Source organism: Geobacillus sp. PK12 (assembly GCF_004123125.1).
Lineage (GTDB): Bacteria > Bacillota > Bacilli > Bacillales > Anoxybacillaceae > Geobacillus > Geobacillus zalihae.
Genome location: NZ_SDKL01000003.1, coordinates 32641 through 90311, shown reverse-complemented (window position 1 = coordinate 90311; position 57671 = coordinate 32641). Strand labels below are relative to the sequence as shown.

General features: G+C 51.9%; 53 protein-coding genes, 1 pseudogene and 2 CRISPR repeat arrays (1 of these 56 running past the window's edge). Of the genes and pseudogenes, 44 read left to right on the top strand and 10 right to left on the bottom strand.

Annotated features, from left to right (window positions below):
- Positions 1-377 carry the 5' portion of a YceI family protein gene (locus tag ETR37_RS02895; protein WP_015375055.1) on the bottom strand. It extends 151 nt beyond the left edge of the window, so 377 of the gene's 528 nt are visible here — the first part of the coding sequence; it begins with the start codon at positions 375-377; its stop codon lies off the left edge, out of view.
- 159 nt (positions 378-536) lie between these two features.
- Between ETR37_RS02895 and ETR37_RS02890 the strand changes: the two genes are divergently transcribed.
- The 4 genes from ETR37_RS02890 (at position 537) to ETR37_RS02875 (ending at position 4883) form a co-directional block, all read left to right on the top strand.
- Complete coding sequence (locus ETR37_RS02890; RefSeq protein WP_129446896.1) at positions 537-1394, top strand: MurR/RpiR family transcriptional regulator; 858 nt, start codon at positions 537-539, stop codon at positions 1392-1394.
- Between the two features lie 138 nt (positions 1395-1532).
- Positions 1533-2420, top strand: a complete 888-nt coding sequence (gene murQ / locus ETR37_RS02885; protein WP_129446890.1) for an N-acetylmuramic acid 6-phosphate etherase — start codon at positions 1533-1535, stop codon at positions 2418-2420.
- A gap of 21 nt (positions 2421-2441) precedes the next feature.
- On the top strand, positions 2442-3806 hold the full coding sequence (locus ETR37_RS02880) for a PTS transporter subunit EIIC (RefSeq protein ID WP_129446889.1): 1365 nt from the start codon (positions 2442-2444) through the stop codon (positions 3804-3806).
- 12 nt (positions 3807-3818) lie between these two features.
- Positions 3819-4883, top strand: a complete 1065-nt coding sequence (locus tag ETR37_RS02875) for a MupG family TIM beta-alpha barrel fold protein (protein ID WP_129446888.1) — start codon at positions 3819-3821, stop codon at positions 4881-4883.
- 76 nt (positions 4884-4959) lie between these two features.
- On the opposite strand, the gene ETR37_RS02870 is transcribed toward ETR37_RS02875, so the two are convergent.
- From ETR37_RS02870 to ETR37_RS02845, 6 genes are all read right to left on the bottom strand, one after another.
- Positions 4960-5859 (bottom strand): response regulator, encoded by a 900-nt coding sequence (locus ETR37_RS02870; protein ID WP_129446887.1) that lies wholly within the window; start codon positions 5857-5859, stop codon positions 4960-4962.
- A gap of 29 nt (positions 5860-5888) precedes the next feature.
- Positions 5889-7145, bottom strand: a complete 1257-nt coding sequence (locus ETR37_RS02865) for a sensor histidine kinase (RefSeq protein WP_240673872.1) — start codon at positions 7143-7145, stop codon at positions 5889-5891.
- A 290-nt stretch (positions 7146-7435) separates the two neighbouring features.
- Positions 7436-8086 carry an amino acid ABC transporter permease gene (locus ETR37_RS02860; protein ID WP_033025580.1) on the bottom strand — a complete coding sequence of 217 codons (651 nt, stop codon included), beginning with the start codon at positions 8084-8086 and terminating at the stop codon, positions 7436-7438.
- A gap of 16 nt (positions 8087-8102) precedes the next feature.
- Positions 8103-8756 (bottom strand): amino acid ABC transporter permease, encoded by a 654-nt coding sequence (locus ETR37_RS02855; RefSeq protein WP_015375050.1) that lies wholly within the window; start codon positions 8754-8756, stop codon positions 8103-8105.
- 87 nt (positions 8757-8843) lie between these two features.
- Positions 8844-9689 carry a glutamate ABC transporter substrate-binding protein gene (locus tag ETR37_RS02850; RefSeq protein WP_015375049.1) on the bottom strand — a complete coding sequence of 282 codons (846 nt, stop codon included), beginning with the start codon at positions 9687-9689 and terminating at the stop codon, positions 8844-8846.
- 28 nt (positions 9690-9717) lie between these two features.
- The gene (locus ETR37_RS02845; RefSeq protein WP_015375048.1) at positions 9718-10446 is read right to left on the bottom strand and encodes an amino acid ABC transporter ATP-binding protein; all 729 of its coding nucleotides are present in this window, start codon (positions 10444-10446) and stop codon (positions 9718-9720) included.
- Positions 10447-10691: 245 nt separating this feature from the next.
- On the opposite strand from ETR37_RS02845, the gene ETR37_RS02840 reads away from it, so the two are divergent.
- The 38 genes from ETR37_RS02840 to ETR37_RS02655 all read left to right on the top strand — a co-directional run bounded on the left by ETR37_RS02840 (position 10692) and on the right by ETR37_RS02655 (position 52911).
- Positions 10692-11639, top strand: a complete 948-nt coding sequence (locus ETR37_RS02840; RefSeq protein WP_041470499.1) for an aldo/keto reductase family protein — start codon at positions 10692-10694, stop codon at positions 11637-11639.
- Between the two features lie 459 nt (positions 11640-12098).
- The gene (locus ETR37_RS02830; RefSeq protein ID WP_483299674.1) at positions 12099-13814 is read left to right on the top strand and encodes a sigma-54 interaction domain-containing protein; all 1716 of its coding nucleotides are present in this window, start codon (positions 12099-12101) and stop codon (positions 13812-13814) included.
- Between the two features lie 198 nt (positions 13815-14012).
- Positions 14013-15200, top strand: a complete 1188-nt coding sequence (locus ETR37_RS02825) for an iron-containing alcohol dehydrogenase (protein ID WP_129446885.1) — start codon at positions 14013-14015, stop codon at positions 15198-15200.
- Positions 15201-15218: 18 nt separating this feature from the next.
- A complete protein-coding gene (locus ETR37_RS19985; protein ID WP_255411644.1) occupies positions 15219-15341 on the top strand; it encodes a hypothetical protein in 123 nt (40 codons plus the stop codon).
- 60 nt (positions 15342-15401) lie between these two features.
- Entirely contained in the window at positions 15402-16862 is a 1461-nt protein-coding gene (locus ETR37_RS02820) for a CoA-acylating methylmalonate-semialdehyde dehydrogenase (RefSeq protein ID WP_069304306.1), read from the top strand.
- A gap of 509 nt (positions 16863-17371) precedes the next feature.
- Positions 17372-17647, top strand: a complete 276-nt coding sequence (locus ETR37_RS02815) for a UPF0175 family protein (RefSeq protein ID WP_223813678.1) — start codon at positions 17372-17374, stop codon at positions 17645-17647.
- On the top strand, positions 17640-18143 hold the full coding sequence (locus tag ETR37_RS02810; RefSeq protein ID WP_129446884.1) for a PIN domain-containing protein: 504 nt from the start codon (positions 17640-17642) through the stop codon (positions 18141-18143). The genes ETR37_RS02815 and ETR37_RS02810 overlap by 8 nt, the downstream gene beginning before the upstream one ends.
- A gap of 141 nt (positions 18144-18284) precedes the next feature.
- The gene (locus tag ETR37_RS02805; protein WP_129446883.1) at positions 18285-19736 is read left to right on the top strand and encodes a PTS mannitol transporter subunit IIBC; all 1452 of its coding nucleotides are present in this window, start codon (positions 18285-18287) and stop codon (positions 19734-19736) included.
- A 6-nt stretch (positions 19737-19742) separates the two neighbouring features.
- Positions 19743-19994: a hypothetical protein gene (locus ETR37_RS02800; protein ID WP_129446882.1), complete on the top strand. Its 252-nt coding sequence runs from the start codon at positions 19743-19745 to the stop codon at positions 19992-19994.
- Between the two features lie 16 nt (positions 19995-20010).
- Entirely contained in the window at positions 20011-22101 is a 2091-nt protein-coding gene (locus ETR37_RS02795) for a BglG family transcription antiterminator (RefSeq protein WP_129446881.1), read from the top strand.
- A 5-nt stretch (positions 22102-22106) separates the two neighbouring features.
- Positions 22107-22550: a PTS mannitol transporter subunit IIA gene (locus ETR37_RS02790; protein WP_015375039.1), complete on the top strand. Its 444-nt coding sequence runs from the start codon at positions 22107-22109 to the stop codon at positions 22548-22550.
- Positions 22550-23710 carry a mannitol-1-phosphate 5-dehydrogenase gene (locus tag ETR37_RS02785; protein ID WP_129446880.1) on the top strand — a complete coding sequence of 387 codons (1161 nt, stop codon included), beginning with the start codon at positions 22550-22552 and terminating at the stop codon, positions 23708-23710. Before ETR37_RS02790 ends, ETR37_RS02785 begins: the two co-directional genes overlap by 1 nt.
- A 181-nt stretch (positions 23711-23891) precedes the next feature.
- Positions 23892-24925: a CRISPR direct-repeat array (repeat unit 30 nt; unit sequence GTTTTTATCGTACCTATGAGGGATTGAAAC).
- Between the two features lie 100 nt (positions 24926-25025).
- On the top strand, positions 25026-25874 hold the full coding sequence (locus ETR37_RS02780; RefSeq protein WP_050367358.1) for an Rpn family recombination-promoting nuclease/putative transposase: 849 nt from the start codon (positions 25026-25028) through the stop codon (positions 25872-25874).
- 372 nt (positions 25875-26246) lie between these two features.
- Positions 26247-27287 (top strand): Bug family tripartite tricarboxylate transporter substrate binding protein, encoded by a 1041-nt coding sequence (locus ETR37_RS02775; RefSeq protein WP_081132908.1) that lies wholly within the window; start codon positions 26247-26249, stop codon positions 27285-27287.
- Between the two features lie 52 nt (positions 27288-27339).
- Entirely contained in the window at positions 27340-27795 is a 456-nt protein-coding gene (locus tag ETR37_RS02770; protein WP_015375035.1) for a tripartite tricarboxylate transporter TctB family protein, read from the top strand.
- 13 nt (positions 27796-27808) lie between these two features.
- The gene (locus tag ETR37_RS02765; RefSeq protein WP_081212579.1) at positions 27809-29335 is read left to right on the top strand and encodes a tripartite tricarboxylate transporter permease; all 1527 of its coding nucleotides are present in this window, start codon (positions 27809-27811) and stop codon (positions 29333-29335) included.
- A gap of 75 nt (positions 29336-29410) precedes the next feature.
- Positions 29411-31021 carry an ATP-binding protein gene (locus ETR37_RS02760; RefSeq protein WP_129446879.1) on the top strand — a complete coding sequence of 537 codons (1611 nt, stop codon included), beginning with the start codon at positions 29411-29413 and terminating at the stop codon, positions 31019-31021.
- A 13-nt stretch (positions 31022-31034) separates the two neighbouring features.
- A complete protein-coding gene (locus ETR37_RS02755) occupies positions 31035-31727 on the top strand; it encodes a response regulator (RefSeq protein ID WP_044743595.1) in 693 nt (230 codons plus the stop codon).
- A gap of 193 nt (positions 31728-31920) precedes the next feature.
- On the top strand, positions 31921-32856 hold the full coding sequence (locus ETR37_RS02750; protein ID WP_129446878.1) for an AEC family transporter: 936 nt from the start codon (positions 31921-31923) through the stop codon (positions 32854-32856).
- A 182-nt stretch (positions 32857-33038) separates the two neighbouring features.
- A CRISPR array of direct repeats spans positions 33039-33333; the repeat unit is 30 nt; unit sequence GTTTTTATCGTACCTATGAGGGATTGAAAC.
- Between the two features lie 174 nt (positions 33334-33507).
- Positions 33508-34410, top strand: coding sequence for an Rpn family recombination-promoting nuclease/putative transposase (locus ETR37_RS02745; RefSeq protein WP_063167339.1), 903 nt, complete (start codon positions 33508-33510; stop codon positions 34408-34410).
- Positions 34411-34744: 334 nt separating this feature from the next.
- Positions 34745-35923, top strand: a complete 1179-nt coding sequence (locus ETR37_RS02740) for an RNA-guided endonuclease InsQ/TnpB family protein (RefSeq protein ID WP_047818363.1) — start codon at positions 34745-34747, stop codon at positions 35921-35923.
- Between the two features lie 666 nt (positions 35924-36589).
- A complete protein-coding gene (locus tag ETR37_RS02735; protein ID WP_129446877.1) occupies positions 36590-37606 on the top strand; it encodes a LacI family DNA-binding transcriptional regulator in 1017 nt (338 codons plus the stop codon).
- A gap of 17 nt (positions 37607-37623) precedes the next feature.
- Positions 37624-39168 (top strand): gluconokinase, encoded by a 1545-nt coding sequence (gntK, locus tag ETR37_RS02730; RefSeq protein ID WP_060788313.1) that lies wholly within the window; start codon positions 37624-37626, stop codon positions 39166-39168.
- Between the two features lie 134 nt (positions 39169-39302).
- Positions 39303-40652: a GntP family permease gene (locus tag ETR37_RS02725; protein ID WP_129446876.1), complete on the top strand. Its 1350-nt coding sequence runs from the start codon at positions 39303-39305 to the stop codon at positions 40650-40652.
- A gap of 118 nt (positions 40653-40770) precedes the next feature.
- On the top strand, positions 40771-42168 hold the full coding sequence (locus tag ETR37_RS02720) for a methyl-accepting chemotaxis protein (RefSeq protein ID WP_129446875.1): 1398 nt from the start codon (positions 40771-40773) through the stop codon (positions 42166-42168).
- 318 nt (positions 42169-42486) lie between these two features.
- The gene (gene urtA, locus ETR37_RS02715) at positions 42487-43743 is read left to right on the top strand and encodes an urea ABC transporter substrate-binding protein (RefSeq protein WP_081133148.1); all 1257 of its coding nucleotides are present in this window, start codon (positions 42487-42489) and stop codon (positions 43741-43743) included.
- Between the two features lie 56 nt (positions 43744-43799).
- Positions 43800-44699: an urea ABC transporter permease subunit UrtB gene (gene urtB, locus ETR37_RS02710; protein ID WP_129446874.1), complete on the top strand. Its 900-nt coding sequence runs from the start codon at positions 43800-43802 to the stop codon at positions 44697-44699.
- A gap of 11 nt (positions 44700-44710) precedes the next feature.
- On the top strand, positions 44711-45769 hold the full coding sequence (gene urtC, locus ETR37_RS02705; RefSeq protein WP_129446895.1) for an urea ABC transporter permease subunit UrtC: 1059 nt from the start codon (positions 44711-44713) through the stop codon (positions 45767-45769).
- On the top strand, positions 45744-46508 hold the full coding sequence (gene urtD, locus ETR37_RS02700) for an urea ABC transporter ATP-binding protein UrtD (protein ID WP_015375021.1): 765 nt from the start codon (positions 45744-45746) through the stop codon (positions 46506-46508). Before urtC ends, urtD begins: the two co-directional genes overlap by 26 nt.
- Entirely contained in the window at positions 46487-47188 is a 702-nt protein-coding gene (urtE, locus tag ETR37_RS02695) for an urea ABC transporter ATP-binding subunit UrtE (RefSeq protein WP_050367341.1), read from the top strand. Before urtD ends, urtE begins: the two co-directional genes overlap by 22 nt.
- Before the next feature lie 84 nt (positions 47189-47272).
- Positions 47273-47578, top strand: a complete 306-nt coding sequence (gene ureA, locus ETR37_RS02690) for an urease subunit gamma (RefSeq protein ID WP_020755308.1) — start codon at positions 47273-47275, stop codon at positions 47576-47578.
- A gap of 44 nt (positions 47579-47622) precedes the next feature.
- On the top strand, positions 47623-47958 hold the full coding sequence (locus tag ETR37_RS02685) for an urease subunit beta (RefSeq protein WP_015375019.1): 336 nt from the start codon (positions 47623-47625) through the stop codon (positions 47956-47958).
- On the top strand, positions 47955-49664 hold the full coding sequence (ureC, locus tag ETR37_RS02680) for an urease subunit alpha (RefSeq protein ID WP_129446873.1): 1710 nt from the start codon (positions 47955-47957) through the stop codon (positions 49662-49664). Before ETR37_RS02685 ends, ureC begins: the two co-directional genes overlap by 4 nt.
- Positions 49665-49674: 10 nt before the next feature.
- Entirely contained in the window at positions 49675-50121 is a 447-nt protein-coding gene (ureE, locus tag ETR37_RS02675; RefSeq protein ID WP_020960052.1) for an urease accessory protein UreE, read from the top strand.
- On the top strand, positions 50114-50791 hold the full coding sequence (locus ETR37_RS02670; protein ID WP_129446872.1) for an urease accessory protein UreF: 678 nt from the start codon (positions 50114-50116) through the stop codon (positions 50789-50791). The genes ureE and ETR37_RS02670 overlap by 8 nt, the downstream gene beginning before the upstream one ends.
- A gap of 49 nt (positions 50792-50840) precedes the next feature.
- Positions 50841-51455 carry an urease accessory protein UreG gene (gene ureG, locus ETR37_RS02665; RefSeq protein ID WP_011231413.1) on the top strand — a complete coding sequence of 205 codons (615 nt, stop codon included), beginning with the start codon at positions 50841-50843 and terminating at the stop codon, positions 51453-51455.
- Complete coding sequence (locus ETR37_RS02660; RefSeq protein WP_094238789.1) at positions 51452-52267, top strand: urease accessory protein UreD; 816 nt, start codon at positions 51452-51454, stop codon at positions 52265-52267. Before ureG ends, ETR37_RS02660 begins: the two co-directional genes overlap by 4 nt.
- A gap of 20 nt (positions 52268-52287) precedes the next feature.
- Positions 52288-52911: an urease accessory protein UreH gene (locus ETR37_RS02655; protein WP_129446871.1), complete on the top strand. Its 624-nt coding sequence runs from the start codon at positions 52288-52290 to the stop codon at positions 52909-52911.
- Between the two features lie 110 nt (positions 52912-53021).
- On the opposite strand, the gene ETR37_RS02650 is transcribed toward ETR37_RS02655, so the two are convergent.
- A complete protein-coding gene (locus ETR37_RS02650; RefSeq protein WP_011231410.1) occupies positions 53022-53501 on the bottom strand; it encodes a GNAT family N-acetyltransferase in 480 nt (159 codons plus the stop codon).
- A 329-nt stretch (positions 53502-53830) separates the two neighbouring features.
- Positions 53831-55000, bottom strand: a complete 1170-nt coding sequence (locus ETR37_RS02640) for an MFS transporter (RefSeq protein WP_129446894.1) — start codon at positions 54998-55000, stop codon at positions 53831-53833.
- 270 nt (positions 55001-55270) lie between these two features.
- Between ETR37_RS02640 and ETR37_RS02635 the strand changes: the two genes are divergently transcribed.
- Both ETR37_RS02635 and ETR37_RS02630 read left to right on the top strand, forming a co-directional pair.
- Positions 55271-56650 carry a D-serine ammonia-lyase gene (locus ETR37_RS02635; RefSeq protein WP_129446870.1) on the top strand — a complete coding sequence of 460 codons (1380 nt, stop codon included), beginning with the start codon at positions 55271-55273 and terminating at the stop codon, positions 56648-56650.
- Positions 56651-56701: 51 nt separating this feature from the next.
- Positions 56702-57259 carry a sugar O-acetyltransferase gene (locus tag ETR37_RS02630; protein WP_129446869.1) on the top strand — a complete coding sequence of 186 codons (558 nt, stop codon included), beginning with the start codon at positions 56702-56704 and terminating at the stop codon, positions 57257-57259.
- A 60-nt stretch (positions 57260-57319) separates the two neighbouring features.
- Here ETR37_RS02630 and ETR37_RS19715 read toward each other — a convergent pair.
- Positions 57320-57628: pseudogene (locus ETR37_RS19715) on the bottom strand (cyclase family protein); the annotation flags it as partial.
- Positions 57629-57671 lie beyond the last annotated feature (43 nt).

The following is a 57671-nucleotide window of genomic DNA, read 5'->3' as shown; positions in this document are numbered from 1 at the left end:
AGCGGGTTTTTCACTTGGCCGTTGTATTCGACTTTGAACGTTTCCGTTCTCGTCACGCCGCGGATCGTCAGCTTCCCGGTCACTTCATATTCCGTGTCGGACAGCTTGCGCACGGATTCACTGACAAACGTAATGGTTGGATAGTTCTCGACATCGAAAAAGTCGGCCGAGCGGAGATGGTTGTCGCGGTCGGCGTTTTTCGTGTCGATCGAGGCGGCATCGATCGTCGCTTTGACTTTCAGCGACTCGAGTTCGTTGATGTCGCCTTCGACCTCAACGTCAAAGTTGGTGAATTCCCCTTTCGCTTTGGAGATCATCATATGTCTTACTTGGAAGGCGACAGAGCTGTGCGCTTTGTCGAGTTGAAAGGTCGTCATCGTTCTCCTCCTCTTGTTCACGTAATGATCACATCATTATCATAGCAAACATATATCTCGAATTCAAATATTTTTTATTAAAGTTTTTATTGGCGTGGAGAACAGACGCCCATCCATGATAAGATGAAGATGAAACGGTGGACGGAAAGGGAGAAAAAGATGAATGAACTTGGCATTTTAGCGAAAATTGAACAGCAAATGGAACGGTTTTCACCGGCGGAAAAAAAGGTAGCCGCCTACATTCTCGATCATGCCGAGCTCGTGCCAAATATGACGACGAAGGATTTGGCTCAGGCGGCTGACACAAGTGAAGCGAGCGTCGTTCGTTTTTGCAAGACAGTCGGCATCGGCAGTTTTCCTGGATTGAAACTGGCGCTTGTCCGCGAGTTAACAATGGCCGATATGAGCATTAACGATTTTTCAATTCTTGACAAACCAGTTTCCCCGTATGAATTGTTTACGAAAGTAACGTATGTCAATAAGGCCGCGATTGAAGCGGCAACCACGACGCTTGATAAGCGGGAGCTGGAGAAGGCGGCCGCGGCGATTGCCAACGCCGACAAGCTGTTGTTTTATGGAGTCGGCGGCTCCGCGGCCGCAGCGATGGATGCCAGTTATAAGTTTACGAAACTTGGCTATATGGCGGTGATGTCGCCTGATTTCCATATAATGCTTCCATTAGTTGCCCATCTGAGCGAAGGGGATGTGTTTGTAGCGGTATCGACGTCGGGAAGGACAAAGGACGTATTGGAGATCGCCCGATTCGCGAAAAAGCAGAAGGCCACTGTCATCGCCATCACGAAGCTGGATCCAACGTCCCCGCTGTATAAAGAAGCGGATATTAAATTGGCGCTGCCGGATGTTGAGCAAGACCACCGCATCGGCAGCATGGCATCAAGAATGGTGCAGCTCAATGTGATCGATGCGCTGTATTTAATTACGTTCCACCGTGTGGGAAGCCGGGTGATCGAACGGTTTCACGAAACAAGAGAAGAAGTAGTGCGGTTGCGAAGATAAAGCGGGCTTGAAACGAGCCCGCTTTGCTTTTTGGTGGGAATGTTTCAAATAAAAAAAGAATAGATTGATATTTTATTTCATAAATTTATAATATAAATATGAAATATAATTTCTAATTTCAGTAAAGAGGTGACAAGATTGTTCGAACGTCTAACTACGGAACAAGGCAATGAAAAAACGAAACATTTGGATGAAATGACGACGAGAGAAATTTTACAAGCGATGAATGAAGAAGATCAGACAGTGGCGGCCGCGGTGGCCAAACAACTGGATTCCATTGAGAAGCTCGTACATATTGTCATTGCCGCGTTTCAGAGAGGAGGAAAACTTATTTATGTTGGAGCAGGAACGAGCGGCCGGCTTGGTTTGCTTGATGCCGTTGAATGTCCACCGACGTTCGGTGTTGATCCAAAGATGGTGCAGGCGGTGATCGCCGGGGGACGGGAAGCGGTGGCCAATGCAGTTGAAGGAGCAGAAGACGATGAAGAAGCGGCCGTCCGCGATCTCGAGGCAGTGGGCTTGACGGCAAACGATGTAGTCGTCGGCATTGCGGCAAGCGGACGGACACCGTATGTGGTGAGTGCGCTTCGCTACGCTAAGAAAAGAGGAGCAGCAACAGGAAGCATCGCCTGCAATCATGGAGCGGAAATTAGCCAATACGCCGATGCGGCGGTGGAGATTGAAACTGGCCCGGAAGTGCTGGCGGGTTCGACTCGCCTCAAGGCTGGAACAGCGCAAAAAATGGTGCTCAACATGATTTCGACCGCTTCGATGGTTGGCATTGGCAAAGTATACGGCAACTGGATGGTCGATGTGCAGGCGACAAACGAAAAGCTAAAAGAACGAGCGAAACGGATTTTGATGGAAGCGACGGGAGTGAACGCCGACGAAGCATCCCATTATTATGAACAAGCAAATGGGGAGGTGAAGACAGCGATTGTGATGATTTTACGTGGGTGTCGTTATGAAGAGGCGAAAGAGCGGCTGCAAAAAGCCGGCGGTTTGGTGCGCAATGCGCTTAAATAACGGATAAGGGGGAGAGGAACGATGAGCCGAGAACAACAAATGGCGGTAACGATGCTTTCGCATTTAGGGGGAGAAGAGAACATTGCCCGCATCGCTCACTGCATGACGCGGGTGCGCGTGTCGTTGCGTGATCCGGATCAAGCGGATATGGCTGCTCTCAAACGAATCGAGGGGGTCATGGGGGTCATTGAAGACGAAACGCTGCAAATCGTCGTCGGCCCTGGCGTTGTCAACAAAGTAGCTGCAGCGTTATGCGAGCTGACCGGTCTGGAGCTTGGGGAAGTGATCGAGGATGGGTTCGAGGACATTGTGGAGCGGACAAAAGCGAAGATCAAAGCTCGCCAACAAACGCCGCTAAAGCGGTTACTACGCAAAATCGGCAGCATCTTCATCCCGCTCATCCCTGGTTTGGTCGCTTCAGGGATCATTAACGGGATTGCCAACTTTGCCAAAAACGCCGGCGTTGATCCACAGACGACGTGGCTGCAGCTATTGCTTTTGATTGGCGGCGGCATTTTTGCCTCGCTCGGCGTGTTAGTCGGTTACAATACAGCGAAGGAATTCGGCGGCACACCGGTATTAGGGGCCATTGCCGGCATCCTCGTCTTCAACCCGGCGCTCGCGGATGTTAAGCTATTTGGGGAAGCGCTTACACCAGGGAGGGGAGGGCTGTTTGCCGTCTTGCTGGCAGCATGGTTGATGGCGGTCATCGAAAAACGGGTTCGCCAATTTGTCCCAAACGCGGTCGATATCATTGTGACACCGTTGATTACGGTGCTTATCGTCTGCCTATTTACCTTGATCGCCGTACAGCCGATTGCAGGGTGGTTGTCGATGGCGATTACAACTGGCTTGAAAGCAGTGCTCGATGTGGGTGGGGTGATTGCCGGCGCGGTGTTGGCCGGAACATTTTTGCCGCTTGTCATGGTTGGACTGCATCACGGTCTGACACCAATTCATATGGAACTGATTCAAAAACTTGGTTCCACCCCGCTGTTGCCTATTTTGGCGATGGCTGGAGCGGGGCAAGTCGGAGCGGCGATCGCTGTCTATGTGAAGACGAAAAATCAAAGACTCCGCAACATCATTAAAGGAGCGCTGCCGGTCGGGTTTTTAGGCATCGGGGAACCGCTGTTGTACGGGGTGACATTGCCGCTTGGGCGGCCGTTTGTCACCGCGTGCCTCGGTGCGGCGGTCGGCGGCGCGTTTCAGGCGGTAATGAAGACTGCGGCGCTCGGCATCGGCGTGTCTGGGCTGTCATTGATTCCGCTCATTGCTGATGCGAAATATGTGACGTATTTCGTCGGATTGGTCATTTCCTATGCGTTTGGATTCCTGTTTACCTATTGGTTCGGGTTTAAAGAGGAAATGGCAGAAAATATATAGAGAGGGATGGCGATGCTTTCCTTTTCCTTTTATCTTTTTCAACCGTTTGAACAAATCGAGGAAGCGTTTCGGAAAGCGGCGAGTTTTGGAGCGAGGGAACTGTTTACTTCGCTGAACCTTTTGAACGGAAAAGAACTAGGCGAGCAAGAGAAGCTGAAATGGATCGGCCGGCTCGCCCGCCACTACGGGGTGGGGGTGGTAGCAGACGCCACCCCCGCCGTGCTTTCGTACTTGCCAACCGGCGTTGGCGTTGCCAGGGCGCTCAACGAGTGGGGGAGGGTCGGGCTGCGGCTTGACGACGGCTTCTCGTGGGACGAAACGGTGCAGCTTTCGAAGCAGATGAAAGTCGTATTGAACGCCAGTACGATCACAGAAAACGAGATTCAGGAGTTGACATCGCGACAAATCGACTGGGCGGGTGTGGAAGCATGGCATAACTTTTACCCGCGCCCGGAAACTGGTCTTTCGGGCGACACGCTCATGAAACAAAACCGAATGTTGCGCCAATGCGGCATAGCATCAATTGGGGCCTTTGTCCCTGGCAACGCCCAAAAGCGCGATCCGCTTTACAAAGGGCTGCCGACGTTAGAGGATCATCGGGAAGCTGACCCGGTTTCTGCCTATATCGAGCTGCGCGAAACGTATAAGGTGGAAAAAGTGTTCGTTGGGGACTTATCGGTGTCGGACGACGTGCTCCAGCGAATGGCGTGGGTGCGGAAGGGAATCATTCCTATTCGTTACCGGCCGATCGTATCAGCCCGCTGGCTGTCTCTTGTCGAAACGGTGCACACGAATCGGCGTGACGCTGCCCGTGATGTGATTCGCTCAGTTGAATCGCGCCGCTCCATCATATGGCCTAAGGAGGCGTTGCACCCCACCGAACCGGTGCCGCGCCCGACAGGAAGCGTGACGATCGACAATGAATGCTACGGACGCTACGCTGGTGAACTGCAAATCACCTTAACGGATCTTCCCGCTGATGACAACGTCAACGTCATCGGCAGGGTGATCAAGGAAGATGTGCCGCTGCTTCAGCACATCCACGGAGGTCGGCCATTTTGTCTCATTCGTTGTTAACAAGGAGAGAAACGGCTGGCCGTTTGTATGGCGAAGGAAAATGATGGTGCCGTTCTCAAGGCGGCGCCATCATGTTTTAGACGCGCTTCAGCTCGAGAAAAAAAGCCGTTAAAAACTTCCGCACATTCATCCGGCATTCCGTCTCCATTTGGCCGCGCTCGAGTTCATTCATCCGCCGGCGGATGTCACCGAAATCAAACAGCCTCGGTGCGAAATGCTCAAACGTCGGGTTCGTGTAGTCAGTCAGGCCGAGGGAAGCGAGATGGGTGAACGCCTGCAGGACGAGGCGGCGGATGCGCTGTTCCATCGCCCGCGCTTCCTTGGCAGTTTCGCCAGGGGGGAGGCCGTATTCCCACTCGACGAGTTCGGCGTACAGCTCTTTCAGCGGCGGCAGTTCGCGGACGGGAAGGCCTTTTGCTTCTTGCTCGGCCAGCCAGCGCACCACAAGAAGCACGTCCGCGCTGCCCGCTTCGCCAGCGACCCCGAGAAGAAGGAGAAGCTGCTCAGCCTGCTGTTCCATGGCGGACGGCTTGGAAACGGCGGTGTCAGCCGTTTGCGGCTCAAGCCCTTTGAGCACTTGACGGATTGACTCGAGCGAGCGGACGGCGGAGAGATGATCGGCGACGCGCTTGAGCACAGACAGCACTTCATAACGGTTGATCGGTTTTTGAATGTACGTGTCAATGCCATGCAAATAGGCTTGGCCGATCATTTCTTTGTTTTCCACTTGCGAGATCATGATGAATGTCCCCGGGAATCCTTCTTGGCGCAGCGCTTTGATCGTCTGAATTCCGTCGCGCCCCGGCATTAACAAGTCAATGAGCACGACGTCTACGTGAAGCAAGTCGGCCGCGCGGACGTTTAGCCCGTCTTCTGCACACCCGACCACCTCACCGAGCCCGGATTCATGAATTAATTTTTCAAGCATCTTTCTGACAACAGGGTCATCTTCGATTAGAAAAAAACGGAGCCCCATCTTCCCGTTCTCTCCCTTCCTTGACTTGCCTATATGACGGCATTTCCTTGCCGATCGGCGTTGCGATCGGAGAACATTTCGGCGGCGGACGGTGTGTCTTGCAGGAGGCGGGCTGTCGGCACGGCAAGACGAAATACCGTCTGCCCCGGCTCGCTTTTGACAAGCTGGAGATGCCCCCCAAGTGTTTGGGCGATATCGCGCGCATGGGTGAGACCGATGCCAGTCGACGGGTTGCCGCGCCGGTCGTATTTCGTTGTAAATCCGGGCTGGAAAATCCAGGCGATGTCATCAGCCGCAATGCCGGGGCCGGTGTCTTCCACTTCGATGATCAGCTCGCTTCCGCGGAGACGCGCATGCAAGGTGACGTCGCCTGCCTTCTCAATGGCTTCGACGGCATTGGATACTAAGTTGTTGAGCACGGAAAGAAGCGGATACAGCTGATCGGTCATAAGATCGATATGGCCGTTGTACGAAAAGGTGATCGTTTTTCCGGATAAGTTGGCGTATTTTTCATTGGCGCGAATGACCATGGCGCACAGTTCGGCGATCGGCACGCGTCCGCGCACCGATTGGCGGCCGATGAGCTTAGACAGGCCGGCGAAAATACGTTGCATATCTTTTTTCGTCTCGTGAATATGTTCGGCAAGCTCCAGGGCGACGCGCGGTTCAACGTGTTTTCGTTCGATCAGCCGCGAGTAAAGGTCATAGCTTTGGCGCGTCATGTCTTCCATGAGAGCCATTGATTTTTGCAAGTAAAACATTTCTTCGTATAATCCGCTGCTCACCATCATGAGCCGCTCGAGTTCTTGCTTTCTCGCTTCAGCGAGTGAACGGACATGCTTTGTCACCCACATATTGTAAACGCCAATCACGCAAAAACTGCGCAAAATGGCGAACAACCATAAGACGATGATCGTTTGGCCGCTGAAGGAAAACGGCTCGCCCATCCCATATCGGATCGCTAGTTCACAGGTGTTCGCCAAAAAGTCGAGCGCTGCTCCAACCGTTCCAGCCTGAATCGGTGCGGCCATTCGTTGGCGAAACCGAACAGCAGCCGCCATCATGGAAAAGCTGATATAATACCCCGCTGCCGGGAGATGGGTCAGCAGACTCTCAGAAATCGACATTTCTCCGGTCAACGAGTCCAGAAAGACACGAAACCCAACGACCGCTGCTCCGGTGCTTGCGCCGATGACAAGCGGCGAAAGGGAGCGAAAGGCGACAAGCCCGAGAAAAAAGACGGCGCTGCCGAGTGAGACGCGAAACGGGCTGTCAAATGGGTTCATTTTCATTTCACCGAGAAACGCAGCAGCCGAAAGCAAAAGCAAAAGAAGCCAAAGCGGTTCTTTTTTTGCTGGTGTCAGTGGACGTCACCGCCTTTGTGAAAGTCGTGAACGAATCTCCAATTCTATTATATAACAGGAAAGCGAAAACAACGGATGATTTTCGTGAAAAAATCTTCATTTCCCTTTTGGCGCCTCAACGAGTGATGGAAATGAACGCTCAAGGAGCGAGCGGTGCCGCGAATGGCAAGAAAAAACCGTATGCCCCAGCTGAAGAAGGGGATACGGTTTCCTTATCGCTGGCGGTATTCCAACCGGCGCGAAACGAGCGACAGCGAATAGTTGACGATAAAGTACATGAACGCCACCAGGATGAAAATCGGGATGACGAAATTGACGTTGCGGCCGTTAATGATTTGCGCATGGTTCATCAATTCCGGCAACGAAATGACAATGGCGAGCGACGTATCTTTCAATAAAGAAATGAATTGGCTGACGATCGGCGGAACCATGCGCCGCAATGCTTGCGGCAAAATGATGTACCATAGCGTCTGCCCATACGTAAGCCCCGATGAGCGCGCCGCTTCGATTTGCCCTTTGTCGATTGACTGCAGGCCGCTGCGGACGATTTCCGACAGCATGGCCGATTCAAAAATGACCAAGGCCGAAATGGCGGCATATAGTTTATCCAGCTTTAATCCAACTTCCGGAAGGGCAAAATACGTAAAGAAAATGATTAATAACAGCGGCAAATTCCGGATCGTTTCGACCAGCACGGCGAGCAGCTGGGAAAGCACCGGGATTTTCGTATAGCGAATGACCCCGATGATAATGCCAAAGACAAAACTCAACACAATCGAAATGAACGCCACTTCCAACGTGACGAGAAACCCTTGAAGCAAAAACTTCAAATGGGCGGGCGCGTAAGCACCGGCAAAATCCATCATTTGGCCTCCTTTCCTACCGCGCCTTGAGCAACCGGCGCTCTAAGTAGCCGACGCCAAGGCTGAGCGGGATCGTTAAGACGAGGTAAAACAAGGCGACGAAAATATAAACGTCAAAGGTGACGAACGTTTTCGAGGAAATCAAGTCGCCGTAATACATTAAATCCAATCCGGCGATGACGCCAAGCACCGAAGAGTTTTTCACCAAGTTGATGAACTGGTTGCCAAGCGGCGGAATGACGATTTTCACCGCCTGCGGCAAGATGACGTAACGCATCGCCTGTAAGTAGGTCAACCCGGAGGAACGGGCCGCTTCCATTTGTCCTTTCGGAACGGCTTGAATGCCCGAGCGGATCGCTTCGGCGATAAAAGCAGCGGTATACACCATCAGTCCGAGCGTTCCGGCGGTAAACGAGTCAAACCGGATGCCGACGGCGGGCAAGCCCATAAAAAAAACAAAGACGATCAACACAAGCGGGATGTTGCGGATAAATTCCACGTACGCCGTTCCGACCCAATTGAGCGGGCGAATCGGCGCGATGCGGAAAATGGCGATGATGGTCCCTAAAGCCAAGCTGCCGATGAGGGCCAGCACGCTGGCCTTGATCGTATGGCCAAACCCTTGCATATACAAATCCCAATGTTCAACCAAAATGGAGAATCGTAGCAAGACGAAGCGCCTCCTTTCTTTGCGGAATCATAGCCCATCCTTTGGGCAAACAGGTGGGCGGATATGTTCCGCCCACCGTTTCGCCTGTTATTGTTGCGGCTTTTTGCCGATCCATTTTTCGTAGATCTTATCGTATTCGCCGTTTTCTTTAATTTCTTTCAAGTATTCGTTGATGACTTGCAGCAGTTCTTTGTCTCCTTTGCGGACGGCGATGCCGTACGGTTCTTCGGTGAACGTTTCATCCAGGACGCGATAGTTCGGATCTTGTTTCGCCATCCCCCAAAGCAGCGCGTTGTCCGTTGTCAGCGCATCGCCTTGGCCCGCTTTCAATGCGGTAAACGCTTCCGCGTAGTTTTCAAATTCAAGCACGTTGACTTGCGGGGCCGCTTTGCGGATGTTTTCCGCCGATGTCGAGCCTTTCGCCGTCAAGACCGTCATGCCTTTTTTCAAGTCTTTTACGCTGTTGATCGGGCTGTCTTTTTTCACAAGCAGCGATTGGCCTGCCATAAAGTACACATCCGAGAAATCGACTTCTTTTTTCCGTTCCTCGGTGATCGTCATGGTGGCGATAATAGCGTCAATTTCCCCATTGTTCAACATCGGGATGCGCGTTTTGGACGTCACTTCTTTCAATTCAATTTTGTTTTCATCACCGAGAATTTTTTTCGCCAGCCCTTTGGCAATATCAATGTCAAATCCTTCGACTTTGCCCGTTTCCGGGTTTTTCAATCCGAATAAGTTCAGATCGTATTTGACGCCAACAACAAGCTTGCCGCGTTGTTTAATTTTTTCAAGCGTATTGGCCGCTTCCGTTTTTTCTGACGATGTTCCGCCTTCCCCTTTGTCCGTCGTGCTGCAGCCCGTCAACGCGACAGCGCTCAATAAGGCCGTCAAGGCGACGGCGATCCACCATTTCCATGTTTTCTTTTTCATGAACAAAACCCCCTTTGATTGACCGGAATTAATGGTTTAGAATGCGGCTTAAAAACACGCGCGCCCGCTCCTCTTTCGGCGCCGCGAAAAACTCCTCAGGCGGCGCTTCTTCTAAAATGCGGCCTTGGTCCATAAAGACGATGCGGTCGGCCACCTCGCGGGCAAACCCCATTTCGTGGGTGACGACAACCATCGTCATCCCTTCTTTCGCCAGCTGCTTCATGACATCGAGCACCTCGCCGATCGTTTCCGGGTCAAGCGCCGATGTCGGCTCGTCAAACAGCATGATTTTCGGTTTCATCGCCAGCCCGCGGGCGATGGCGACGCGCTGCTGCTGGCCGCCGGACAGCGCGGACGGATAGGCGTTCGCTTTGTCTGGGATTCCGACTTTTTCTAAGTAATACATGGCGATCTCGTTCGCTTCTTTTTCGGACATGCCGAGCACTTTGCGCGGCGCCAACGTGATGTTTTGCAAAACAGTCATGTGCGGGTATAGGTTGAAATGTTGAAACACCATGCCGATATTGCGCCGCAGCTCGTTGATGTTGACGCCTTTGTCGTTCACTTTGACGCCATCCACGATCAATTCGCCGCTTGAGATCGTCTCGAGCCGGTTGATGCAGCGCACGAGCGTGCTCTTGCCCGATCCGGATGGCCCGATGATGACGACGACTTCCCCTTGGTTGATCGTCAAGTTAATGTCTTTCAACACATGAAAATCGCCGTAGTATTTGTTGACTTGGTGGAAATAAATCAATAGCCCCCCTCCTTTGTGACAAATTTGTGAATGTTTTTCGAATTCATTGTAAATACACACCTACGAAAATCTACGGAAATCTACAAAAATTTTGTGAACCAAAGAAAAATCGAGGATGGACGCAAAGAGACGGAAGCTGTTTTTTGAATAGTAAGGCAAATGTCTTTGCAAATCCGCAGTTGAGGATTATAATGGGACATGAAGAATTTGGCATTGATTGCCGTCAAAAGGAGAGGGGAGCGAAGGTGAAGTATCGAAAACTCGGCCGCACGGGGCTGAAAGTTAGTGAGATTAGTTTAGGCAGCTGGCTTACATATGGAAATTCAGTGGAAAAAGAAGCCGCGATCCGCGTCATTGACAAGGCGTACGAACTTGGCATCAACTCGTTTGACACGGCGAACGTCTACGCGCGCGGGGAAGCGGAAAAAATCGTCGGCGAGGCGCTGCGCAAATATCCGCGCGAATCGTATGTCATCGCGACGAAAGTGTTTTGGCCGATGGGCGATGGTCCGAACGACCGCGGCCTGTCGCGCAAGCATGTGTTTGAGCAGCTCCATGCGAGCTTAAAGCGGCTGCAGCTTGATTATGTCGACATCTACTATTGCCACCGCTATGACAAAGAAACGCCGGTCGATGAGACGTTGCGCACGATCGACGACCTCGTCCGCCAAGGAAAAGTGCTGTATGTCGGCGTGAGCGAATGGACGGCCCAACAAATTCAAGAGGCGCTCGGCGTGGCCGACCGCTACCTGCTCGATCGGATCGTCGTCAACCAGCCGCAGTACAACATGTTCCATCGCTATATTGAAAAGGAAGTCATCCCGGTGTGCGAACAAAACGGCATCAGTCAAATCGTCTTCTCGCCGCTCGCCCAAGGGGTGCTGACCGGCAAATACAAGCGTGGCCAACAACCGCCAGCGGACAGCCGCGCTGCCGATCCGAAGGCGAACGCCTTTATCCAGCGGCTGCTGAACGATGATGTGTTGTCAAAAGTGGAACAACTCGAAAAAATCGCGGCTGAGCTTGGCATTACGTTGTCCCAGCTCGCCCTCGCCTGGGTGCTGCGCCAGCCGAACGTCGCCAGCGCCTTAATTGGCGCCAGCCGTCCGGAACAAGTCGAAGAAAACGTCAAGGCGGTCGATGTCGCGTTAAGCGAAGAAGTGATTGAGAAGATTGAGGGGGTTTTGGCGTAATCGAAAAATGGGGACAGGCTGACGCCTGTCTCCGTTTTCTTTTTTGATCCGTCCCGCATCGAAGGAGACTCCGTTTTCACGGGAGAGCGGAAAAGAATTGAGAGCGGCGATTGGATGATCGATTGACTTCTTTCCTTCTTCCTTCAAGCTGATCATAGACACGTTTGTGCTGGTGAACTACCCACCACCTGCGCTTGGCTTAGAGGTGGGGGCTTCAAGCGACTTGTGTGTGTTCGCCGAACGGTAAGCCGCACACAAGAACCCTTTACGCTTCCCTTCGTTCCGAAGGTGCCCGTTCTAGCCATATTCTATTATATTCGTTGGCTAACGCCAACCGACATTCATCTCCCCCTTTCACTTCGCTTAAAAGTGGGAGACTTCTTTCGGAAGAAAGATGTTAAAAGAGGATTTTTCTTACGGGTGGCGAACGATACAAACAAGTGAACAAGCAAGGGAGGGATGGCGATGACCGCTGTTCGCCGTATAGGGCTGACTCTTAGCGGCAGCCAAACGATGCACGAGGCCATCCAGTTGTTGGCGGAACATGGGATAGCTGCGGTTGATGTGGTTGACGAGCACGGCCGAACGATCGGGCGGTGCACACAGCGGATGCTGCTATGGGCAGCAGCGCGTGAGATGGACCGCACGACGCCGATCAGGAATGTATTGGCGGCGTTTTCATCGGAAGCAGGACGTGAAGACAGCGGCGCAGAGACAATGAACATGGAAGTCGACTCCACCTCGGCTGCCGAGTTGGAACGATTGCGGCATGAACTGGAGGAAGCGCACCGTCTGGCTGAGACGATGAAAACGGTGCTGGATGCGGCGTACGAAGGGGTGGTTGTCGTCGATGAGGACGGCGTGGTTCGTGAAATCAACCGGGCGTATTGCCAGTTTCTCGGCATTCGCCGGGAAGAAGCGATCGGAAAACATGTGACGGAAGTGATCGAAAACACCCGTCTGCACATTTGTGCTCAATCGGGCATTCCAGAAAGAGGATATATTCAAAAAATTTACGGCCAGCCGATGGTGGTGCACCGCATCCCGATTTGGCGGGACGGCAAGGTGATCGGGGCGATCGGGATGCTTATTTTCCAAGGGGTATCGGAAGTATATGAAATTTTCCGGCGCCTGCAGGAGCTGTCGCGTGAAGCGAGCCGAAAAGAATCGAAAGAAGATGAAGAATCAAAACGCAAGGCTGCTGCGCCTGCGGCCGTCGGAGTCGAGCGCATCATCGGCCGCCACCCGTCGATCGCCGCTGTGAAGCAGATGATTCGTCGGGCGGCGCGCGTGCCGTCGACGGTGCTCATTACCGGTGAAAGCGGAACGGGGAAAGAGGTGGTGGCGCGGGCGATCCATGAAGCTGGGCCGCATGCGGACGGACCGTTTGTCAGCGTGAATTGCGCCGCCATCCCTGAGTCGTTGTTGGAAGCGGAACTGTTCGGCTATGAAGATGGGGCGTTCACCGGTGCGAAAAAAGGGGGCAAGCCCGGCAAGTTTCAACTCGCCCATGGAGGGACGCTGTTTTTGGATGAAATCGGCGATATGCCGCTTGCCATGCAGGCGAAAATTTTGCGCGTCTTGGAAGAAAAGAAAGTGGAAAAAGTCGGCGGACTATACGAAACCAAGGTGGACGTGCGCATTATTGCCGCGACGAACAAACCGCTTGAAGACATGGTGCGGGAAGGAACGTTCCGGGAAGATTTGTTTTACCGCCTGAACATCATTCGCATTCATCTTCCGCCGCTGCGCGAGCGGAAAACGGATATTCCGGCGCTGCTCGCCCACCATATGGAACGGATGTGCCGGCAGTTTGGCGTCGCGTTGAAGTCGTTTACCAAAGAGGCCATGGAAGTGCTTGTCGACTATTCCTGGCCGGGAAACATCCGCGAGCTGGTCAACGTCGTCGAATGGCTGATCAGCATGGTTGAAGGAGATGTGATCGAACGCGAACACTTGCCAGCGTATTTGTCGACCGTTCAACCGGCCGTCTCCGCTTTGCCAGATCAGGGTGTGAGAATAGCGGACCTATGGAAAGAAATGGTTTACCAATCCGAGCGGGAACGAATCGCTGCGGCGCTGGTGGCGGCGGGCGGCAATAAGGCGGAAGCGGCAAGGAGGCTCGGCATTCACCGCTCGACGTTATATGAAAAACTGAAAAAATACGGATTATAGACACAACGGCGGAACAGCCGTCGTTTTTGTTGTGATGTCGGATTAGTGTCTGGTTATTGTTTGATAGATGTCTTGTTTGTGTCGGTGATGGCGCTTTTGTTTTGAATCGACTTCCTTGTTGCGGTGCGCTTTGTATGTTGGCACGAAACTTGCTTTCTAAAAGAGGTGAAACCGTTATCAAAATCAGGAGGGGACGCGATGTACGAATTGTTGGTGCCCAGCCGGGTTGTGTATGGGCGCAATACGTTCGCCGAAGTCGGCCCACAGGCAAAAGCGCTCGGAACGAAAGCGCTCATCGTCAGCGACCCGGTGATGGAAAACATCGGGGTGGTTGCCCGCTGCGCGCAATATTTGCAAGAAGCAGGACTGCCGTTTGTGAAGTATACAGGAGTCGACAGCGAGCCGACGGATGTGCATGTGAAAGAGGCGCTTGACGTCTGCCGAAGCGAGCGGTGCGATGTCGTCATCGCCATCGGCGGCGGCAGCAGCATCGACGCTGCCAAGGCGGTCGCCGTCATGATGACAAATGAAGGGGAGATCAGCGACTATATCGGCAATCAAAAGCGGTTTGCCGAAAAACCGCTGCCGCTCATTGCCATTCCGACAACGGCCGGAACGGGTTCGGAAGTGACGAAAGTAACGGTCATTATCAATACGAAGACGGATGTCAAAATGATGATTTCTCAACCGGCGTTGCTTCCAGCCGTGGCGATCGTCGACCCGTTGCTCACGGTTTCGTGCCCGCCGTCCGTCACCGCGGCCACGGGCGTCGACGCCCTCTGCCATGCGATCGAGGCGTACATTTCCCGACGCGCCCACCCGGTGACCGATGCGCTGGCGCTCTCTGCCATCGAAGCGATCGTCGGTCATTTGCGCCGGGCGTATGAAAACGGTCAAGACATCGAAGCGCGGGAAAAAATGGCGATCGCCGCCATGAAAGCGGGCATGGCGTTTTCCAACGCCTCGGTGACGCTTGTGCACGGCATGTCGCGGCCGATCGGCGCGCTTTTCCACGTGCCGCACGGCGTATCGAACGCGATGTTGCTGCCGGGGGTGCTGGAGTTTACAAAAGACAGCGCCATCGAACGATTGGCGGTGATCGCCCGAATCATCAAGCCGCCGCTCAAAGACGTTTCCGATACGGAAGCGGCTGAGGCGCTCGTTGAGGAAGTGAAACAGCTTTGCCGCGATTTGCACATCCCGAATATGAAAACGTGGGGCATTGACAAAACAGCGTTTGACAAGGTGGTGGACAAAATGGCGGCTGACGCGCTTGCGAGCGGCAGCCCCGCCAACAACCCGAAAGTGCCGACGCATGAGGAAATTGTGGCATTGTACCATTATTGTTACGACTATCAGTACGACACCAAAACCGTAAGTTCGTAAATGAGTCCGGCGGCTGGGATGGCGATTGCAGGACGCATGACAGCGACCAGCAGCAAACAGACAGCAAAGAACGCCGCTTTTTGGAAGCGTTCAGCCCGCCGGCCGTTTCCGCGAAAGGAAGCGCTCGCCGATCATCCATAGCTCTTGTGTACGTTCATGAACCAATCTTTTGAAAGATCGACTAGAAAGGTGGTTTCATTCATGAGCTCTGTAACCGAAACAAAAACATTGAAAAACTTTATTGGCGGCCAATGGGTCGCTTCGACATCCGGAAAAGAAGAAATCGTGCCGAACCCGGCAACGGGGGAAGTATTGGCGAAAGTGCCGCTCTCCTCGCGCGAGGAGCTGGATGCGGCGGTGGCGGCCGCGAAAGAAGCGTTCCGCGAATGGCGCAAAGTCCCGGTTCCACGCCGTGCCCGCATTTTGTTTCGCTATCAGCAGCTGTTGGTCGAACATTGGGACGAACTCGCTAGACTTGTGACGCTAGAAAATGGCAAAGTCTATGAGGACGCCTACGGTGAAGTGCAGCGCGGCATTGAATGCGTTGAGTTTGCGGCCGGGATTCCGACGCTCATGATGGGCCAACAGCTGCCGGATATCGCGACCGATATCGAATCGGGGATGTACCGCTACCCGCTCGGTGTCGTCGCCGGGATTACACCGTTTAACTTCCCGATGATGGTGCCGTGCTGGATGTTCCCGCTTGCCATCGCCTGCGGCAACACGTTTGTGTTGAAGCCGTCTGAGCGGACGCCCATGCTGGCCAACCGCTTGGCTGAACTGTTCACCGAAGCCGGACTGCCTGCAGGAGTGTTGAATATTGTTCACGGAGCGCACGAGGTCGTGAACGGCATTTTAGAACATAAAGATATTAAAGCCGTTTCGTTCGTCGGCTCGCAGCCGGTCGCCGAGTATGTATACAAAACAGCCGCCGCCCACGGCAAGCGGGTGCAGGCGCTCGCCGGTGCGAAAAACCATTCGATTGTCATGCCGGACGCCGACCTCGATATGGCGGTGACGAACATCATCAACGCCGCGTTCGGTTCGGCGGGCGAGCGGTGCATGGCGTGCTCGGTCGTCGTTGCAGTCGGCGATATCGCCGATGAGTTGGTCGAACGGCTCAAAGAAGCCGCCGACCGCATCCAAATTGGCAATGGGCTCGACAAAGGCGTCTTTTTAGGCCCGGTCATCCGCGAGTCGCATAAAGAGCGGACGATCAAATACATCGAAATCGGCGAAAAAGAGGGGGCGCTCCTTGTCCGCGACGGACGCCGCGACTCGGCGACAAGCGGAAAAGGGTATTTCATCGGTCCAACGATTTTTGACCATGTCAAACCAGGCATGGCGATTTGGACGGATGAAATTTTCGCCCCGGTCTTGTCGGTCGTCCGCGCCCGCGATCTGGACGAAGCGATTGAGATCGCCAACCGATCGGAATTTGCCAACGGCGCCTGCATCTACACCGACAGCGCCAAAGCGATCCGCCAGTTCCGCGAAGAAATCGACGCCGGCATGCTTGGCGTCAACGTCGCCGTCCCGGCGCCCATGGCGTTTTTCCCGTTCTCGGGCTACAAAAACTCGTTTTACGGCGACCTCCATGCCAACGGCCGCGACGGCGTCGAATTTTACACGAGAAAGAAAATGGTGACGGCGAGATATTAGTAAAATAGGCTGTAAGAGGGTGTCCCAAAAGGATCGGGACACCCTTTCTTATTACCGTATATAGACAATATGTTGTGTTTTGTTAAGGAAAATTACCCTTTTGGGTCAGTCCCCTTTTTATCACCTCGAACCGAGAAGGCCTCAACTTCCAAGCATGAGCGTAAGTGGGGGATGAACCGGCGTCTTCCACCAACGATCTTCCCCTTGCACCAAAAGAACAAAGGAAGGGCTTCGATTGCGATCTTTTTGAGGAAGCTCAACGGTGGGATGCACAGGGATGGCTTAGCTGACAGCTTACCGTATGTTAGGGTGTTCCCGAGAATCCCCTACTTCTCTACGTGAGCGCGGGTGGGGAGTGTTCAATTGAGTCGGTTTCATTTCTATCGTGTTGAGCGTGTAGTAAAAAATTTGGAAATGCTATTCGTTCCGTGACAGCATCCAAAAGGCGCGAAGTGTGATAGAATAAAATAAAAAAGGGTGTGAGTTCAATGGCCATGGACTACTTTCAGGTGAACTTGCCGAAAGAGTTTTTGCCCGCCATTAATGAATTGGAAGGCAACACAGTTGAGGCAAAAATAAAGCTTTCATTGGCGATTGGTTTGTTTGTTGGAAAACAGGTGACGCTGGCGAAAGCGGCTGAATTGGCAGGAAAATCCTTAGGGGAATTTATCGATGTATTGCGTTCGAAGGCGATTCCTTGGATGGAATATACGGAGGAACACATCAAAGATGATTGGGACACGGTGCAAAAATTGAGCAAAGAAAATAGGGATCACAATGAGTAGGGTTACGGTTAATTCTACACCGATTATAGGTCTGTCGATCGTTGGTCAATTGACTCTTTTGTCTGAACTATTTGATGAAGTATATGTTCCGGAAGCTGTCTATCAAGAAATTGTTCATCACCATGCCCCACGCCATTATGGAAAAGAGGAGCTCAAACGATTGGTCAGCGAGGGGGTGTTTCGACTATACCATGTAAAAAATCGCAGCCTTGTTGAAAGTTTATATGGAAAATTCCATGCCGGGGAGTTAGAAGTTATTATTGGAGCGAAAGAACTTGGTGCTCAAGTCGTTGTGATTGATGAGCATGCTGCCAGATCATTGTCGAAACAATTCCTTTTACGGCCTATCGGTACAATCGGAGTTTTGATTCTGGGAAAGAAAAACAGGAAAATAGCGGAAGTCAAGCCGCTGTTAGACACTTTGCTTGAAAATGGATTTTATCTCTCCCAACGTCTCTATCGAGAGGCGTTGTCGTTGGCAGAAGAAACGCCGTAACCCCGCCCGCCGCGCTCGGCTTTTCCTTTTTAAAACCTGTCAACAACCCCCTTGACAAAATCGCGTTTACTTCTCATTGAAGGCCGGTTGTAAGCGTTTTAAGATAAAGGTACAGTCAAGCCAAAAAGGAGGAACAGCTTTATGACGCATACAACCGGAAACGAAACAGGCTTCCGTGTGAAGATTCAGCGGTTTGGCGGTTATTTGAGCGGCATGATTATGCCGAATATCGGGGCGTTTATCGCCTGGGGGCTGATTACCGCCCTGTTTATCCCGACCGGCTGGCTGCCGAACGAGACGTTTGCGAAGCTCGTCGGTCCGATGATTACGTATTTGCTGCCGCTGTTGATTGGCTATACGGGCGGCAAAATGGTGTACGACGTCCGCGGCGGTGTCGTCGGGGCGACGGCGACGATGGGCGTGGTCGTCGGTTCGGAAATCCCGATGTTTTTAGGCGCGATGATCATGGGGCCGCTTGGCGGTTATGTGATCAAAAAGGTAGACGGGCTCTTCCAAGGAAAAGTGAAACAAGGGTTTGAGATGCTCGTCAACAACTTTTCGGCCGGGATCGTCGGCGGCGTGTTGACGCTGCTCGCCTTTAAAGGAGTCGGCCCGGTCATTTCTGTGATCAGTAAAACGTTAGCGGCAGGAGTGGAAAAAATCATTGATTGGCACTTGTTGCCGCTGGCGAACTTGTTCATCGAGCCGGGGAAAGTGCTGTTCTTGAACAATGCGATCAACCATGGAATTTTAAGCCCGCTTGGCGTCGAACAAGCGGCGAAAACCGGAAAATCGATTTTGTTCTTGCTGGAAACGAACCCTGGTCCAGGGTTGGGGATTTTGCTGGCGTATTGGCTGTTTGGCAAGGGGATGGCGAAACAGTCGGCACCAGGGGCTGTGATTATCCACTTCTTAGGCGGGATTCATGAAATTTACTTCCCATACATTCTCATGCGTCCGGTCTTGATTTTAGCGGCGATGGCGGGCGGCGTGAGCGGGGTGTTCACGTTTACCATCCTCAACGCCGGGCTTGTGGCCGTGCCGTCGCCGGGAAGCATTTTCGCCTTGCTGGCGATGACGCCAAAAGGGAATTACTTCGGCGTGCTGGCCGGCGTGTTCGTCGCCGCAGCGGTATCGTTCCTCGTCGCGTCGGTGTTCTTGAAATCGGCGAAACAAAAGGAAGGGGAAGAAGATTTAGCGAAAGCGGCGGAAAAAATGCAACAGTTAAAAGGGAAACAAAGCCAAGTGGCGGCCGCGTTGCAGCAACAAGAGGAAGTGGCAGCGGCGGTGGCGGAACAGGCCGTCCCTGTAAGGGTGAAAAAAATTGTCTTTGCGTGTGATGCGGGAATGGGCTCAAGCGCGATGGGAGCGTCGATTTTGCGCAACAAAGTGCAAAAAGCCGGGCTCGATATCGAAGTGACGAACACGGCGATCAACCAGCTGCCGGCCGATGCCGACATCGTCGTTACCCACCAAAACTTAACCGACCGGGCGAAAGCAAAATTGCCGAACGCCTACCACGTATCGGTTGAAAACTTCTTAAACAGCCCGAAATACGACGAGTTGATCGAGCAATTGAAAAAGAACGCGTAAATCGGCATGAGACGCAGGGGAACGGCGCTCCCCTGCGTTTTGTTTTGCAGCGGCCTGCTGTTTCGGGTCGGTTTTCCGGCCAGCACGGTTTGCTTTGGCGCCGAGAAAGGAACGATGAATGTGAAATTAAAAACTGTCAACAATAACAATGACGAAAACGAAACATCTATTCATTGTCAAATCAAGAAAAAAGCCCTTACAATAAGGATGGAAGAGGCAAAGATTTATTTCAAAAATGTCAATAATGCTGTTCCGTGATGGGAGGTGAACGGCGATGTACGTATCGGCACGGGAGCGGAAGTTGCTTGAACGGTTGTTGGCGGACGATAGGGACATAACAGTCGGCGAATTGGCGGAGGAACTGAATGTCAGCGCCCGCACGGTTCATCGTGATTTGCAAGGTTTGGAATCGGTCTTCCGCCGCTATGGGCTTAAGCTCGCGAAAAGAGCAGGAGTCGGCATCCGCCTCGTCGGGGAAGAGGAAAAGAAGCAGGCGCTGGCCGCAGAGCTGTTTCGCCTTTCTCATCATGAATACACCCCCGAAGAGCGGCAGCTCATGATTTTAATTGCGCTGTTGGAAGCCAACGAGCCAGTGAAACTCGTCACATTGGCCCATGACTTGAACGTCACGGTCGCCACTGTCAGCTTGGATTTGGACAAATTGGAACAAACGGTAGAAGCGTACGGGCTTTCGCTCATCCGCAAGCGTGGATACGGGGTGGAGCTTGCCGGTTCGGAATCGGCGAAACGGCGCTTGATGAGCGACTTGTTGTTCCGCCATGTTGATGAACACGAATTTTTGGCATTGATGAAAGAGACGATCCAAAAACGGACGGACGCTCCGCTTGACACCGTGGCGGAGAAGCTGCTCGGGCTTGTGGACAGAAAAAAGCTCGCTGTCATTGAGCAGCAAATCGAGCAAGTGAAAGAAAAGCTTCCGTTTACGATGGCCGACAGTTCGTACATCGCCTTCGTCGTCCATTTGGCGCTCGCCATGGAGCGCATCAAGCGGGGAGAAGCGATCCACTTCGATCCGCGGGATCTGCAGGCGTTGCAAGCGACGAAAGAATATGAGATCGCGCATGAGCTCGCTGAATCGTTAGAAACAGTCTTTGACGTTGACATCCCTAACGAAGAAGTCGGCTATATGACGATGCACTTGATGGGAGCGAAATGGCGCAGCCGTCAAGGAGCAATGATGGAAGAGCCAAGCTTGGCCGTCGGCATGAAGGCGCAACAACTCATCCGCTTTGTCAGTGATAAGCTCGGCGTTGATTTATCCGCCGACCGTACGTTATACGAAGACCTTGTCGTCCATTTAAAGCCGGCTCTGTATCGCCTCGAACACGGAATGGGGGTCGCCAATCCGCTGCTTGATCCAATCAAACAAGACTATGCGGAGCTGTTCGCCATTGTCTCAGATGGGGCGCGGCAGCTGTTTGGCGGCATTCCGATCCCGGATGAGGAGATTGGCTATTTGGTGCTCCATTTTGCGGCCGCGCTCATGCGGGAGAAAAAAGGCTGGCGGGTGTTAGTCATTTGTTCGAGCGGGCTTGGGACGGCGAAAATTTTAGCGACGAGGCTGAAAAAAGAGATTCCGGACATTGTTTCGCTGGAACAAGCTTCCGCGTTTGAATGGAAAGGAAAAGATGTCAGCGCGTACGATCTCGTCATCTCGACCGTGCCGCTTCCTGAGGAGTATGGGCCGCATATCGTCGTCAGCCCGATGCTGACCGAGGAGGAAGCGCGGAAGATTCGCGAGTGTTTAGAGCGAAAATCGGCCGCTGAAAAGCGGATGAGGAAAGAGTCAACCGCACGGCGAAACAGGCCAGCCATCGACACGATGAAGGCGGTTCGGCGCATCAGCGAGACGATCGTCCACATTTTGGACGGTTTTTCCCTCGAGGTGGTCAAGAGGCGCTCTGTTCATGAAATATTGACGGACGCGTGCCGCCGCCTTGAACGAAGTGGCGTCATTGTCGATGCCGATGTCGTCATCGAGGAGCTGCGGCGCCGCGAGTCGCTTGGCGGGCTTGGCGTCCCTGGCACGACGCTGGCGCTTTACCACGCTCGAAGCTTCGCTGTCCTTCGTCCGTCTCTGACGATGTACCGACTTGATGCGCCGCAAACGGTGCCCGGCATGGACGGGGAGCCGATGGAGATCAACACGGTTGTGCTGCTGCTCGGGCCGTCAGATGCCGATAAGGAGATGCTCGCTGTGTTAAGCGAGGTCAGCTCCTTGCTCGTGAAGGATGAGCAAAGCCTTGCCGTTTTGGCGCATGGCGGCGAGGAAGAAGTGTATTCACTTGTCAGCGCCCATTTGGAGCAATTTTTTGATCATTACTGGACATCAATGAAGGAGTGAAAACGATGGTAACCCATTCGATTTTAAACAAAGAAAACATTGTGCTAAATGCCCAACCCAAAACGAAAGAAGAGGCGATCCGTCTCGCCGGCGAGGTGTTGGTTAAGCAAGGATATGTCGCCCCGGCATATGTTGATGCGATGCTTGAGCGGGAAGAACTGACAACCACGTATATCGGCAACAACGTCGCCATTCCGCACGGAACGGAAGCGGCAAAAGCGCTCGTGAAACAGTCCGGCATTTCGATCGTGCAAGTTCCAGGCGGCGTCGATTTTGGCGGCGGCAACATGGCCACGATCGTGATCGGCATTGCCGGTAAAGACGGCGAACATTTGGACATTCTCTCCCAACTCGCGCTTGTATGTGCGGAAGCGGATCATGTAGAAGCAATGGCGAACGCCAAAACAGAAGAAGAAATTCTTGCGCTGCTCCATGAGGTGAACGGCTGATGCGGGCCGTCCACTTTGGCGCCGGCAACATCGGCCGCGGCTTTATCGGCAGTCTGCTGGCGGCGTCGGGATATAAGGTCGTTTTTGTCGATGTCAACGAACAAATCGTCCGCCTGCTCAAGGAGCGGGGGGAGTATCGCGTCATTGTCGCCGGCGAGCAGCGAGAAGAACAATGGGTGCGCGGCGTCTCGGCGTTGAACAGCCAAACAGAGCGGGAGCAAGTCATCGCGGCGATCGCCGCCGCTGATTTGGTCACGACCGCCGTCGGCCCGCACATTTTGCCGGCCATCGCCCCCCTTGTTGCCGATGGGCTCAAGCAGCGGCTGGCCGCCCGGCAAGCTCCGCTTCATGTCATTGCGTGCGAAAATATGATCGGCGGCACGGAGACGTTGAAGCAGCACGTGTTTGCCCATCTTTCCGAAGCCGAACAACAGCTGGCGGGCGAGTCGGTCGGCTTTCTCAACTGCGCGGTTGACCGCATCGTGCCAAACCAAACGAACGATGATCCGCTGGCGGTGACGGTCGAGCCGTTTTTCGAATGGGCGATTGAAACGCGCAACGTCATCGGCGCGGTTCCGCCGATTCAAGGAGCGCATTTTGTCGCTGACTTAGGGCCGTATATTGAACGAAAGTTATTTACTGTCAACACCGGCCATGCCCTTGCCGCCTACTTAGGCTACCTCAAGCAATACGAAACCGTGCAAGACGCGATGAAAGACAGCGCCATTGGGGCGGATGTCGAACAGGCGCTCAGCGAATCCGGAGCGGTGTTGGTGAAAAAGCACGGTTGGAAGGCAGATGAGCACCGCGCGTATATCGAGACGACGATCGGGCGCTTCATGAACCCGGCGCTGTCCGACGACATCATCCGTGTCGCCCGCTCGCCGATCCGCAAACTTGGGCCGAACGACCGCCTCGTCGCGCCAGCCGTGCAATATTGCGCCTTATTCGGCAACGCCCCGCAAGGCTTGGCTAAAGGAATCGCCGCCCTCCTGCGGTTCGATGATGCCCGCGATGCGGAAGCCGCTGCCCTTCAACAAACAATCGCCCAGCACGGGATCGAAGGCGCGCTTCGGCAATATGCAGGCCTTGAGAGTGGGCACCCGCTTGTGGCGGCGGTGAAGGACGAGTACGGAAGAATGGAGAAAAACAAAAACTGACCGTCTTGCAAATGTCGTCGACCTCCAATCGTGCAAAAATCCCGGGGGATCGACGACAATGTTTTTTTGCGTCAAAATCCTACAACCAACACGGCTCAACAGTATTGACAGAATTTTTGAAACGTGATATTCTGAAAACAGCCAAAAGGGGAAAAGCTTGATTTTATGCGCATTCTTTGGGGTTTTTATCGTACCTATGAGGGATTGAAACATTCTCAGACAGCTATATAGCACCACGGGTTAGTTATTGTTTTTATCGTACCTATGAGGGATTGAAACCCTGGCGACACAGTTCCACGATCTGCTGTTCCACCGTTTTTATCGTACCTATGAGGGATTGAAACATCACTGCAAGCACGCCATTTTTCAAGGCCGTGAAAGTTTTTATCGTACCTATGAGGGATTGAAACAAAAGAAGCCCTCACAGGGCAGTCGGATCATATTCGCGAGTTTTTATCGTACCTATGAGGGATTGAAACAATAGTGATGCGAGCAATTGTAAATCAATTCCGCACGGGTTTTTATCGTACCTATGAGGGATTGAAACGTTGCGGGAACGGCACAATCGCATATGAAGCAATTGAGGTTTTTATCGTACCTATGAGGGATTGAAACATGAGTGTAGTAATCAATGTATCATCATCGCTAAAATCGTTTTTATCGTACCTATGAGGGATTGAAACTCCCAGAAGAGCTTTAACCCAACAGCACAAACTATTGAGGTTTTTATCGTACCTATGAGGGATTGAAACTTCAAATTCATTTATTTTCATTGTCATCCCTCATATCGTTTTTATCGTACCTATGAGGGATTGAAACTAAAATTCAATCCCAATCCTAAACGAACCGGCCGGGTTTTTATCGTACCTATGAGGGATTGAAACAGTACGGCCTGCCCGATTTTATCTAAAGCATCCTCGTTTTTATCGTACCTATGAGGGATTGAAACTCTAAATCGTCAAGCATACGTTGCAAATCCGGTCTTTCGAGTTTTTATCGTACCTATGAGGGATTGAAACTCCATCTAAATCCTCTCCTTTTGTTTCACGTTATCGTTTTTATCGTACCTATGAGGGATTGAAACTGATGTCGCCGACATAGGCGCAAGCATCACCGATAAGTTTTTATCGTACCTATGAGGGATTGAAACCATAAGTAGTTAAATAAAACCCATAGCCGGCTTTTGTTTTTATCGTACCTGCGTGGGACTAAAGCACTATACAGTACAGCACAACTTTTTCTGTTCCCCATGCAGGATTTTCACCCCCTGTTTGCGAATGGATAGAATCGAACACGTTCAAAGAGGGGTGATCGAATGGCCATTGACCATGACCGATTGTTCAAAGAGCTGATTCAAACGTTCTTCGAAGAGTTTCTTCTCCTCTTTTTCCCCGACATCCACGAACACATCGATTTCCGCCATTTGTCCTTTTTGTCCGAAGAACTGTTTACCGATGTCACGGCAGGCGAAAAATACCGCGTCGATCTATTGGTCGAGACGAAGCTGAAAGGGGAAGACGGGCTGATCATTGTTCATGTGGAGAATCAAAGCTACGTGCAACCATCGTTTCCAGAGCGCATGTTTATCTATTTCAGCCGTTTGTTTGAAAAATACCGCACCCGCATCGTTCCGATCGCTGTCTTCAGCTATGAGGCCCTTCGCGAGGAACCGTCCGTGTTCTCAATCGAGTTTCCCTTTGGCGACGTGCTGCAGTTTCGCTTTTTCCCCGTGGAGCTGCGCAAGAAACATTGGCGGGACTACATCCGGCATGACAATCCGATTGCGGCTGCCCTTCTTAGCAAAATGGGGTATACTGAAAGTGAGAAAGTCGAGTTGAAAAAAGAGTTTTTGCGCATGTTGGTGCGATTGGAGCTGGATGAAGCGAGGCAGCGGCTCTTGTTGGGCTTTTTTGAAACATATGTGAAGTTGTCGGAGGAGGAAGAGCAACAACTACAAAGAGAGGTGAGGGCGATGGAAACGAAAGAAAAAGAGCAAGTGTTGGAGCTGATCATTTCCTATGAGCAAAAGGGAAGGAAACAGGGGATAAAACAGGGAATGAAACAGCTGATCCGCAACATGGCGCGCAAAGGAATGAAGGCGGAAGACATTGCTAGGTTGGTGGATCTTCCAGAGCAAGATGTTCGGGAATTGCTTGAAGAGTAGGGGAATCCAATACAAAAGGCGGCCATCTAACGAGGACAGTTGGCGGTGGCAAAAGAGGTAGAGGAAATCACTGATTCGTAAGTGATCGATTGTAGAAAACGGATGATCGTCCGGTCACATGAAAGATGAGGAACGAACGTCAGAAAGTATGCACTGTACCAACGTTTTATGTACCGTCGGCCTTGAAGGCTGGCGGTCTTTTTTTGTTTTGAGACTCCAGCGTTCCGCTAGGTGCTTGATATCAGGTCTGATTATACCTCCATGAACAAAATGCACAAAATTCATTTTATTTTCAAAAACTTCACGCTCATCCCGCGGCATGGTAAGGTTGTGATTGAAAACGTTATCAAAAAACAAGGGGGCAAGGGAGAAATGAAGAAAACGAAATGGTGGGGATTGCTCGCCGCAGGGATGATGACACTGGCTTTGGCGGCCTGTGGGGGCAATGAATCGGCGGGGTCGAAATCATCCGGTTCGAACTCTGGCTCATCGGCCTCAAACTATCCGACGAAGCCGATTACGATTGTTGCTCCGTCTGGGGCGGGCGGCGGTTGGGATTTAACGGCCCGCGCCATTACGAAAGTGCTCGATGAGACGGGGCTCGTCAAACAAACGATGACGGTCGAAAATAAACCGGGCGGCGGCGGGGCGGTCTTTATGGCTGAGTACGCCACCCAGGATGTCAAAAACGATTACAAACTGTTTGTCAACTCGCCGCCGATTATCATCAACAACCTGAAAAAAGAAGGGAACAGCCCGTTCGGCTACAAAGACACAACCCCGCTCGCCCAGTTGACAAAAGACTTTGGCGCGATTGTCGTGAAAGCAGATTCCAAATTTCAGTCGTTGACCCAATTGCTCGATGCCATTAAACAGGACCCGAAATCGGTCACTGTCGCTGGAGGGTCGGCGCCAGGGTCGATGGACCACTTAGTGGCGATTTTGCCGATCTATAAGTCGGGCATCGATCCGAAATCAGTCAAGTATGTTTCGTACGATGGCGGCGGAGAAGCGATGGCGGCGCTGCTTGGCGGCAATGCGGATGTGATTGCGACGGATGCGTCTTCGGTTGGGGAATATTTGAAGGCCGGCAAAGTGCGGGTGTTGGCGGTTTCGGCTCCAGAACGCCTCGGCGGAGTGCTGAAAGACGTGCCGACGATGAAAGAGCTTGGCGTTGATGCCGAGTTTACGATTTGGCGCGGCGTGTTCGGGCCGAAGGAAATGTCTTCGGAAGCAAAAGCGTTTTGGGAAGAGACATTGAAAAAACTGTCTGAGCATGAAAAATGGAAAGAAGAGCTGCAAAAACAAGGTTGGGAAGCAGAGTACCGCAATTCGGAAGAGTTTACGAAATTTTTGCAAGAGCAAGAGCAGCAAGTCGGCGACCTGCTGAAGTCGCTTGGGATGCATAAATAACTCGAGGGGGAAGAGCATTCTTCCCCTTTTTCCAAAAGCGGGAGGGAAAGCGATGAACAAAACGGCTGACCGGATCGCGGCGGTGGCGTTTTTGGCTGTGGGCGCTTTGTTTATGGTGGAAAGTTTGCGCATATCGAAAAGCGCCTACGGCAGCGCTGTCGGGCCGAATGTGTTTCCGTTTTTGCTTGGACTTGTGTTGGTTTTATTAAGCATAAAACTGCTGTTTGAGACAAGAAATTATTCAGGCGCAACAGGGGAGAAACTGCCGCGGCAATATAAAAAGTTTCTTGTCATTTTCATCGCCGCCATTTTCTATGCGGCGTTGCTTGAAACGGTTGGATATGTGATCACGACATTTCTCTTTCTTGTCATCGGCTTTCAAACGATGGAAAAAGGGGCGCTGTGGAAATCGATCGCCATTGCGGCTGGTTTTTCGTTAGGCGTATATGGCCTTTATGTGAAACTGTTGCAAGGAACATTGCCGAGCTGGCCGATTTGGTTCCAATGAAAGGAGGGGCATCATGGACACACTATCGTTTTTGTTTGACGGATTTCAGACGGCGCTTCAGCCGCATAACTTGCTGTTTGCGTTTATCGGGGTGTTGATCGGCACGGCGGTCGGCGTGCTTCCTGGGATCGGACCGATGAGCGGGGTGGCGCTGCTCATTCCGGTGACGGCGTCGATGACATCGGGTTTGAGTCCCGAGCAGGCGGCCGCCAGTTCGATCATTTTGTTGGCCGGCGTCTATTACGGGGCGATGTACGGCGGGTCGACGACGTCAATTTTGTTAAACACGCCCGGGGAATCATCGTCTGTTGTCACGACGCTGGACGGCTACCAAATGGCGCGGCAAGGCCGGGCCGGGGCGGCGCTGGCGATTGCGGCGATCGGCTCGTTTGTGGCGGGGATTGTGTCGCTCATCGGCCTTGTATTATTAGCGGAGCCGCTGTCCAATGTCGCCTTGAAGTTCGGTCCGGCGGAGTATTTTTCGCTTATGCTGCTGGGGCTCGCCGCGGTGAGCGGACTGGCTGGCAAATCGATGACGAAAGCATGGATCATGACAGTGTTCGGCTTGTTGCTTTCCACGATCGGGCTCGACAACGTCTCTGGCGTCGCACGCTTCACGTACAATATTTCCTATTTGTATGGGGGGCTGGAGTTTTTAACCGTAGCGGTCGGGTTGTTTGCGTTGGGAGAAGTGTTTAGAGCGATTCTCCATCGGGAAACGAACGAAGGGGAAATTGCTAAAATCGGGCGCATCTTGCCAACCAAATCGGACTTGAAGGAAAGTGCCGGACCGATCGCCCGCGGGTCGCTGCTCGGATTTTTCATCGGCGTGCTGCCGGGAGCCGGAGCGACGTTGGCCTCATTTTTCTCTTATATTCTTGAAAAGAAAATCAGCAAACATCCAGAAAAATTCGGCCAAGGGACGATCGCCGGCGTCGCGGCGCCCGAGTCGGCGAACAACGGTGCGTCTGGAGGCGCGATGATTCCGCTGTTGACGCTCGGGATTCCGGGGTCCGGGACGACGGCGATTTTGATGGGAGCGCTCATTATGTACAACGTCCAGCCAGGTCCGCTGTTGTTTGATGAACATCCGGCTGTCGCCTGGGGATTGATTGCGAGCATGTTCATTGGAAATGTGATGTTGTTAATTCTCAACATGCCGCTTGTGAAACTATTTGCGAAAATCATCCAAACACCGACGAAGTATTTGTTGCCGCTCATTATCGCCATCTCTGTATTCGGCGTGTATGCGGTGCAAGTGACGACGTTTGATGTGTTTCTGTTGTTGGCATTTGGCTTGCTCGGCTATTGGCTCGCGGAACACGATTACCCGCTCGCGCCTCTTGTATTGGGGCTTGTGCTGGGGCCAATGATTGAAAACAACATGCGCCGGGCGTTGACGGCATCCAACGGGGACTATCTCGTGTTCGTTGAAAAGCCGATTTCGCTCGTCTTGTTGGTCATCGCCTTATTGTGGATTGCCGTGCCGTTTTTCATGAAATTACGAGGAAAAACCGTCATTGTCAATGAAGATATGTAATAATAGAAAGAAAGGCTTTCTTCCTTTAGTGGAGGATGGTCTTTCTTTTCATTTTTCCGTTTGGAGGACAGCACGATGAAACTGCAAACACGGTTGATGATGATCATTTGTTCGCTGCTTTTGTTTGTCATCGTGTTTCTTACGTTTTTATTCCAACATATGTTCGCGGAGACTATCAAACAACAAATCGGCATGCGGGCGCTGAACGTGGCGGAAACCGTCGCGTCCACCCCGCTTGTGCGCGAGGCGTTCCGCGACCCCGATCCGTCCGTGCGCTTGCAGCCGTTTGCCGAATATATTCGCCGAAAGACAGGGGCGGAATACGTCGTCATCGGCAACCGCCAAGGAATCCGCTATGCTCACCCGCTGCCGGACCGGATCGGCAAACCGATGGTCGGGGGCGACAACGGTGAGGTGCTCAAAGGCAAGGCCATTATTTCGGAGGCGGTCGGTTCACTCGGTCCGGCAATCCGCGGAAAAGCGCCGGTTTTGGATGAAAACGGACAGGTGATCGGCATTGTTTCGGTCGGTTTTTTGCTAGAGGATATTCGACAAACGGTGTGGTCATATAGCCTGAAGATTTTTCTCTTCTCTGTTCTTGCCCTTTTGCTCGGAGCGGTGGGGGCCGTGGCGATCGCCAAGGCGGTGAAGAAATCGATTCATGGCCTTGAACCGGAAGAAATCGGTTTGCTCTACCAAGAAAAGCAAGCGATTTTAGAGGCGATTCGCGAAGGAATGGTGGCCATCAATCAAGAGGGAACGATTACAATGGTCAACCGAACGGCACTGAAGCTGCTTGGGTATGAGAACGAACGCGATGTGCTGGGAATGCCGATCTTGCAGCTTATTCCCCACTCGAGGCTGCCTGAAGTCATTCGGACGGGGCAGGCAGAATTTGACGATGAAATGGTGTTAGGGGAAGAAACCGTCATTGCCAACCGCATTCCGATCAAAGACAAGCAAGGGCGTGTGATCGGAGCGGTATCGACGTTTCGAAACAAATCGGAATTGTATCGCTTGACCAAAGAGTTATCGCAGCTTCGCAGTTATGCCGATGCCTTGCGCGCGCAAACGCACGAATTTTCCAACAAGCTGTATTTGATCTCTGGCCTGATTCAACTGGAATCGTATGAGGAAGCGCTTGAACTGATCGCAAAAGAGACCGACTTGCAACAAAACATCGTCCGGTTTGTCATGAAAGAAATTCCGGATCCGATCATCGGCGGTCTGCTGATCGGCAAGTTCAATCGCGCCAACGAGCTGAAAATTGTGTTTGAGATCGATCGGGAAAGCAGTTTCCGTGATGTGCCGCCATGGATGGACCGGGACCATCTAGTAACCATTATTGGAAATGTAGTAGATAACGCCATGGAAGCCGTTCTCCATAACGGAAAGGAAGAGAAACGGGTGGCCGTTTTTTTGACTGACCTTGGCAATGATTTGATTATTGAGGTTGAGGATAACGGATTAGGCATTGACCCAGCTGTAGCGGAACGGATCTACGAGCGCGGCTTTTCAACGAAGGCTGCCGGAGGGCGGGGGTATGGGCTTGATCTAGTGAACCGGGCGTTGACAATGCTCGGGGGGCAAATGACGTATCGATCTGAGCAAGGAGCAGGCACGGTATTTACCATCATGATCCCAAAGCGGCCAGCCCATGTCGGGCGGCAGGACCGCCAAGGCTAGAAGGAGGGAACCGATGTTGCCGATTCGTGTACTGATTATTGAAGACGACCGCCGCATTGCGGAAATCAATCGGCGCTTTGTCGAGAAAGTGAACGGTTATGAAGTGGTCGGCATCGCCACGAACGCTGAAGAGGCAAGGGAATTGACGGAGGTGTTGCGGCCAGACATGTTGTTGCTTGACGTCTATTTTCCCGATATGAACGGCCTTTCGTTTTTGAAATGGGTGCGAGAGCGTTTTTCCGATATCGATATTATTATGATCACCGCAGCACGAGAAGTGGAGGCGCTGAAGCAAGCGCTGCATGGCGGAGTGTTTGATTACATTATCAAGCCGATTATGTTTGACCGATTCGCCGACACATTGCATCGATATAAAGAGTACTATGACAAAATGCAGCGGTGGGTGAAAGAGAAAGAGTGGATTGGCCAAGAAGAGGTTGATGCCTTAATGGGAAGAGAAGTGTCCGTTAAGGAACAGCCTATGTTGCCTAAAGGCATTCAGCCGTTGACCTTAGAAAAAGTGTTGGGGGTTGTGAGACAGTGCGCAGAAGGCATCACCGCTGAAGAAGTGGGGCGGCAAATCGGAACCAGCCGGACGACGGCCCGCCGTTACTTGGAGTATCTCGTCTCCGTCGGCCAGGTGACGGCCGATATTGCCTATGGATCCGTTGGGCGGCCGGAACGAGTTTACAAGAAGAAAATGTAGGTATAGAAGGCCGGTGATTTCGTGAAAAATCACAGAAAATGGACTTTTTTCAAATAGAGAAGTCTTGCAAAATCAACGCTTCTCTTTCGGCCGAAAACAATGGATTCAGCGAAATCAGTTGTTTTTCACCAGCCTTATAGATTTTCAAAAATGAAACATCCATTATATGGAGAAAGAAAGAGAGGAGAGCGTCTTGGCTGTTTTTAGCGGCATTTTATTGCAAGTGATGGTTCCGATGTTATTGATTGTCGGCTTGGGGGCAGGGCTTCACCGCTTCTTTCATCTTGACCTCAATACGTTATCCAAATTGAACATGTACGTCCTGTTGCCGGCAGTCGCATTCATCAACGTGTATGACAGTGAGTTGAATGGAAAGGTGTTGGCGGCCATCTTAGCATTTCTCTTGTTGCAAAACAGCGGACTGATCGTTTTGAGTATGATGATGGCCAAGTTGTTCAAATTAGAACGGAGTTTGTCAGCCGTATTTCAAAACACCATTGTGTTGAACAACTCAGGTAATTTCGGCATCCCGGTCAGTCAGCTTGTATTTCATCAACATCCGCTCGGGGCGACGATTCAAATTATGGTGACGATCTTTCAAAATTTCTTGACGAATACATATGGGGTATATCGGTTCGTATCCGGGAATGGAAAAAGGGAGAAATGGACTGCGGAGATATGGAAAAATCCCGTCCTTCACGCGCTGTTGCTTGGCGTGGTCTGCCGATGGCTCCACGTCCCGATCCCATCATTTTTATGGACGCCGCTTCAGCGGGTCGCCGATGCGTTTTTAGCCATCGCCCTCTTTACGTTGGGAGCGCAAATCGCCTACGCTCGGTTTACTGCCTTGCCGCCGCTTGTGTATGTGAGTGTGTTCGGGCGCTTGATATTGTCGCCGCTGTTGGCTGGGTCTTTGATCTTTCTATTAGGAATGGATGGTGTGACGGCTCAGGCATTGCTCATTGCCAGTTCGTATCCATGTTCACGCAATACGGCGCTGTATGCGCTCGAGTATGACTGCCACCCCGATTACGCCGCCCAGGCAGTGCTGGTGTCGACCTTGTTGAGCGCCATTACCGTGACAGGCACAGTATATGCGGCCCGTCTGCTGTTTCCGATTGGCGGATGAAAACGGGGGCAAGTTGTCGTCGACCTCCAATCGTGCAAAAATCCCGGGGGATCGACGACAATGTTTTTTTGCGTCAAACTCCTACAGCCAACGCGGCTAGACCGTATTGACAGAATTTTTGAAACGTGATATTCTGAAAACAGCTCAGAGAGAAAAAGCTTGATTTGATGCGTATGGTTTGGGTTTTTATCGTACCTATGAGGGATTGAAACAAATACACCTTTCATTATTACCATCTCCTTATTTCTGTTTTTATCGTACCTATGAGGGATTGAAACACCAGCAGCGCTCCCACATGGAGGTATACGCACAGTTTTTATCGTACCTATGAGGGATTGAAACCTTCGTGTTTTAAGATAAACAATCGCTCTGGTTTTGGTTTTTATCGTACCTATGAGGGATTGAAACAAAATCGTGTACCGATGGAACCCGTCAACGATGATGAACGTTTTTATCGTACCCATGAGGAACTGAAACTGTCTCCTGCCACAGCTGAACCACCGCTGAGTTCAGCTTGTTTTACCGCTCGACATAGGAAAAGGACAAATGCGAAATGGCACATGCCAAAAAAACGCGGGGGGAAACAAGAAGGAATTCGGCCGCGAAGGGCGAATACAGTACGGTGAATCCGACATTGCAGGGAGGGAAAACGTGGCGAAGAAGCGAATTGACCATGACCGGTTGTTCAAAGAGCTGCTGTCGACATTTTTTGAGGAGTTTTTGCTTCTTTTCTTTCCCGACGTGTACGAGTACATTGACGTTCACCATCTCTCTTTCCTCTCCGAGGAACTGTTCACCGATGTGACGGCCGGAGAGAAGCACCGCGTCGACTTGTTGGTCGAAACAAAGGTGAAAGGGGAAGACGGGCTCGTCATTGTCCATGTCGAGCATCAAAGCTACACCCAGCGGACCTTCCCCGAGCGAATGTTCCTCTACTTCAGCCGCTTGTTTCAAAAATACCGCCGCCGCATTCTCCCGATCGCCATCTTCAGCTATGACGAACAATACGACGAACCTTCCTCATTGGTCATGCAGTTTCCGTTTTTGACCGTTCTTGACTTCCGCTTTTTGACGGTGGAGCTATGCAAACTGCCGTGGCGCGCGTACATCCGCCATGCCAACCCTGTCGCCGCTGCCTTGCTAAGCAAAATGGGGTATAATGAAGATGAGAAAGTCGACGTGAAAAAGGAATTTTTGCGCATGCTCGTCCGCCTTGAGCTGGATGAAGCGAAACAGCGGCTGTTGTTCGGTTTTTTCGAGACGTATTTGCGGTTATCCGAAGAGGAGGAAATCCAACTGCGACACGAGGTGAGCCAAATGGAGACGAAGGAAGCAAAGCGTGTGATGGAACTCATCGTCTCATACGAACAGCGGGGGATGGAAAAGGGAATCCAACAAGGAATCGAACAGGGGATGAAGCAAGGACGCCAACAAGGGATCGAGGAAGGGAAGCTCGACGTGGTGAAGAGAATGCTGGCGAAAGGGTACGATGTCGACACGATTCACGAACTGACTGGGCTGCCGGTCGAGACGATTGAAAAGGTGAGGCAGTAAGTCGGATGCCCCCTGGCTAGAGCGAACGTCGCCGCCCGCAATGGCGTCAAATCCCTCATAAAGGGCGGCGGCCGTCTTGTTAGAGCCTTCGGACGTTTCGTTCCCAGGGGAGGTTTTTGGAAACGCCGTGTTTTGGGAACTTTTTCGATTTATGAACGGCGTTTTTCTTTTATGATCAGTCTTCTAATTTTTTACCGTTTTCTCACGAATTTAACATAAATTAGCCAGAAGTCCTCCACCTCTATAGGTGGGGGATGAATGGCGTTCGGTTTTTCTGTTTTTCTCTTTCTTTTTTGGATGACAATAGAATACAATAAACATAGGAGGTGAAACCATGTATCGAACGCTGAAAACCCGTTTTCGGGCAAAGAAAGAAGTTATCCAAAAACTATTTGAATGCAATCGCATCTCCGCAGAAGTTTGGAACGAATGCATTCGTTTGGCAAAAGAACATCATTTGAAAACAGGAAAATGGATAACCAAAACGGAACTGCAAAAAGCAACAAAAGGTCGTTTTCCTATCCACAGCCAAAGCATCCAAGCCGTTGTGCATAAATATATCTTTGCCCGTGATGGGGCAAAAGAAGCACGGAAAAAAGGGGAAAAAATCAAATATCCATACAAAAAGAAAAAACACTTCAACACGAAATGGGCAAAAGATGGATTTGTTTTGCGTGAAGACGGAACGTTGGAACTGTCGCTAGGAATTTGGAATCGAAAAAGACAATCTCCTTTGGTGGTGAAAATGGATAAAGAACAAATTCCAAAGGGTCAAGTGAAAGAAATCGAGTTGGTCTATGACCGTGGTTTGTGGCTTTGTTTATCGTATGAAGATGGAAAAGAACCAAAAGAGAATAAAAATCAAAACCGTGTCGCTATTGACTCAGGGGAAATTCACACCATCGCAGCCGTTTGTGAAAATGGGGAAAGCCTCATTATCACAGGACGAAAAATAAGAAGCATTCATCGGTTGAGAAACAAAAAATTAAAAGAACTTCAAAAGTTGATGTCCCGTTGCAAAAAAGGCTCCAAACAATGGAAAAAGTACAATCGGGCGAAACAATACGTATTAAGTAAGAGTGAAGTGCAACTCAAAGATGCGTTGCATAAAACCACGAGACAATTTGTTCGTTGGTGTTTGGAAAACCAAGTGAAAGAAGTGGTCATTGGGGATGTCGAAGGAGTGCAACGGAACACGAAAAAGAAACGAAACAAAAAGACCAATCAGAAATTATCCAATTGGTCGTTTGGAAAACTATTTGATTATCTCAAATACAAATTGAATGCCGAAGGCATTGAAATAGAGAAAAAAGATGAAAGTTACACATCGCAAACATGCCCTGTTTGCGGGAAGAAGAATACATCTTCTTCTAGAAATTATACATGTCAATGCGGATACAAACAACACCGTGATATCCATGGGGCAATGAATTTATTTGCCAAAGTATATTATGGCGAAATTCGCCCGTTGGAATTTACGGTCAAACCGTTTACGTATCGACGGATTGCATAAGCAAGAAGTCGTAGATGGCGAGTTCCCGCCCATGAGTATCGATGATACTCATGTTGCCTGTCGTTCCCAACGAGACCGATGCCAGGCGTTGCCTGCAGATAGGCTGCCAACCAGTCTATCGTGCATCCACCCCGAAGGGAAAACAGGAAACTCCTACTTCTGTAAGTAGGAGAGGTTCATAAACCATAAAAACAGCTAAAATAACGACACCTATAAAAAGGTAGCCTAAAATAGACGTCATGGTAGTCAGCATGTCCCATTCTCCTTTTTGTTAATTGGTATCGGTATACAATTGTGCTTGTGAAGCTCTAATAAACTCATTATGTTCTTCTGCGGCTTTCACAGATGTTTCAGAAACGCCAAACGATAATGTAGAAAATACTAAAACAAACGACAGGTAAAAATAGGTATTTGTTCATAAAAATGAATCAATGCATTGCTTAGTGCAAAATGAAAGTACAATCTATGAAGCCGTTTGGCGCGATCCATTCGGGCGGAATGACATCACTCGATCGGCAAGCTGTCACGGCCGTATACCATTCATTGATTTTTAGATTTCAAACAAAAACTATTGTAAACCGCTTTCACTTGGTTTATAATAAAGCTAAACCGGTTTATGAAAACGCTTTTGAACTAAATCGATTTAGTACGAGAGAGGGATCCCTTTTGAAAAAAGTAACGATGGCCGATGTCGCGAAATTGGCCAACGTTTCGAAAAGCACCGTGTCGCAATATTTGAATAAACGCTATGAATATATGAGTGAGGAAACGAGAAAGCGCATCGCTGAGGCGATCGAAGAGCTTGGGTATCAGCCGAACATCATCGCCCGCAGTTTGAAGCAAAAGACGACAGCGACCATTGGCGTGATTGTTTTTAATATGCTTCATATGATGACAACGCAAGTGCTGCACGCCATTGAAGAGGAATGCCAAAAGCGCGGGTTTCAAGTCATTGTCTGCAATTCCGGCGATGATCCGGACAAGGAGAAAACATATGTCGATACGCTGCTGGCGAAGCAAGTGGACGGGCTGATCGTGTTTCCGACAGGAAAGAACGAGGACGTCTACCGCCGTCTTGTCGAGGAACAGTTTCCGCTTGTGTTTGTCGACCGGATGGTGCCGGGAGTGGAGGCGGACAGCGTGCTTCTGGATAACTTCGCTGCCGCGGAGATGGCAGTCGATTATTTCGCTTCCAACGGTTATCGGCGCATCGCTATTGTCACCCCTCCGCTTGTCCCTTACAACGTGCCGCGGATGGAGCGGTTGGAAGGGTTTCGGGCGGCCATGGAGAAAAGGGGATTTGAAGTTGGCGATCAAAACGTCATCGCCGCTGAACCTGCCGCGCTGCCTGGGGAGCTGAAGAAGCGGTTCATGGAATCGGAGCGGCCGAACGCCTTGTTTGCGATCAACGACTTGACGTTGATGGGGGTTTTGCGGTTTGTGAAAGACGCAGGGGTTCGTGTGACGGATGAGGTGGCGATCATCAACATCGATGATGTACCGTTTGCCGACATTTACACGCCGGCGCTGACGACGATCGCCCAGCCGACGTTTGCGATGGGGAAAAAAGCAGCTGAGCGCGTGTTTGAACAAATGAAAGCGAAAAAAGCCGACGGTCCGCGCGTATTTCGTTTCTCCCCGACATTGATGGAACGGACATCGATCAGGCGGGGGAAGGCATGAAGAAGGGAGGAGAAACGATGGCGATTCACGGGGACGTCGTCATTGGGATTGATATTGGGACGACAAGTACGAAAGCGGTCGTGTTTGACGGGCGGGGGAAGGTGCTGGCTTCTCACGCTGTCGACTATCCGATCATCCAGCCGCATCCGGGGTTTGCCGAGCAGGATCCCGATGAACTGTTCGCGGCGGTCGTTCAAGCGGTCGGGGCGGTGACGATCCGCCACGGCATCCGCCCAGCGCAAGTGAAAGCGATGGGCTTGAGTGCGGCGATGCACTCGATTATGGCGCTTGACGAGTCGGGGCGGCCGCTCACCCGCCTCCTCATCTGGGCGGACAACCGAAGCGTGGCTCAAACGGAGCGGCTGTTGAAAGAGCAAAACGGGCTTGCCATTTATCGGCGGACGGGCACGCCGATCCATCCAATGTCGCCGCTATCGAAATTGCTTTGGCTCAAGGAAGAGCAGCCGGACGTATTTCAGCGAGCACGGCGGTTTGTGTCGGTGAAAGATTATGTGCTGTATCGCCTGTACGGTGACTATGTCGCCGACCATTCCATGGCATCGGCGACGGGTTTATTCCGGTTGGACACGCTCGATTGGGACGAGGAGGCGCTCGCCCTTGTCGGCATTCGCCGCGAGCAACTTCCGCAGCTCGTTCCCGCCACTCACATCATGACTGGGATGAGAAGAGAATGGGCGGAAAAAATGGGAGTCGCTTCGGATGTGCCTGTTGTCATCGGGGCGAGCGACGGCGTGCTCGCCAACGTCGGCGTCGGGGCGGTGCTCCCAGGTGAAGCGGCCATCACGATCGGAACGAGCGGGGCGGTGCGGACGATTGCGGCAAAACCGACGACCGATGAAAAAGGGCGGACGTTTTGTTATGCGTTGACGCCCGGCTATTGGGTCGTCGGCGGACCGACGAACAACGGCGGAATTTTGCTTCGCTGGCTGCGCGACGAGTTCGGCGCCCAGGAGCGGGAAGTGGCGAAAAAGCTCGGCATGGATCCGTATGACTTGTTGACGAAATACGCGGAACGCGTCCCGCCGGGGGCGGAAGGGCTTGTGTTTTTGCCGTTTTTGTCAGGCGAGCGGGCGCCGCATTGGAACGCGAATGCGCGCGGGACATTTTTCGGCCTCGGCCTTCATCATAAGCGCGAGCATTTCATCCGCGCTGTCATGGAAGGCGTCTGCTTCAGCATTTTGTCTGTCGCTTTGGCCATTCGCGATGTCACGGGGCCGATGTCGGAAATCCGCGTCTCAGGCGGATTTGCCAAATCGCCGTTTTGGCGGCAAATGCTTTCTGATATGCTCGGCAAACCGCTCATCGTGCCGCAGACGCACGAGGCGTCGGCGCTGGGGGCGGCTGCGGTGGCGCTTTACGCGTTAGGCGAGCTGCCGTCGCTCGAAACGGTGAAAACGTGGATCGACACGACAGCCCGTCATGAACCGAAGGAAGAACATACGCTCCTTTACGCTGAACTGTTTGATTTGTATGCCCGCTTGTATGAGCGATTGAAAGAGGAATTTGACATCATCGCTGCGTTTCAGCGGCGGAGTGGGTAAAGGGAGGAAGACTAAATCGATTTAGCTGGCTATGATCGGGCGCTAAATCGATTTAGCCCTTTCCTTCAAAGATCTGAAAACGTTTGCTTTGTTCACTAAATCGATTTATCTCAAAGATAAAGGGGGAGCTTGTGATGGAAATCGCCATTGTTGTTGCTGCTATTATCGTGTTATTATTGCTCATTACTATGGCGAAAATGCATCCGTTTGTCGCACTCATTTTAGTGTCCGTCGGCGTCGGACTGGCGATGGGCATGCCGCTTATCGCGCCGTCTCCGGAAACGCCGGGCATCATTGACTCGATCAAGGCGGGGCTTGGCAACACGCTCGGCTTTTTGGCGATCGTCTTGGCGCTCGGGACGATGCTCGGCAAAATGATGGCCGAATCAGGCGGCGCCGAGCGCATTGCGAAAACGTTGATCGACCGCTTTGGCCAAAAACGCGTCCATTGGGCGATGATGGTCGTCGCCTTTTTAGTCGGCATTCCGGTCTTTTTCCAAGTCGGGTTTGTCTTGCTTATTCCGCTCGTCTTTACGATCGCGATGGAAACGGGCATTTCACTTGTGACGATCGGCATTCCGCTTGTCGCTGGTTTGTCTGTCGTGCATGGGCTTGTCCCGCCGCACCCAGCCGCGATGGCGGCAGTCGGCATTTTTAAGGCGGATGTCGGAAAGACGATTCTCTATTCAATCATCGTCGGTCTGCCGACGGCGATCATTGCTGGGCCGCTGTACGGAAAATGGATTGGCTCGCGCCTGTATAAAAAAGTGCCGGCGGAGATTGCCGAACAGCTTGTGCAGCATAAAGAAGCACGTGAACTCCCTGGCTTTGGCAATACGCTGTTCACGATTTTGCTTCCGGTCATTTTGATGTTGGTTGCTTCCATCGCCAATGTCACGCTTGATCAAAAGTCGGAAGCAGCGAAAGTGCTGCGTTTTATCGGCGACCCGATTGTTGCGCTCTTGATCGCGACGGTTTATTCGTTCTTCAGCCTTGGCTACGCCCGCGGCTTCAACCGCGATGCCGTGCTGAAATTCGCCAACGACTGCCTCGGCCCGGTCGCGAACATCCTGCTTGTCATCGGGGCGGGCGGCGCATTCAATAAAGTGCTGCTTGATTCCGGCATCGGCGAACAAATCGCGGAAGTGGCGAAACACTCGCACTTCTCTCCGCTCCTGTTAGGCTGGGGCATTGCGGCGCTCATTCGCGTAGCGACGGGATCGGCGACCGTCTCGATGATGACCGCTGCCGGCATCGTTGCCCCCATCGCGGCTACCATGCCGGGAACGAATATGGAACTGCTTGTCTTGGCGACCGGCGCGGGTTCGTTGATCTTGTCGCACGTCAATGACTCCGGCTTCTGGATGATCAAAGAATATTTCGGCATGACGGTGAAAGAAACGCTCATGACATGGACAGTCATGGAAACGATTATTTCGGTGGTGGCGTTTGTCTTCATTTTGTTATTGAATATGGTCCTCTAGCCTTTCCAATGCAAGACGCCTGTTTTTTAGGAGAACGGGCGTCTTATTTTTATATGTCCTTTTGTTATATTTTATATTATAATTATGTAATAAAAAATGACATAAGGAGTGACGCCTGTTGATTTTTGCGAGACGTGCGGAACGAAAAATAAAGCGCGAACTGGATCAGCCTCGACGTGAGGAAACGCAGGGAGGACCGCAACAAATTGCAAGGCAAATTGTTGTGGCGGTTGATCAGCTCAAAGCAGCGATGGAACAGATGAAGATGGCGGCACTTTCGCTGAATGACATTTCCGATTCAAGCCGGAATAGTGCGGCAGAGCTGATGGACCATAGCGAGAAAACGGTGGAGTATACAGAAAAAGTGGCGAAAAAAATGCGGGCAATCGAGGAAGCGGCGAAAGACATTGCTGCCTCTTCAAACGACATTCATGCAAGCAGCCGGCAGTTTTCTGAACAATGGTTGCATTCATGGAATTCATTAGAAACGTTGCAAAAGGAAATTCGAGCATTGCGCTCCCAACATGAAACGTTGTTGAAACAAATGAATCACCTCGTTCATCATTCTCAACGCATCAATCAAATTATATCGGCGATCGGCGAGATTTCGCAGAAAACGAAAATTTTGTCGCTCAATGCCAATATTGAGGCGGCTCGTGCGGGAGAACATGGGCGCGGGTTTGCGGTCGTCGCGCGGGAAATCGGCATGTTGGCGAATCAAACGTCGGAAGCTGTCCAGCAAACACAGGATATTTTGTCCCTTATTCAACGCGAAATCGCAGCGACAACCGATATCGTTCGCGAAGAAACAAAGCAAATCGATGTCGAAGAGAAAGAAATGGAAGCGATTATGTCGTTCCTTCATTCGCTGCATCGACAGCTGAATGATATGACGGACCTCGTCTCCTCTTCTGTCCGGTCAGCGTCTGGACAGTCGGACAGCGTGAAAGAAATCGCCGTTCTCCTAGAAGAAATCGTGCAATTGAGCCGGGAAAATCAACGGTTTGTCGAGCGAGTGACGGCGGATATGAACGAACAGCACGAGAGCGTCGGACAGATTTTACGCATTAACGAAGCGCTGCAAAAGACAGCGGAGGAGCTGCAGCAAACGGTCGGGCGTGATTGGATGAGGGAAACGATTGCTGTCGATGATGCGGTCGTGAAAAACACGATTCAGAAACTATCGGCTTTGCTTCAGTCAGCTCCGTTGGAACAAATGGATGAGGCCATGCATCAACGCGTGCTGGATCGATTTTTATCTGAGAATGGAGAGATTGAGGCTGTCTGGTCGAATCGTCTTGATGGGGCGTTTGTCTATTCGAATCCGCCGGCGGGCTTGGTCAACGCCAAAGTCCGGTCGTGGTTTCAGGAAGCTTGTAGAGGAACAGTGTATGTTTCCGATCCGTATGTATCGGCATTGACGAAACATCTTTGCGTCACGGTGTCCGCTCCCATTAGGGATCATAACGGTCAAATTGTCGGAGTCATCGGAGCGGATTTGGCGCTTTCGAAATGAAAGACGCCCCAAAAAGGCGCATGTGTGCCTTTTTGGGGTGTTTTTTGTTTTTAGGCGCGATCAATTGGTTTAGAAATCATGATGCATATTTTTGTGATAATAAATATAACAAAAATATGTAATAAAATATGACAATGTTGTTGAATCAACTATATCTAGGCCTTACACTGCTAATCAAGAACACATCCTCAAGATGGTTTGCACAAAATGGATATCACTCATCACCTTTGAGGAACAAGGGAGGGAGGCCGTTTTGCCAGATGAACGAGGTATAGGGACTCATTGATTTTCAAAATGAATAGGGGGAAGGGTGTGCGAATGAAACCAACATTCATGCGGAAATTATGGTTGCTTTTATGCATCAGCGTTTTTGCCCTGGGGGGATGTGCGGCGTCATCAGCTGTTGATCAAGCCAAAAACGAAAACAAAAAGGATTCGTCTTCGGCTAGTAAAGAAGGCGGTACGGTCAAAGTCGGGATTCTCCATTCGCTGAGCGGAACGATGGCCATCAGTGAAGTGTCGCTGCGCGATGCCGAGTTAATGGCGATCGAGGAAATCAATGCATCTGGGGGGCTGCTCGGCAAGAAAATTGAACCGGTTGTGGAAGATGGGGCGTCGGACTGGCCGACATTTGCCGAAAAGGCGAAAAAATTGCTGCAAAAAGATCAAGTGGCCGCCATTTTTGGCGGTTGGACATCGGCGAGCCGCAAGGCGATGCTTCCGGTTGTGGAGCAAAACAACGGGCTGCTTTGGTATCCGGTGCAATATGAAGGGATGGAGTCGTCTCCGAACATCTTTTACACTGGGGCGACGACGAATCAACAAATCGTTCCAGCGGTCAGCTGGCTCCTGAAAAACCGCGGCAAAACGTTTTTCTTGCTTGGATCGGATTACGTCTTTCCGCGGACAGCGAACAAAATCATCAAGGCCCAGTTGAAGGCCGAAGGTGGACAAGTGGTCGGGGAAGAATATACGCCGCTCGGCCATACCGATTATAGCACCATTATCAGCAAAATCAAACAAGTGAAACCGGCTGTCGTCTTCAATACGCTCAACGGCGATAGCAATGTCGCCTTTTTCAAACAGTTGAAAGACGCTGGCATCACACCGAAAGACGTGACGGTGATGTCCGTCAGCATCGCGGAAGAAGAAATACGCGGGATCGGGCCGGATGTGTTGGCTGGTCACTTGGCTGTGTGGAACTATTTTCAGACGACCGATACACCGGAAAATAAGGCGTTTGTACAAAAGTATAAAGAAAAGTACGGGCAAGACCGCGTGACCGATGATCCGATTGAAGCGGCGTATACAGCCGTTCATTTATGGGCCGAAGCAGTGAAAAAAGCCGGCTCCTTTGATGTGGATCAAGTGAAAAAAGCGGCGGCCGGCCTTGAATACAAGGCGCCGGAAGGAACGGTGAAAATTGATGGGGAAACGCAGCATTTATGGAAAACGGTGCGCATTGGTGAAATCCAAGCGGACGGACAATTCAAAGAGTTATGGAATTCCGGTCAGCCGGTGAAGCCGGATCCGTATTTAAAAAGCTACCCATGGGGGAAAGGATTAAGTGAATAGTTGCATGGGGAGGAAGGCATGTCCTTCCTTCTCGCCCAGCGGACATGAGAGGGGGGATGGCGATGTTCATTGACCAATTATTCAACGGGCTGAGCGTCGGTTCGATTTTGCTTTTGATCGCCATTGGGTTGGCGATCACCTTTGGATTGATGGGCGTCATCAATATGGCGCACGGTGAACTGATGATGGTCGGCGCGTACACAACCTACGTCATTCAACAAATCTTTGCCCATCATGCGCCGCAATCAGCGGGGATGTACTTTGTCATTGCCATTCCGTCGTCGTTTCTCATCGCTGCCTTGTTTGGGTGGGGGTTGGAAAAAAGCTTGATCCGCCATTTGTACCACCGCCCGCTGGACAGTTTGTTGGCGACATGGGGGATCAGTTTGATTTTGCAACAGACCGCCCGCCTTATCTTTGGGGCGCCCAACGTGGCGGTTGTGCCGCCAAGCTGGCTGGATGGCGGAATCCGCTTGTTTGGGGCAGTGTTTCCGTATAAACGGTTGTTTATTCTTTGCCTTGTGTTGGCGATCGTTTTCTTTCTCTATATGTATTTAATGAAAACACGAGCTGGCCGACGCATTCAGGCTGTCACCATGAACCGGTCGATGGCAGCCTGCCTCGGCATTGCCACGCAAAAGGTCGATGCTTACTCGTTTGCCATCGGTTCAGGGTTGGCGGGGGTGGCGGGATGCGCGTTGACCTTGCTTGGGCCGATCGGGCCGACGATCGGCACATACTATATTGTCGATGCTTTTATGGTCGTCATTTTAGGAGGAGTGGGAAAACTGGCTGGGACGATGCTGGGAGCGTTTGGCATTGGTTTGATTTCGACGTTCGTCGAATATTCCACAAGCGCCACCATCGCCAAAGTCATTGTGTTCGTTCTCATTATTGCGTTCTTGCAATGGAAACCGTCCGGTCTTCTTAGCTTGAGGACGCGGTCGCTCGATTGAGGGGAGGAAGCATCGTGAACAAACGTTGGGGATACTGGCTGTTTTTCGCCGCTTTGTTTCTTGCGCCATTTTATTTAACGGAGTTCCGCTTGTCCCTGCTCGGCAAATTTCTTTGCTTTGCCATCGTGGCGGTCGGCATTTCTCTCATTTGGGGATATACCGGCATTTTGAGCCTCGGCCATGGGGTGTATTTTGGATTGGGTGCTTATTGCATGGCGATGTATTTGAAGCTCGAAGCTTCGCAAGGGCATTTGCCTGATTTTATGGAGTGGAGCGGCGTGCGTGAACTGCCGTGGTTTTGGAAGCCGTTTGCGCATCCTGTCGTGGCCATCGCCGCTGCGATCGCTCTTCCTACGTTGCTCGCTGCGCTATTAAGCTATTTCACGTTTAAAAATCGGATTCAAGGCGTCTATTTTTCTCTCCTTTCCCAGGCGGTTGTTGTCGTGTTTGTTACGCTGTTTATCGGCAAGCAAGAATGGACGGGTGGAACGAACGGCTTGACCAATTTTTCGACCGTGTTCGGCTTTTCGTTATCATCGCCGCTTACGCAAATTGTGTTGTATTGGCTGACAGCAGCTGTTCTTGCCCTCATTTTCGTTATGACGCGCCGTCTAACGACTGGTCGGCTAGGAAAAGTGCTCATTGCCATTCGCGACGCTGAAAATCGGGTTCGTTTTTTAGGGTTTAATCCGACCGTCTATAAAGTGTTTGTGTATAGTTTGTCAGCCGCCTTTGCCGGAGTGGCAGGCGCATTGTTTGTCCTGCAAGTCGGGCTCATTTCCCCGGAGATGATGGGGATTATTCCTTCAATCGAAATGGTGCTGTGGGCTGCTGTCGGCGGACGCCACTCGCTCATGGGCGCGATTATGGGCGCGATCGTCATGAACACGGCGAAAAGCTTTTTAAGCGAAAATTATCCAGATCTATGGCTGCTTTTGTTAGGCGCCTTGTTTGTCGTTGTTGTGCTGTTTGTTCCGAAGGGATTGGCGGGCATTTATGAATCGCTCGCTGCCGTTCGCATCAAAGAAAAAAGGGGGCATGAATGTGAAGCCCGTGTTGATGTGTCGTGACGTCGTCGTTGACTTCGATGGATTTCGCGCTTTGCAAGGTGTTGATCTCGCGGTTTACCCTCATGAAGTGCGGTTTTTGATCGGCCCGAACGGAGCGGGAAAAACGACGCTGCTCGATGTCATTTGCGGGCGGACGAGAGCGACGGACGGGCGGGTGCTGTTTTTCTCCCATGACATCACGCAACGGCCGGAATACGAGATCGTGCAAATAGGCATCGCCCGGAAGTTTCAAAGCCCTTCCATTTTTCCGTTTTTGACGGTATGGGAAAATATGGAGTTAGCCATGCGACAAGATCGGCGTCTGCGTTCCGTTTTGCGGGCGAAGTTGACTGGAGAAGAGAAAGAAATGATGGCGGCACAGCTAGAGAAAATTGGATTGCTCGATGAACGTCATCGCTTAGCGGGCTCACTGTCTCATGGCCAAAAGCAGTGGTTGGAAATCGGCATGCAGCTCATTCAGCGTCCGCAGCTCCTCCTATTGGATGAGCCGATCGCCGGCATGAGTGCGGCGGAGCGGGAGCGCACGGGGGAATGGCTCCATGAAATGGCCGAACATTGTGCGGTCATTATTGTCGAGCATGATATGGACTTTGTCCGCCGCTATTCCAAACAAGTGACAGTCATGCATGAAGGAAAAGTATTGTGCGAAGGATCGATGGATGAAGTGCAGCAAAACGAACAAGTGATCGATGTGTACCTTGGAAGGGGGAAAAACGCGTGCTGCGCCTCCGGGATGTAACGGCTGGCTATGACGGAAGTGTGGTGCTCGATCATGTTGACATGGATGTTCCTCTTGGCCGGGTGACGGCGGTGTTGGGCAGAAACGGAGTTGGCAAAACGACGTTGATGAAAACGATCATCGGGTTGATTCGCCCGATGTCAGGCGTCATCGAATGGGAGGGGGAAGATATCACGCGATGGCCGCCGGAGCGGCGGGCGCGAGCGGGGATCGGCTATGTGCCGCAAGGGAGGGAAATTTTTTCGGCGTTGACGGTGGAGGAAAATATTCTTCTCGGGCTGGAAGCGCAGGCCGAAAAAGTCCGTCCCCAGCCGACCCTTGATGAAATGTACGCGCTGTTCCCGATTTTAAAAGAGATGCGCCAGCGAAAAGGAGGGGATTTAAGCGGCGGACAGCAGCAACAGTTGGCCATTGCCCGCGCGTTGGCCGGCCGGCCGAAACTGCTCTTGCTTGATGAACCGATGGAAGGCATTCAGCCCTCGATCGTTGCGTTGATTCATGATGTGATTATGAAAATTGCCAAAGAAAAGCAGGTTGGCATCATATTGGTCGAACATAACGTGGAGCTGGCGTTTTCTTGTGCCGATCGTTTCTATATTTTGGATCGCGGCGCTGTCGTGGCGAAAGGGGATGTCGATGGGGCTGATTTGACTTATATTCAATCGTTTCTTGCTGTTTAAGCAGCAGACAGCGGTGTTAGCGAATGAGAGATTTTTTGAACCTGCGAGTATAGTCGGGAGCATTCAAGAGGGGGGAAGAGATGAGTGAAACTGACTCCGCGTGAACAGGAAAAGCTGCTGATCGTCGTTGCCGCTGATTTGGCGCGCCGCCGGAAAGAGCGGGGCTTGAAGCTAAATTATCCGGAAGCGGTGGCGCTCATTACGTATGAACTGATGGAAGGAGCCCGCGACGGGCGGACGGTGGCGGAGTTGATGCAATACGGCGCGACGATTTTGACGCGCGATGATGTGATGGAAGGCGTCGCTGACATGATCGACGAGATTCAAGTCGAGGCGACGTTTCCGGACGGCACGAAACTCGTCACGGTCCACCAGCCGATCCGGTCGTAATAGCGCCGGCCGATTCCGATGAAGGTGGATAAAGGAGTGATCTTATGATCCCAGGAGAATACCGATTGCGCGACGAACCGATTGTGTGCAACCGGCAAAAGCCGGTTACGAAGCTGACGGTCATAAACCGCGGCGACCGCCCGGTGCAGGTCGGTTCCCATTTTCACTTTTTTGAAGTCAATTCGTTTCTCGAATTTGACCGACAGGCCGCATACGGAAAACATTTGAATATCCCAGCCGGGACAGCGGTCCGTTTTGAACCCGGGGATGCGAAGCAAGTGGAGCTTGTCCCGTTCTCCGGCAAGCGCCGGGTGTACGGATTAAACAATATGGTCAATGGTCCGCTTGATGACAACGGGAAGGAGGGGGCAAGAGAATGAGTTTTTCCATGTCAAGACGGCAATACGCGGATATGTTTGGACCGACGACCGGGGACTGCATCCGGTTGGCGGACACAGACTTATGGATTGAAATTGAGCATGACTATACCGTTTACGGCGATGAAGTGAAATTCGGCGGCGGGAAGGTGATTCGCGACGGGATGGGGCAACATCCGCTCGCAACCCGCGACGAAGCGGTCGATTTAGTGTTGACGAACGCCGTCATCGTTGATTACACCGGCATTTACAAAGCCGATATCGGGATCAAAGATGGAAACATCGCCGCCATCGGCAAGGCGGGGAATCCGCTGTTAATGGACGGCGTCAATATTGTCATCGGCGCCTCAACGGAAGTGATCGCGGCCGAAGGGAAAATCGTGACCGCTGGAGGAGTGGATGCCCATATCCATTTCATTTGCCCGCAGCAAATCGAAACCGCCCTGTCATCCGGCATTACGACGATGATTGGCGGCGGGACCGGACCGGCGACCGGAACGAATGCCACGACGTGCACGCCGGGAGAGTGGAACATTTACCGGATGCTTGAAGCCGCCGAAGCGTTCCCGATGAATCTTGGGTTTTTAGGAAAAGGCAACGCGTCGGCGAAAGAGCCGATCGCGGAGCAAGTGCGCGCCGGAGCGGTGGGACTCAAGCTTCATGAAGACTGGGGAACGACGGCGGCAGCGATTGATGCGTGCTTGCGAGTGGCGGATGAGTACGATGTGCAAGTCGCCATTCATACTGATACGTTGAATGAAGGCGGGTTTGTCGAGCATACACTGAAGGCCATTAACGGACGCGTCATTCATACATACCATACGGAAGGAGCCGGAGGGGGGCATGCGCCCGATATTATGAAAGTCGCCAGCTTCCCGAACATTTTGCCTTCTTCCACGAACCCGACGCGGCCGTATACGAAAAACACGCTCGATGAGCATTTAGATATGTTAATGGTGTGCCATCATTTAGATCCGTCCGTTCCAGAAGACATTGCCTTTGCCGATTCGCGCATCCGCAAAGAAACGATCGCGGCAGAAGACATTTTGCACGACATCGGCGCCTTCAGCATGATCAGTTCCGACTCGCAAGCGATGGGACGGGTCGGTGAAGTCATTTTGCGCACGTGGCAAACGGCCGACAAAATGAAAAAACAGTTTGGCCGCTTGCCGGAGGAAACGGGGCGAGGCGATAATGTCCGCGTCAAACGGTACGTAGCCAAATATACGATCAACCCGGCTATCACTCATGGCATCGCGGAGTATGTCGGGTCAGTCGAAGTCGGAAAATTCGCAGATTTGGTCGTTTGGCATCCCGCTTTTTTCGGGGTCAAGCCTGAGCTCGTCATCAAAGGCGGGATGATCGCCTACAGCGTGATGGGCGACCCGAACGCCAGCATTCCGACGCCGCAGCCCGCTCTGTACCGCCCGATGTTCGCCAACTATGGCGCCGCCGTCGCGAAAACGTCCATTACGTTTTTGTCCAAAGCGGCGTTCGAACGCGGCGTCCCTGACAAACTGCGATTGCACAAAATCGTCAAACCGGTTGGAAACATTCGTTCGTTAACGAAACACGATATGGTGTTCAACAACGCCATGCCTCAAATCGATGTCGATCCGCAAACGTATGAAGTGAAGGTCGATGGGCGGCTCATCACGTGCGAACCGGCTGAAGTTGTGGCCATGGCGCAACGATATTTTCTGTTTTGAGGTGATGATGATGATTGTAGAAACGGTTATCGGCAACATTCGAGCTCTTTCTTCTCTCCCCCCGCACATCGAACGGGTGTACATGCCAAGCGATGATTTAGTAAAACGAATTCAGCGGGTGGTGACCGACCATGGGAGGGAGATTGGCATTCGCTTGAAAGAAGCGAAAGAATTGGTAGACGGAGATGTGTTATGGATGGATGAGCATAATGCCATTGTCGTATCCGTTCTTCCCGATGATTTGCTTGTCATCCAGCCTGTTTCCATGAAACAAATGGGGGAGATTGCTCATCAGCTCGGCAACCGCCACTTGCCCGCCCAATTCGAGGAAGGGGAAATGCTCGTCCAATACGACTATTTAGTCGAAGAGCTGCTCCAGCAACTCGGCATCCCGTACAAGAGGGAAAAACGGAAAGTAAAACAAGCGTTCCGCCATATCGGGCATCGCCATGACTGACCAACAGTTGTTGTGGCTGCTGCAGCTCTCCGATTCGAATTTTCCGTCTGGAGCATTTTCCCATTCCTTTGGGTTTGAAACATACATGTACAATGAACAAATTTGCGATGCCAAAACGTTTGGCGATGTGCTTGTCGCTTATATTCAGACCCAGCTGACGTATACGGATGGATTGGCGTGCCGGATCGCCTATGAGCAGTTGGAAGTCGACCGTATGGAAGGACTGCGGCGGCTGAACGACACGCTGTTTGCTCTCTGCTTGGCGAAGGAAACGCGAGAAGGAACGAGAATGATTGGGGGGCGCTTATGGAAACTGTGCCGCGACATTTACGGAGTCGATGAATTGGATGAGATCGTGCAAACGACGCGGTCCATTCATCCGGCCATTGTGTTTGCGGCGGTTGGCCGCAAAATCGGAGCAGCCAAACAAACGACGGTGCTGACGTATTTGTTTGCTTCCGTACAAACGATGGTGCAAAACGCGGTTCGCGGCATTCCCCTCGGCCAGACGGACGGGCAAAAGCTGCTCGTCATGGCGCAGCCATATTTGATTCATGCCGCGAGCATCATCGAGGCGCTCGACGAAGAGGAGCTCGGGGCGGCAGCCGTCGGCTTGGAAATCGCGCAAATGCAGCATGAACGTCTTCCTGTTCGATTGTTTATGTCGTAAATCTTGTTTGACGTGGAACGAAAGAAGGACAGAGAAGGGAGAATCCAGAATGGAACCGGTACGAATCGGCATCGGCGGCCCGGTCGGCGCCGGCAAAACGATGCTTGTCGAGAAGCTGACGCGGGCGATGCATCGCCGCTTTAGCATCGCGGTCATTACGAATGATATTTATACAAAAGAAGATGCCCAATTTTTAATCAAACATAGCGTCTTGCCGGAAGATCGGATTATCGGCGTCGAAACGGGCGGGTGCCCGCATACGGCCATTCGCGAAGACGCATCAATGAATTTTGCGGCCATTGATGAACTGAAACGGCGCCATCCAGATGTGGAACTCATTTTGATCGAGAGCGGCGGCGATAACTTGGCGGCGACCTTCAGCCCGGAGTTGGTCGATTTCTCCATTTATGTCATCGACGTCGCCCAAGGGGAGAAAATTCCGCGCAAAGGCGGACAGGGGATGATTAAGTCGGATTTGCTCGTGATCAACAAAATCGATCTTGCCCCTTACGTCGGCGCCAGTCTGGAAGTGATGGAACGGGACGCCAAAGCAGCGCGAGGGGCGAAGCCGGTCATTTTTACAAATTTAAAAGAAGAGATTGGTCTTTTTGACGTTGTGGATTGGATCGAAAAACAGGTGCTGCTGGCAGGGCTGGAAGAATGAGCTGGACGGGGCGTTTGCGATGTACAGCGGTCGTGAAAAACGGCCGCACCGTCATTTTGGACAACTATAGTGAAGGGGCGCTGAAACTGATGCGTCCTGTTTACCTCGACCCGGCTCATCCGACGTTATATCTTGTCCACGTGGGCGGCGGGTATGTCGATGGGGATTCATATGATATGGAAATCTTCCTCGAGCCCAGCGCCCGGTTGATGGTGACGACCCAGTCGGCGGCGAAAATCTACAAAACTCCTTCAACGCCTGTAAGGCAGTATACACGATTGTCACTTGGGGAGCAAAGCGTACTTGAATATTTCCCCGACCCGACGATCGCCTATGAGCATGCGCGCTTTTATCAAGAAACGACGGTGTACATCACGCCAAGCTCCACGTTCGTTTATGGCGAAATCATCACACCTGGATGGTCGGAAAGCGGCGAGCTGTTCCGCTATGATTGGATTCGCTCGAAACTGAAGGTGTATCAAGACGAGGCGCTCGTTCTGTTTGATCATCTGTACTTGGACTCGCGGCAGCACTTAACGAGCATGCTGCAGCTTGGCGGCTATACGCATGTCGGATCATTCGTGGCTCTTTCTCCGTTTATCACAAAGGAAGTGTTAGAACAGTTCAACCAATTCATGGAAGAGATGCCGAAAGAGGTTCGCTGCGGTTTTTCAGCGGCGGCCGTTCCAGGCTTTTCTGTACGTATATTGGCGTATGAAACATCGGTCATCGAAGCGATATTCCAACGCGTCCAACAGTTCATTCGCCAACAATGCGGTGAGAAAGCGCCAGTCTGCTGGAGGAAATATTGAGAAGGGAAAGGATGAAGACAATGGGAACGATATGGCCTGTGCTCTTGTTTGGATTGCTGCTTGGAATGAAACATGCGACGGAACCGGATCATGTCATTGCCGTTTCGACCATTGCCAGCCGGACGAAAAAACTGTCCCTTTCATCGCTGGCCGGCATGTTTTGGGGAATTGGCCATACGTTGACGCTGCTCGTTGTTGGGATGGTGATGATCGCCTTTGAGCGGCAAATTCCTGAACAGATTGCTTCTTATCTCGAAATGGGCGTCGGCATCATGATCGTTATTCTAGGAATTGCTAGTTTCCGTTCGACAATGAGGCTGGATCATCATCACCAAGGCGATATTCATCATTTACATGTGAAATCGACATTGATCGGCATCGTCCATGGTTTGGCCGGCAGCGCCGGAATGGTGTTGTTGACGATGACGACGGTCAAAGGAACTTGGATGGCGCTTGCTTTTATTTTGATTTTTGGCCTAGGAACGGTCATCGGCATGATGCTGTTCACGACGTTTCTCGGGATTCCGTTTGTTTGGATGAAAGCGAAACAGCAAGTCATGAATCAATGGATCGTGAAAACCGTCTCCCTCATCAGCATCGCCTATGGGGTCTATTACATGTATCATATCGCCGCCGAAATTTGACGCTCCTCGCGGCTGGCGTCATAGGTGGAGGGTTGTTCAAAACAAAGAAGCACCGGTCTTGGGAGAAGGCCGGTGCTTCTTTTTCGATGCGGCGTCATCATCACCTCGTGTCACACCAGTGGTTTGACCAGCAACAACTCATCTCGAATAGGAATGCCGTCAGGACTTGTTTTCGGAATGTTTGGCTTGATTTGTCGCGCCTTGTCGACAGCGTTGGGAAAGACGTTCACAATTTGATAGCCGCGCTTTTGATAGAAACGAAGGGCATGCAAGTTGTCGTTGGTAGTGATCAGTTGAACAGCCGTGCACCTTTGTTGTCTCGCCCATGCCTCTGCCTCATGCAAAAGGGCGCTGCCGATGCCGCGGTTTTCCATTATGCTGTCTAGCGAGATGATCTCGCATTCGCTGCCACGGATGATGAATGTAATCAGTCCGATGATCCGCTGACCGTTCTCAACAGCCGCAAATCCATCCAGCTCGCTGCAGGTATAGATGCCGGTTGAAACAACCATTTGCGGACTTCCCCAATGGTCGTTGAAAAATTGGTTGACGATGGCGCGGTCCAACTGTTTGGTTGGAACGATGTTCAAGGCGCTCCTCCTCCTTTGTGCAGATGATGATGTTTGATCACCCCAATGCATAAGACGTTCACTTCCGTGCGTGAGTTTGACACTCCGCACGCCTAAAGGCGTGGGATTCTTGGGTCGTTCGCGTCCTCATCCATTTCTGGTTCGGACAACGCCCAAATTCAGGGGTGTGTCATCACCCCGTCCCATCGGGTTAGGATGTACCCCAATGAGCGGCGCACCTGTGACCAGTGCGCTAGGTTAGACGGGGCTCGATTTCATCCCACCCCTCAAGGAGTGGGCTTTCTCGCTGATCTGTAACAGGGGATGTCCACATCCGTCCTCCTCTTGTGTCAAAGGGCCGAGTCTTTTTGCATCATGGCTCGTTGAAACGATTGAAAAACAGCGAAGGAAATGAATGTGAGCGCAATTCCTGCTGCATATGGCAAACTGGACTTTAAGGTGAACAACCAGCCGGCGATCGCCGGACCGCCGATGCGGCCGAGCGAATCGAACGATGATAAGACGCCTGTTGCGCTTCCTTGGCCATCCGCCGTATATTTCGTCAACAACGCGGAGACGCACGGGCGAATAACGCCGTTTCCAATGCCGAAAATCGTTAAATAGAGCGCGGCTGTCCAAAAGCTGTGAACGAATAAAATGAGAAAAAAGCCAACTGCTGACAAGAACAGCCCGACACGAATGACAGCGCCTTCCCCGAATGAGCGGATCAGTTTTCCAAGCAACCCTCCTTGGACGATGGCCCCTGCAAGCCCCATGATCATAAAGATGTAGCCAAGTTCCGTCGACGAAAGCCCCGCTCGTTCAGCGGCAAAATAGGCGAACGTCGCTTCAAGTCCAGCGAGGGAAAACGTTGTGATCAGCTGCAGTAAGTATAGGCGCGCTACAGGCCCTTGGAGGGCGGCCGCAAGCGATGGCCGCTTTGTTCGTATATTCGTTCGCTTTTCTCTCGGAAGCGACTCATGCAAGAAAACGAAAACGAATAGAGCGGTCAAGAGCGCCAAGCAGCCTGCCATCCAAAACGGAGCGGTTAAGCTCGTTTTCGAGAACACGCCGCCGATCCCCGGTCCGAAAATGAATCCAAGCCCAACGGCCGCTCCGATCATCCCCATTCCTTTGCCCCGGCCTTCTTCGGTTGTCACATCTGCGACGTACGCCATAGCGGCCGGCATCGTGGCCGCCGATAGACATCCGCCGATGATGCGAGCGGCAAACAACATCCAAAGCTTTGTCGCGACGGCGAGCAAGAAAAACGAAAGAGCCAAACCGAAAATGCCGACAAGCAGCATCGGCTTTCGTCCATAGCGGTCCGATAAATTCCCCCACATCGGCGCAAATAAAAATTGCATGAGCGAATAAACGGCCATCAACCAGCCGAGCTGCGTTGGCGTCGCGCCGATTTTTTCTGCGTAAAATGGAAGGACAGGGATAATGATGCCAAACCCGGCCATGACCAAAAACATCACGAGAAACAAAAGCGATAAACCGCGGCGATTGCCCATGATCATCATCTCCACGATATGGTTTGCCTCTTTCATCATAATGGAAAGACAGGCGTTTTTCAAAGCAGATCGCACCTTGCTTGGCCATTCCGACAAGGCTGGCGATCACTCCTGAATGTCGTCCACAACCCATTTTCCTTCCTCCCCATTGACAATGGAAGCGGTTTTCGCGAGACTGGAGGTAAACGGTTCGACAAACAATGAAGCGGACTTTGGACCGGCATCCGCCCAGGGTGCGAAACGACAAACACGAATGGGAGAGAATGGTGCATGATGACCAAAAACGAAATCCAAAAGTGGATAAAGAAATTCCCGCTGCTTAAAACGATCATGGCGGCCGAAGAGGTGTTTTGGCGCAATCCAAAATATCACGCGTTCGCGCAAGCCATTCGAACGATTCCTTTACGCGAACGCGATGTCAAGGAGGCGGAAGAACGATTGCGCCGCTTTGCCCCTTATATCGCAAAAGTGTTTCCCGAGACGCGAACGGCCCACGGCATCATCGAATCCCCTTTAGTCCGGATTCCGAACATGAAACAGCGTTTAGAAAAGATGTTTCAGACCAACATTGAGGGGGAGCTGTTGCTAAAATGCGACAGCCATCTCCCGATTTCCGGGTCGATCAAGGCGCGTGGGGGCATTTACGAAGTGTTGAAACACGCGGAAGATCTTGCGCTCGCCAACGGGATGATCACCATAGGAGACGACTATGCGGTCATGGACAGCGAGAAATTCAGGCAATTCTTTTCCCGCTATTCTCTGGTCGTCGGTTCGACAGGGAACTTGGGCTTGAGCATCGGCATCATCGGGGCAAAGCTTGGATTCCGCGTCACCGTTCATATGTCAGCCGATGCGAAACAATGGAAAAAAGACTTATTGCGAAGCAAAGGGGTCACCGTCATCGAACATCTCACTGATTACAACAAAGTGGTGGAAGAGGCGCGAAGACAGTCCGCCGAGGATCCAACGTCGTATTTTATCGATGATGAAAACTCGATCCATCTGTTTTTAGGCTATGCGGTGGCGGCGTTTCGGCTGAAAAAGCAATTAGAGGACATGAACATCACGGTTGATGAAAACCACCCGCTCTTTGTGTATCTTCCTTGCGGCGTCGGCGGCGGTCCGGGCGGGGTGACGTTTGGGCTGAAGCTCGTGTACGGCGATCATGTGCATTGCTTTTTCGCTGAGCCGACGCATTCGCCTTGCATGCTGCTTGGGTTGATGACAGGAGAGCACGACCGCGTGTCGGTGCAAGATTTTGGCCTCGACAATAAGACCGAAGCGGACGGGCTAGCGGTGGGTCGGCCGTCGCGGCTGGTGGGAAACATGCTTGAGAACGTCATCAGCGGCGTCTATACGGTGGACGATGCGACGCTTTACCGCTTGCTCGCGGCGATGGTTGAAACGGAGGAAATCTATTTAGAGCCGTCCGCCTTGGCAGGGGTGGCGGGGCCTGTTCGGCTGTTTCGTGATTTGGCGGGGCAAACGTACGTAGAGGCAAACGGTTTGAAAGAAAAGATGAAAAACGCCGTCCATATTGGCTGGGCGACAGGCGGAAGCATGGTGCCAAAGGATGTGATGGACGCTTACTATCGGGAAGGCGTGCGGATTGAAACGATGACAGGGAACGGTTTTTCTGAAGGACGATAAGATCATTCCATGGAGTTTTGAAACGAATGCATAAAGTGTTGGAGGGATTCGATGAAAACCGAAAAAGAAAAGATGTTGGCGGGGCAATGGTACAACCCCGCCGACCCGGAGCTCGTCAAGGAGCGGGAGCGGGCGCGGCGGCTCGTTCGTTTGTATAATGAAACGTTGGAAACGGAATATGAAAAGCGAACCGCTCTGCTCAAAGAACTGTTCGGTTCAACGGGAGAACGGCTGTTTATCGAGCCGAACTTCCGCTGCGACTACGGCTATAACATTCACGTCGGCGAAAACTTTTTTATGAACTTTGATGGCGTGATTTTGGATGTATGTGAAGTGCGAATCGGCGACCATTGTTTTATTGGTCCTGGTGTGCACATTTATACGGCGACTCACCCGCTCGATCCGCACGAACGAAATTCCGGGTTGGAGTACGGAAAGCCGGTTGTGATCGGCCATAACGTCTGGATCGGCGGGCGGGCCGTCATCAACCCGGGCGTCACGATCGGCGACAACGCCGTCATCGCCTCAGGGGCGGTCGTGACAAAAGATGTCCCCGCCAACGCGGTCGTTGGCGGAAACCCGGCGAAAGTGATCAAATGGCTCAAATAGCCCAAGGACGCGCCCCGCGCAAAGCATGTGCGGGGCGTTTGGTTGCATCATCCTTCTTTGTTACGCCCACTGCACCGCCACCGCCCGAACAGGCGAACCGTCGCAGCCAGGCAAGGAAAGAGGGAGGGCAATAATATACGGATCATCAAAATCGATTCGCTCGAAGTTCACGAAATTTTCCCCGATCACCCCGTTGGCGCCAAGAATAAGTTCGTGGGCGCGGAACGACGAGCCGTCCGGCGGGTCGATGTTGAGCGCGTCGATGAAAAACGTCCGCACGCCTCGCTCCAGCATCGCTTCAATCACCTCCGGCGCGACGTACGGATGGGAAAAATACCGCTTTGTTCCGGCGTATTGCGACCAGCCGGTGTCAACTACCCCCACTTAGCTAACGCTTGAAGTGGGGGCTTGC

What these genes read in the sequence shown, in the direction of transcription:
- ETR37_RS02760 (WP_129446879.1), top strand. Translation starts at nt 29,411, where the DNA reads ATGAAACTGCAAACACGGTTGATGATGATCATTTGTTCGCTGCTTTTG.
- ETR37_RS02825 (WP_129446885.1), top strand. Translation starts at nt 14,013, where the DNA reads ATGTACGAATTGTTGGTGCCCAGCCGGGTTGTGTATGGGCGCAATACG.
- ETR37_RS19985 (WP_255411644.1), top strand. Translation starts at nt 15,219, where the DNA reads ATGGCGATTGCAGGACGCATGACAGCGACCAGCAGCAAACAGACAGCA.
- ETR37_RS02755 (WP_044743595.1), top strand. Translation starts at nt 31,035, where the DNA reads ATGTTGCCGATTCGTGTACTGATTATTGAAGACGACCGCCGCATTGCG.
- ETR37_RS02630 (WP_129446869.1), top strand. Translation starts at nt 56,702, where the DNA reads ATGAAAACCGAAAAAGAAAAGATGTTGGCGGGGCAATGGTACAACCCC.
- ETR37_RS02765 (WP_081212579.1), top strand. Translation starts at nt 27,809, where the DNA reads ATGGACACACTATCGTTTTTGTTTGACGGATTTCAGACGGCGCTTCAG.
- ETR37_RS02740 (WP_047818363.1), top strand. Translation starts at nt 34,745, where the DNA reads ATGTATCGAACGCTGAAAACCCGTTTTCGGGCAAAGAAAGAAGTTATC.
- ETR37_RS02800 (WP_129446882.1), top strand. Translation starts at nt 19,743, where the DNA reads ATGAGACGCAGGGGAACGGCGCTCCCCTGCGTTTTGTTTTGCAGCGGC.
- ETR37_RS02775 (WP_081132908.1), top strand. Translation starts at nt 26,247, where the DNA reads ATGAAGAAAACGAAATGGTGGGGATTGCTCGCCGCAGGGATGATGACA.
- ETR37_RS02850 (WP_015375049.1), bottom strand. Translation starts at nt 9,689, where the DNA reads ATGAAAAAGAAAACATGGAAATGGTGGATCGCCGTCGCCTTGACGGCC.
- ETR37_RS02830 (WP_483299674.1), top strand. Translation starts at nt 12,099, where the DNA reads ATGGCGATGACCGCTGTTCGCCGTATAGGGCTGACTCTTAGCGGCAGC.
- ETR37_RS02890 (WP_129446896.1), top strand. Translation starts at nt 537, where the DNA reads ATGAATGAACTTGGCATTTTAGCGAAAATTGAACAGCAAATGGAACGG.
- ureE (WP_020960052.1), top strand. Translation starts at nt 49,675, where the DNA reads ATGATTGTAGAAACGGTTATCGGCAACATTCGAGCTCTTTCTTCTCTC.
- ETR37_RS02685 (WP_015375019.1), top strand. Translation starts at nt 47,623, where the DNA reads ATGATCCCAGGAGAATACCGATTGCGCGACGAACCGATTGTGTGCAAC.
- ETR37_RS02795 (WP_129446881.1), top strand. Translation starts at nt 20,011, where the DNA reads ATGTACGTATCGGCACGGGAGCGGAAGTTGCTTGAACGGTTGTTGGCG.
- ETR37_RS02820 (WP_069304306.1), top strand. Translation starts at nt 15,402, where the DNA reads ATGAGCTCTGTAACCGAAACAAAAACATTGAAAAACTTTATTGGCGGC.
- gntK (WP_060788313.1), top strand. Translation starts at nt 37,624, where the DNA reads ATGGCGATTCACGGGGACGTCGTCATTGGGATTGATATTGGGACGACA.
- ETR37_RS02635 (WP_129446870.1), top strand. Translation starts at nt 55,271, where the DNA reads ATGATGACCAAAAACGAAATCCAAAAGTGGATAAAGAAATTCCCGCTG.
- ETR37_RS02880 (WP_129446889.1), top strand. Translation starts at nt 2,442, where the DNA reads ATGAGCCGAGAACAACAAATGGCGGTAACGATGCTTTCGCATTTAGGG.
- ETR37_RS02770 (WP_015375035.1), top strand. Translation starts at nt 27,340, where the DNA reads ATGAACAAAACGGCTGACCGGATCGCGGCGGTGGCGTTTTTGGCTGTG.
- ETR37_RS02875 (WP_129446888.1), top strand. Translation starts at nt 3,819, where the DNA reads ATGCTTTCCTTTTCCTTTTATCTTTTTCAACCGTTTGAACAAATCGAG.
- ETR37_RS02660 (WP_094238789.1), top strand. Translation starts at nt 51,452, where the DNA reads ATGAGCTGGACGGGGCGTTTGCGATGTACAGCGGTCGTGAAAAACGGC.
- ETR37_RS02860 (WP_033025580.1), bottom strand. Translation starts at nt 8,086, where the DNA reads ATGGATTTTGCCGGTGCTTACGCGCCCGCCCATTTGAAGTTTTTGCTT.
- ETR37_RS02655 (WP_129446871.1), top strand. Translation starts at nt 52,288, where the DNA reads ATGGGAACGATATGGCCTGTGCTCTTGTTTGGATTGCTGCTTGGAATG.
- ETR37_RS02725 (WP_129446876.1), top strand. Translation starts at nt 39,303, where the DNA reads ATGGAAATCGCCATTGTTGTTGCTGCTATTATCGTGTTATTATTGCTC.
- urtA (WP_081133148.1), top strand. Translation starts at nt 42,487, where the DNA reads ATGAAACCAACATTCATGCGGAAATTATGGTTGCTTTTATGCATCAGC.
- urtB (WP_129446874.1), top strand. Translation starts at nt 43,800, where the DNA reads ATGGCGATGTTCATTGACCAATTATTCAACGGGCTGAGCGTCGGTTCG.
- ETR37_RS02805 (WP_129446883.1), top strand. Translation starts at nt 18,285, where the DNA reads ATGACGCATACAACCGGAAACGAAACAGGCTTCCGTGTGAAGATTCAG.
- ETR37_RS02785 (WP_129446880.1), top strand. Translation starts at nt 22,550, where the DNA reads ATGCGGGCCGTCCACTTTGGCGCCGGCAACATCGGCCGCGGCTTTATC.
- ETR37_RS02865 (WP_240673872.1), bottom strand. Translation starts at nt 7,145, where the DNA reads ATGAACCCATTTGACAGCCCGTTTCGCGTCTCACTCGGCAGCGCCGTC.
- ureG (WP_011231413.1), top strand. Translation starts at nt 50,841, where the DNA reads ATGGAACCGGTACGAATCGGCATCGGCGGCCCGGTCGGCGCCGGCAAA.
- ETR37_RS02780 (WP_050367358.1), top strand. Translation starts at nt 25,026, where the DNA reads ATGGCCATTGACCATGACCGATTGTTCAAAGAGCTGATTCAAACGTTC.
- ETR37_RS02670 (WP_129446872.1), top strand. Translation starts at nt 50,114, where the DNA reads ATGACTGACCAACAGTTGTTGTGGCTGCTGCAGCTCTCCGATTCGAAT.
- ETR37_RS02640 (WP_129446894.1), bottom strand. Translation starts at nt 55,000, where the DNA reads ATGGGCAATCGCCGCGGTTTATCGCTTTTGTTTCTCGTGATGTTTTTG.
- ureC (WP_129446873.1), top strand. Translation starts at nt 47,955, where the DNA reads ATGAGTTTTTCCATGTCAAGACGGCAATACGCGGATATGTTTGGACCG.
- ETR37_RS02810 (WP_129446884.1), top strand. Translation starts at nt 17,640, where the DNA reads ATGAGTAGGGTTACGGTTAATTCTACACCGATTATAGGTCTGTCGATC.
- ETR37_RS02790 (WP_015375039.1), top strand. Translation starts at nt 22,107, where the DNA reads ATGGTAACCCATTCGATTTTAAACAAAGAAAACATTGTGCTAAATGCC.
- ETR37_RS02870 (WP_129446887.1), bottom strand. Translation starts at nt 5,859, where the DNA reads ATGGGGCTCCGTTTTTTTCTAATCGAAGATGACCCTGTTGTCAGAAAG.